The sequence below is a fragment of the Cognataquiflexum rubidum genome, from assembly GCF_022538115.1.
In the GTDB taxonomy this organism is placed as follows: Bacteria; Bacteroidota; Bacteroidia; order Cytophagales; family Cyclobacteriaceae; genus Cognataquiflexum; species Cognataquiflexum rubidum.
Genome location: NZ_JAKZAL010000016.1, coordinates 57,672 through 115,342 on the forward strand (window position 1 = coordinate 57,672; position 57,671 = coordinate 115,342).

At 41.4% G+C, this 57,671-nt stretch carries 42 protein-coding genes (1 of these 42 only partly in view); 12 read left to right on the top strand and 30 right to left on the bottom strand.

The window, feature by feature from the left end; genetic code table 11:
- The 5 genes from MMU05_RS16500 to MMU05_RS16520 all read left to right on the top strand — a co-directional run.
- Positions 1-227, top strand: partial view of a gliding motility-associated C-terminal domain-containing protein gene (locus MMU05_RS16500; protein ID WP_241142780.1) — the end only. 5,269 nt of this gene lie to the left of the window's left edge; 227 of the gene's 5,496 nt are visible here — the last part of the coding sequence; the start codon falls outside the window, past its left edge; the stop codon is at positions 225-227.
- 15 nt (positions 228-242) lie between these two features.
- Positions 243-992 carry a peroxide stress protein YaaA gene (gene yaaA / locus MMU05_RS16505; protein WP_241142781.1) on the top strand — a complete coding sequence of 250 codons (750 nt, stop codon included), beginning with the start codon at positions 243-245 and terminating at the stop codon, positions 990-992.
- Between the two features lie 191 nt (positions 993-1,183).
- Positions 1,184-4,666: a gliding motility-associated C-terminal domain-containing protein gene (locus tag MMU05_RS16510; RefSeq protein WP_241142782.1), complete on the top strand. Its 3,483-nt coding sequence runs from the start codon at positions 1,184-1,186 to the stop codon at positions 4,664-4,666.
- Between the two features lie 243 nt (positions 4,667-4,909).
- Positions 4,910-6,139 carry an MFS transporter gene (locus MMU05_RS16515; RefSeq protein ID WP_241142783.1) on the top strand — a complete coding sequence of 410 codons (1,230 nt, stop codon included), beginning with the start codon at positions 4,910-4,912 and terminating at the stop codon, positions 6,137-6,139.
- 61 nt (positions 6,140-6,200) lie between these two features.
- The gene (locus MMU05_RS16520; RefSeq protein WP_241142784.1) at positions 6,201-7,559 is read left to right on the top strand and encodes a glycoside hydrolase family 140 protein; all 1,359 of its coding nucleotides are present in this window, start codon (positions 6,201-6,203) and stop codon (positions 7,557-7,559) included.
- Positions 7,560-7,593: 34 nt separating this feature from the next.
- Here MMU05_RS16520 and MMU05_RS23170 read toward each other — a convergent pair whose 3' ends face one another.
- The 15 genes from MMU05_RS23170 to MMU05_RS16590 all read right to left on the bottom strand — a co-directional run bounded on the left by MMU05_RS23170 (position 7,594) and on the right by MMU05_RS16590 (position 33,299).
- Positions 7,594-7,908 carry a type II toxin-antitoxin system RelE/ParE family toxin gene (locus tag MMU05_RS23170; protein ID WP_418884479.1) on the bottom strand — a complete coding sequence of 105 codons (315 nt, stop codon included), beginning with the start codon at positions 7,906-7,908 and terminating at the stop codon, positions 7,594-7,596.
- Positions 7,887-8,078 (bottom strand): hypothetical protein, encoded by a 192-nt coding sequence (locus MMU05_RS16525; RefSeq protein ID WP_241142785.1) that lies wholly within the window; start codon positions 8,076-8,078, stop codon positions 7,887-7,889. The genes MMU05_RS23170 and MMU05_RS16525 overlap by 22 nt, the downstream gene beginning before the upstream one ends.
- Before the next feature lie 59 nt (positions 8,079-8,137).
- On the bottom strand, positions 8,138-9,283 hold the full coding sequence (gene galK, locus MMU05_RS16530) for a galactokinase (RefSeq protein WP_241142786.1): 1,146 nt from the start codon (positions 9,281-9,283) through the stop codon (positions 8,138-8,140).
- A 62-nt stretch (positions 9,284-9,345) separates the two neighbouring features.
- Positions 9,346-11,673, bottom strand: coding sequence for a discoidin domain-containing protein (locus tag MMU05_RS16535; RefSeq protein ID WP_241142787.1), 2,328 nt, complete (start codon positions 11,671-11,673; stop codon positions 9,346-9,348).
- A gap of 53 nt (positions 11,674-11,726) precedes the next feature.
- Positions 11,727-14,324, bottom strand: a complete 2,598-nt coding sequence (locus tag MMU05_RS16540) for a glycerophosphoryl diester phosphodiesterase (protein WP_241142788.1) — start codon at positions 14,322-14,324, stop codon at positions 11,727-11,729.
- Positions 14,325-14,367: 43 nt separating this feature from the next.
- A complete protein-coding gene (locus tag MMU05_RS16545) occupies positions 14,368-17,193 on the bottom strand; it encodes a glycoside hydrolase family 88 protein (RefSeq protein ID WP_241142789.1) in 2,826 nt (941 codons plus the stop codon).
- Between the two features lie 135 nt (positions 17,194-17,328).
- Positions 17,329-18,447 carry a family 43 glycosylhydrolase gene (locus MMU05_RS16550; protein ID WP_241142790.1) on the bottom strand — a complete coding sequence of 373 codons (1,119 nt, stop codon included), beginning with the start codon at positions 18,445-18,447 and terminating at the stop codon, positions 17,329-17,331.
- A gap of 28 nt (positions 18,448-18,475) precedes the next feature.
- Positions 18,476-18,727: a glycoside hydrolase family protein gene (locus MMU05_RS16555; protein ID WP_241142791.1), complete on the bottom strand. Its 252-nt coding sequence runs from the start codon at positions 18,725-18,727 to the stop codon at positions 18,476-18,478.
- Between the two features lie 57 nt (positions 18,728-18,784).
- Positions 18,785-21,082 carry an FAD-dependent oxidoreductase gene (locus tag MMU05_RS16560; RefSeq protein ID WP_241142792.1) on the bottom strand — a complete coding sequence of 766 codons (2,298 nt, stop codon included), beginning with the start codon at positions 21,080-21,082 and terminating at the stop codon, positions 18,785-18,787.
- 3 nt (positions 21,083-21,085) lie between these two features.
- Complete coding sequence (locus MMU05_RS16565) at positions 21,086-22,765, bottom strand: sodium:solute symporter family protein (RefSeq protein ID WP_241142793.1); 1,680 nt, start codon at positions 22,763-22,765, stop codon at positions 21,086-21,088.
- Between the two features lie 51 nt (positions 22,766-22,816).
- Positions 22,817-24,637 (bottom strand): FAD-dependent oxidoreductase, encoded by a 1,821-nt coding sequence (locus MMU05_RS16570; RefSeq protein WP_241142794.1) that lies wholly within the window; start codon positions 24,635-24,637, stop codon positions 22,817-22,819.
- Positions 24,638-24,663: 26 nt separating this feature from the next.
- The gene (locus tag MMU05_RS16575) at positions 24,664-25,806 is read right to left on the bottom strand and encodes a hypothetical protein (RefSeq protein WP_241142795.1); all 1,143 of its coding nucleotides are present in this window, start codon (positions 25,804-25,806) and stop codon (positions 24,664-24,666) included.
- 22 nt (positions 25,807-25,828) lie between these two features.
- The gene (locus tag MMU05_RS16580) at positions 25,829-28,672 is read right to left on the bottom strand and encodes a sugar-binding domain-containing protein (protein ID WP_241142796.1); all 2,844 of its coding nucleotides are present in this window, start codon (positions 28,670-28,672) and stop codon (positions 25,829-25,831) included.
- Positions 28,673-28,785: 113 nt separating this feature from the next.
- Positions 28,786-30,273: a RagB/SusD family nutrient uptake outer membrane protein gene (locus MMU05_RS16585; protein WP_241142797.1), complete on the bottom strand. Its 1,488-nt coding sequence runs from the start codon at positions 30,271-30,273 to the stop codon at positions 28,786-28,788.
- An 11-nt stretch (positions 30,274-30,284) separates the two neighbouring features.
- Positions 30,285-33,299: a SusC/RagA family TonB-linked outer membrane protein gene (locus MMU05_RS16590; protein WP_241142798.1), complete on the bottom strand. Its 3,015-nt coding sequence runs from the start codon at positions 33,297-33,299 to the stop codon at positions 30,285-30,287.
- Between the two features lie 398 nt (positions 33,300-33,697).
- Between MMU05_RS16590 and MMU05_RS16595 the strand changes: the two genes are divergently transcribed.
- Complete coding sequence (locus MMU05_RS16595) at positions 33,698-34,714, top strand: LacI family DNA-binding transcriptional regulator (RefSeq protein ID WP_241142799.1); 1,017 nt, start codon at positions 33,698-33,700, stop codon at positions 34,712-34,714.
- A gap of 6 nt (positions 34,715-34,720) precedes the next feature.
- On the opposite strand, the gene MMU05_RS16600 is transcribed toward MMU05_RS16595, so the two are convergent.
- From MMU05_RS16600 to MMU05_RS16650, 11 genes are all read right to left on the bottom strand, one after another.
- A complete protein-coding gene (locus MMU05_RS16600; protein WP_241142800.1) occupies positions 34,721-35,788 on the bottom strand; it encodes an aldose epimerase family protein in 1,068 nt (355 codons plus the stop codon).
- Between the two features lie 36 nt (positions 35,789-35,824).
- Positions 35,825-36,850 carry a LacI family DNA-binding transcriptional regulator gene (locus MMU05_RS16605; RefSeq protein ID WP_241142801.1) on the bottom strand — a complete coding sequence of 342 codons (1,026 nt, stop codon included), beginning with the start codon at positions 36,848-36,850 and terminating at the stop codon, positions 35,825-35,827.
- A gap of 25 nt (positions 36,851-36,875) precedes the next feature.
- Positions 36,876-37,856 (bottom strand): M28 family peptidase, encoded by a 981-nt coding sequence (locus tag MMU05_RS16610; protein ID WP_241142802.1) that lies wholly within the window; start codon positions 37,854-37,856, stop codon positions 36,876-36,878.
- Positions 37,846-39,336, bottom strand: a complete 1,491-nt coding sequence (gene cysS, locus MMU05_RS16615; protein ID WP_262917693.1) for a cysteine--tRNA ligase — start codon at positions 39,334-39,336, stop codon at positions 37,846-37,848. The genes MMU05_RS16610 and cysS overlap by 11 nt, the downstream gene beginning before the upstream one ends.
- A 153-nt stretch (positions 39,337-39,489) precedes the next feature.
- Entirely contained in the window at positions 39,490-39,825 is a 336-nt protein-coding gene (locus MMU05_RS23175) for a type II toxin-antitoxin system RelE/ParE family toxin (protein WP_241142803.1), read from the bottom strand.
- Positions 39,815-40,033 (bottom strand): DUF2683 family protein, encoded by a 219-nt coding sequence (locus MMU05_RS16625; protein ID WP_241142804.1) that lies wholly within the window; start codon positions 40,031-40,033, stop codon positions 39,815-39,817. Before MMU05_RS16625 ends, MMU05_RS23175 begins: the two co-directional genes overlap by 11 nt.
- Positions 40,034-40,241: 208 nt before the next feature.
- On the bottom strand, positions 40,242-41,768 hold the full coding sequence (gene purH, locus MMU05_RS16630; protein ID WP_241142805.1) for a bifunctional phosphoribosylaminoimidazolecarboxamide formyltransferase/IMP cyclohydrolase: 1,527 nt from the start codon (positions 41,766-41,768) through the stop codon (positions 40,242-40,244).
- A 108-nt stretch (positions 41,769-41,876) separates the two neighbouring features.
- The gene (purN, locus tag MMU05_RS16635; RefSeq protein ID WP_241142806.1) at positions 41,877-42,434 is read right to left on the bottom strand and encodes a phosphoribosylglycinamide formyltransferase; all 558 of its coding nucleotides are present in this window, start codon (positions 42,432-42,434) and stop codon (positions 41,877-41,879) included.
- Between the two features lie 146 nt (positions 42,435-42,580).
- On the bottom strand, positions 42,581-43,777 hold the full coding sequence (locus MMU05_RS16640; RefSeq protein WP_241142807.1) for an ATP-binding protein: 1,197 nt from the start codon (positions 43,775-43,777) through the stop codon (positions 42,581-42,583).
- 164 nt (positions 43,778-43,941) lie between these two features.
- A complete protein-coding gene (locus MMU05_RS16645; RefSeq protein WP_241142808.1) occupies positions 43,942-44,814 on the bottom strand; it encodes a geranylgeranylglycerol-phosphate geranylgeranyltransferase in 873 nt (290 codons plus the stop codon).
- Positions 44,815-44,902: 88 nt separating this feature from the next.
- Complete coding sequence (locus tag MMU05_RS16650) at positions 44,903-46,327, bottom strand: aminopeptidase P N-terminal domain-containing protein (RefSeq protein WP_241142809.1); 1,425 nt, start codon at positions 46,325-46,327, stop codon at positions 44,903-44,905.
- 173 nt (positions 46,328-46,500) lie between these two features.
- Between MMU05_RS16650 and pafA the strand changes: the two genes are divergently transcribed.
- Positions 46,501-48,144 carry an alkaline phosphatase PafA gene (pafA, locus tag MMU05_RS16655; RefSeq protein ID WP_241142810.1) on the top strand — a complete coding sequence of 548 codons (1,644 nt, stop codon included), beginning with the start codon at positions 46,501-46,503 and terminating at the stop codon, positions 48,142-48,144.
- Between the two features lie 187 nt (positions 48,145-48,331).
- On the opposite strand, the gene MMU05_RS16660 is transcribed toward pafA, so the two are convergent.
- Together MMU05_RS16660 and MMU05_RS16665 are read right to left on the bottom strand one after the other, a co-directional pair.
- A complete protein-coding gene (locus MMU05_RS16660; RefSeq protein ID WP_241142811.1) occupies positions 48,332-49,495 on the bottom strand; it encodes a homogentisate 1,2-dioxygenase in 1,164 nt (387 codons plus the stop codon).
- 125 nt (positions 49,496-49,620) lie between these two features.
- Positions 49,621-49,812, bottom strand: a complete 192-nt coding sequence (locus MMU05_RS16665; RefSeq protein WP_113923063.1) for a CsbD family protein — start codon at positions 49,810-49,812, stop codon at positions 49,621-49,623.
- 83 nt (positions 49,813-49,895) lie between these two features.
- Here MMU05_RS16665 and MMU05_RS16670 point away from each other — a divergent pair, with 83 nt between their 5' ends.
- From MMU05_RS16670 to MMU05_RS16680, 3 genes are all read left to right on the top strand, one after another.
- Positions 49,896-50,696: a glycoside hydrolase family 16 protein gene (locus tag MMU05_RS16670; protein ID WP_241142812.1), complete on the top strand. Its 801-nt coding sequence runs from the start codon at positions 49,896-49,898 to the stop codon at positions 50,694-50,696.
- 340 nt (positions 50,697-51,036) lie between these two features.
- Positions 51,037-51,333, top strand: coding sequence for a helix-turn-helix domain-containing protein (locus tag MMU05_RS16675; RefSeq protein WP_241142813.1), 297 nt, complete (start codon positions 51,037-51,039; stop codon positions 51,331-51,333).
- Complete coding sequence (locus MMU05_RS16680) at positions 51,330-52,583, top strand: type II toxin-antitoxin system HipA family toxin (RefSeq protein WP_241142814.1); 1,254 nt, start codon at positions 51,330-51,332, stop codon at positions 52,581-52,583. Before MMU05_RS16675 ends, MMU05_RS16680 begins: the two co-directional genes overlap by 4 nt.
- Positions 52,584-52,618: 35 nt before the next feature.
- On the opposite strand, the gene dinB is transcribed toward MMU05_RS16680, so the two are convergent.
- The gene (gene dinB, locus MMU05_RS16685) at positions 52,619-53,809 is read right to left on the bottom strand and encodes a DNA polymerase IV (RefSeq protein ID WP_241142815.1); all 1,191 of its coding nucleotides are present in this window, start codon (positions 53,807-53,809) and stop codon (positions 52,619-52,621) included.
- 186 nt (positions 53,810-53,995) lie between these two features.
- Between dinB and MMU05_RS16690 the strand changes: the two genes are divergently transcribed.
- The gene (locus tag MMU05_RS16690) at positions 53,996-54,172 is read left to right on the top strand and encodes a hypothetical protein (protein WP_241142816.1); all 177 of its coding nucleotides are present in this window, start codon (positions 53,996-53,998) and stop codon (positions 54,170-54,172) included.
- Between the two features lie 122 nt (positions 54,173-54,294).
- Here MMU05_RS16690 and MMU05_RS16695 read toward each other — a convergent pair whose 3' ends face one another.
- Complete coding sequence (locus MMU05_RS16695) at positions 54,295-55,860, bottom strand: calcineurin-like phosphoesterase C-terminal domain-containing protein (RefSeq protein ID WP_241142817.1); 1,566 nt, start codon at positions 55,858-55,860, stop codon at positions 54,295-54,297.
- A 259-nt stretch (positions 55,861-56,119) separates the two neighbouring features.
- Between MMU05_RS16695 and MMU05_RS16700 the strand changes: the two genes are divergently transcribed.
- A complete protein-coding gene (locus tag MMU05_RS16700) occupies positions 56,120-57,316 on the top strand; it encodes an ATP-binding protein (protein WP_241142818.1) in 1,197 nt (398 codons plus the stop codon).
- Positions 57,317-57,671: the final 355 nt, after the last annotated feature.

The window sequence follows — 57,671 nt, forward strand, 5'->3', positions numbered from 1 at the left end:
ATGATTTCGTCGATGAGTTAGAGGTATTTATTTTCAACCGATGGGGAGAACTGATTTTCTATTGCGAGCAAAAAAACATTAACAGCGATACTTTTGTTTGTGGATGGGATGGAACCGTAAATGGAACTTATGTCCCAATCGGGGTGTATCCTGTGGTGGTTAACTTTAGAAGCAACAACCAAAATGTCACCAGCAAAATCACAAAATCCATTTTAGTAATTGAATAAATAATATTTTAGAGAATGATTACCCTTATTTCCCCTGCAAAAACACTTGATTTAAGTTCATCCGAATTCCCCGTTTATTCACAGCCTGATTTTCAAAAGGAAACATTTGAATTGGTAAGGATAATGAAGAAAAAATCTATCGGAGATATCCAAGATCTCATGGGAATCAGCGAAAACCTAGCCGTCTTGAATAAGCATAGATATATGGATTTTCAAGAAAGTTTTGAAATCCAAAATTCAAAACAGGCGCTGTTGGCATTCAAAGGCGACGTGTACATGCAGCTGGATGTTGAAAATTATTCGCAGGAAGATTTTGATTTTGCCCAGGAGAAACTGAGAATATTGTCAGGATTATATGGGTTGCTCAAACCCTTGGACCTCATTCAGCCATACCGTCTCGAGATGGGAATCAGGCTGGAAAATAAAAAGGGAAAAAACCTTTATGAATTTTGGGGAACAAGAATCGCAAAAGCCATTAATGAGGCTGCAAAAGGTGAACCTATAATCAACCTTGCTTCTCAAGAATATTTCAAAGCTGTGGATATTCAATCTTTGAAAACGAAAGTAATTACCCCTATTTTCCAAGAATACAGGAACGGAAAGTATGAAGTAATTGGATTGTTTGCCAAGAAAGCCAGGGGAATGATGACAAATCATATTATCAAAAACAAAATCAACGATCCCGAAATGTTGAAGACTTTCAATGAAGGGAAATACGAATGGATAGGGGAAGAGGAGGATGGAATCTGGAGATTTGTCAGGTAATATTTTGATTTTTTATCTCCGTTAAAAAAAGTCAGCAATCATGCAAAAAAGAGCATAATTACGCATAAAATACTTTTTAATGTTTTTTAAATAAAAAAAAATGTATTTTATATACATAAATACTTTTTTTTAATTGTAGAAATGCATAGATTTGGTTCAAAGTCTCTCACGATTCTTTACCTATCTCGCAAATGAAAAGTTTTCTTAATTATCTGATCCCATTCATGGTGCTCATTGCTATTGGCCAAAGGTCGTTGGCAATGGGTTTGGAAAAAGAACTTTTCCTAAAACCTGAATTTGATGCTGAACTTTTTGTCAACCAAACAAATGAGTTTGGAATTGTTGGGCCGGAAGAGCTTTGTCTTTATTATGGAAGTAACATAGGAGAATTTTTTGGAGGAGGTTTAGTTACTGATGTTTTCAAATGGAAAATAATCAAAGCTGATGGGAGTGTGCTGGTAGATCGTGAAGGTGGATTTCAGACCTTCAGTCATACTTTTTCTGAAGTAGGGGTTTATGAAATACAACTTAATATTAGAAGGGGTTTGAATGAGGTTTTTTCCGGAACTAGGCAAATTGTAATCAATAAAGGTGCTGATCCTGTAATTGAAAATACTTACCTCCTATGCAATGGCAGCAGTACTATACTTACATTACTTGATCCGAACACTCCAAATCTTGGTGCTTATCAGGTGAAATGGATGGACAGTTCGGGTCAAATCGTTGGAACTACAAACAGTATTCAGGTAGATCGGGCCGGAAAATATACTGCTGAGTTTTTTTCACTAAATGAAATCGGTTTGGAAGTTTGCCCCTTTTCTGTTTCCACATATGTGTATGAGTCTAAAAATTACAGTTTAACAATAAGTACTCCACAGGTTTGTAATGGGGGCACTGTAGTTACTGTTTCTGCTGGAAATTCAATTTTTGGCAACTGGTATTACAAAAAAAGAGATGGCAATGAAAAAGTATTTCTTGGACAAGGTTCCAAGAAGGAAATCATAAGTACCCGAGATTTACAGGGAGAAGGAGAATATGACATCATTTTTGAAGTAGATAACACTTATAACAATTTCTGTAAAGCATCCGAACAGATTGGACTTAAGGTAAACCAAACAGCAGATGTGAGCCTTAGTTTTGAAAATCAGACGACTAATTGTGGGTCAGATGATGGAGTGCTATTGGTAGTAGCTTTGACTGATTTGGACTTACTTAGGGTAAGGAGGAATGGGATTGAAATCGCAAGATTTGAAAATCTTGTAAAGGGTCAGGAAATGAGGATTCCGGGATTATCGCCCGGTTTGTATACCGCTTCAGCTGCATTTAGCGGATGTTCAAGGACCAGAGCGGCAGTAATTCCGTTGGCAAATCCTCCGGCGGATATGATATTTAATTTAGTGGAAGTTATTGGTGAAACCTGCAACGATTCAGGCAAAGTTGATGGGCAGATAAAAATAAAGATGAATGACACAAGTTTCATTGGTTCATTCAGACTATTGAGCACTTCCGGGGCTGTTATAAAATCAGGAACAGTGGATAGTCAAAATATTTTTTCCATTTATGCTCCCGCAGGAAATTATTTTCTTGAAATAAGTAATGATGAAGGGTGCGTATTTCCCCGACCTCAGAGAATCACAATAGGTAGCAAAGGTCAAGTGGTATTTGCCGCCCCCGAAAGGTTGACAGTGTGTGAATATTTTGATTTTACTCCTACAACCAATCAAAATCTGGAGTTTACTCTTACTTATCCTGATAACTCCCAAGCGACCAAATCTAGCGGTGAGTCTTTTAGATTGGATCAATCTGGAGAATATATCCTTTTGGGATTGGAGAAAGATTCCCAAGGTGGGTTTTGCCCAAGAGAGACATCTATTTTTGTTACCGTCACCAATCAAGTCCAATTTGAACCTGAATTGATCTCAAGAGATTGTTTTGGCAATAGACAATATAAAGCCAATTTATTCGGGGCAGATCCCAGTAAATTTTATATCAAATGGATCAATGAAATTGGCCAGGTTGTAGGAACTGAGGAATTTTTATTTCCGGTTTCATCAGGAGAATTCAAACTCGAGGTACGGCCGGTAAATTCAGAGGCTTGTCCAATCCCAACAAAATCTTTTATTATCGAGGCGCCTGTCTTAGCTGTGGATGTGACTTTGCAGGCTACAGTTCTTTGTAACGGGGGCAATGCTGAAATATCTTTGGACACCGACTTTCAAGAGGTAAAAACAATCTATTGGATATACATAGGCCCAACGGGTGAAAGTATGGTTTTGGATCAATCCGAAAATAAAACCAGCATTTCTGTCACCAATCCGGGAACATATGAAGCAGTGGTCTATAATGACTTAGCTTGTGAAATCGGGAGAAACCTGATTACTATTACGGAAAATAATGCCAAGGCTGATTTTGAGGTTCCTGAGCGATTGGTGATTTGTGATTATTTTGAATTGATTCCGGACAGTGCATTGGAATTGATGTTTACAATCATCAGTCCAGATGGAGAAGTTGGGATTTTCCAACCCGGCGAAAAAATCCTTTTTTCCCAAAACGGAGAATATACCATTACATCCCAAAGCGTAAACCCTAATTCCTATTTGTGCCCAGTATCGAAAAAAATTGAAGTTGTAGGGAACAGTCCTATAAGTTTTGAGCCAAAATTATCTGAACAAACCTGTGGTGGAAAACTTATTTTTGAAGCCTACCTGTTTGGTAAGTCGGCCGCGGAAGTTGATGTTTTTTGGTACAATGAGTTGGGTGCTCTTGTTGGAAATGAGCAATTCCTGACGCCGGAGACATACGGAATATTCACACTTGAAGTAAGGCCAAAGGGCAGCTATCCTTGTCCTGCACCAAATTCCAAAGAGTTTGAAGTGATCAAGCCAATAATTGCAGTAGAAGGAAGTTTATCTGCCACGCCGTTTTGTTCAGAAGGGGAAAATGTCACAGTTTCTCTTGAAGCAAATTTTGGATTGGTTTCCAAAATCCAATGGTATTACAGGGATTTCAACGGAAATTTGGTTTTGCTTAAGAATTTTAACGGCCAAAGAGAAATCGTTGTCTCAAAAGAAGGCACGTATGAAGTTGAAATTTTCAATAAACTGGGTTGTACTGTTGGAAAAGATGTCCTCATGGTGATGAGAAGTATGGATGAAAGCAGGCCTCAGGTGGAGGAAACGTACCTGATTTGCCCTTCTTTGGGTTCCGATCAAGGTATCAACCCAGGTAATTTCCAAAAATATGAGTGGGTTTTAAATGGAAGATTGTTGAGTGAAGAGGCTGTTTTTTCACCTACCGTAGGTGGGAAGTATATACTTACAGTCACTAATTCTGATGGTTGCACATTCAGTACAGCATTTGAGGTTTTGGTGGAATGTAAGGTCCAAGTTATCCATACGACGGGAATGAGCACGAAGGATTCCCAACGGCCATTTAGGGTCTATTCCAATCCATTGGTGAATGAAGTGGGGGTGTGGATTTATAATAATTGGGGGCAATTGGTCTACCAATGCAGCAAACAAAATCTAACCGCGGGCAATGAACTCTGCGAATGGTATGGGGATTTTAACGGGCAGACTATAGAAACCGGCACTTACGCCGTGAAGATAATTTACAAAAACAATGTTGAAAATATTACCAAATCCATTTGGAGTTCGGTGACGGTCGTAGATTAAGCAAAACACAAACCAGAGATTTTTAAGGTTGGATAAGGTTCCTCAAAAAGGTATTTCTATAAATTACCAACCGGTGTTAATGTTGTATTTTTTTTGATAGAGATAGAATTATTGGGTAAAAATTCCTATTCCTATATTTTTTTATAAAAGGGCATCGCTATACCTGAAATTTTTTATATTTTCCGTCTTTATTAAAATCAACCCAATTTAAAAGTCAATTAAAACCTTTTAAACCCAATCAATATGAACGAAAATATCAATAAGACAGCATTATTCAATGCGAGCTGCTTTGCCCTCATTACGACTGCTTTTACCTTTGCCATCCGCGCGGGGATCTTGCCTCAGTTGGGAGACCAGTTTGGCCTGACCGCCGAACAGCTCGGATTCATCAACTCCATGTGGTTTCTGGGCTTTCCGATCTCCATGATCTTGGGCGGGCTTTTCTACCACACCATCGGTCCCAAAATCATCATGCAAATCGCATTTGTTGCCCATACATTGGGTATCGTTTTGACGATCTATGCAGGCGGTTACACCGGGCTTTTGATTTCTACCTTGTTTATCGGCTTTGGTAACGGCTGTACAGAAGCTGCCTGTAATCCAATGATTGCGGATATGTATTCCGGCATTAAAATGAACAAAATGCTCAACAGGTTCCACATGTGGTTTCCCGGCGGTATAGTTTTGGGAAGTTTGATATCCAAATTCATGACAGATTTTGGAATGGGATGGCAAATGCAAATGTGGGTATTGATGATTCCTACTTTGATCTATGCATTCCTGTTTTTCGGAAAGGCATTTCCAAAGCCTACTGTGGAGGGTGTTACGTCCATTTCCAGTAATTTGAAGGCAATGTTCTCTCCGGTCTTCATTTTCTTATTTTTCTGTATGGCTCTTACTGCTATTTCCGAATTTGGACCACAGCAGTGGGTAAACGTTGTCATGAGTGCAAGTGGCGCAAGCGGAATGCTTATCCTAGCTTTGACAACCGGTATTATGGCTGTCGGCAGGTTCTTCGCAGGACCGGTAGTTAAGTCGCTCGGTCAGACAGGTGTGCTACTTGGAGGTGCTATTTTCGCAACTTTAGGTATCTACATGTTTAGCACTGTAACAGGTTCCATGTCTTATTTTGCAGCGGTAATTTTCGCCATAGGCGTTTGTTATTTCTGGCCTGTCATGGTTGGGGCTGTTGCCCAAAGAGTGCCGTTGAGCGGAGCTTTGGGAATGTCAATTATCGGTGGTGTGGGTATGTTCTCCACTGCCATCTTCCAACCTATCATCGGTAGATGGATAGATGACTCAAGGGCGGATCAAACTGCTTTGGGCTTGGCAGGTGATGCACTTGAATTGGCAGCAGGTCAGGCAACTTTGCTCAAAATGGTGATGTTCCCGGCAATATTGATCGTTTTGTTTACGATCTTCTTTATTTGGCAGAAAAACTCAAAAGCCGCCGCAGGCGCTGCGACACATTAAATACTCCAAAGCAGTCCGAAAGGGCTGCTTTTTTTTTGTCTTTTGTTTTGTAAATTCCATCATGAAAAAGTTGGTATTTATTTTCTTCTTTTTGGGTTCTCTGGTTCCCGGTTTTGCTCAGGTCAATGGCCCAATCAAATTGTCAGAAAACAAGAGGTTCTTGGGCCAATCTGACGGCTCTCCTTTTTTTTGGATGGCGGATACTGCTTGGGAATTGTTTCATAGAACTGATAGGTCAGAAGCTGAATTCTATCTTGATACAAGGGTATCTCAGGGATTCAATGTTGTTCAGGCTGTAGCCTTGGCAGAATTGGATGGGTTAAATTCACCAAATTCCTATGGGGAAATGCCCTTTAGCTCGATTACACCTTTGGTCTTCAATGAAAAATATTGGGAGCATGTGGATTATATCATTGATCTAGCTGCGAAAAAGGGAATCCATATAGCCCTTCTTCCTACTTGGGGTGACAAGCTGTATAAAGACAGTTGGGGAATGGGCCCAGAAATATTCAATGAAGAGAATGCCTACACTTATGGAAAATGGATCGGAGCAAGGTATGCAGGAAAGAAAAACCTGATTTGGGTTTTGGGAGGCGACCGCAATCCCCGAAAAGACGCTGATGATGTGTCAGTCTGGAATCAGATGGCAAAAGGAATCCAAGCTTCAGCCAAACCGGATAATCCGATTTTGATGACTTTTCATCCACAGCCAAACCGTCCTGCAGGTTCTTCGACATGGTTCCACCAAGAGGATTGGCTGGATTTCAACATGCAACAAACGGGACATTGCCCCAATCAACCTACTTACAGAATTATCAGTCATGATTACGGACTCCTTCCCACTAAACCGACTCTTGACGGTGAACCGCTCTACGAAGAACATCCCAATTGCTTCAATGCCAAGGAACTGGGCTATAGCAACCCGGATGATATCCGAAGAATCATGTATTGGAATGTTTTTGCAGGAGGGGCGGGACAGACATATGGATGCCATGCGGTCTGGCAGATGTTTACTTTGGATCGACAGCCGGTCAATGCACCATTGAGACCATGGAAAGTTTCTCTGGATCTCCCTATGGCCAATCAGGTCAAGCACCTCAAAAATCTTATGCTTTCAAAACCGTATTTCACCAGAATTCCTGATGATGTCATGGTGATTAGCAAGCAAGAAGATGATGAGCATTTTGTCATAGCCACAAGGGATCCAGAAGGATCTTATTCGATGGTTTATTTTCCTACCGGAAAAAGCGTGGAAGTAGATTTTTCTAAAATGAAAAATAGAACTCTGAAAGCCAATTGGTACGACCCGAGGACAGGTGTTAGTTTTCCTTATTCAGGAACTGAATTGGTCAAAGGAAAAAACACTATCAAAGCCCCTTCGAATGGAAAGGGTCAGGATTGGGTATTGGTGGTGGAGTGAGTAACACCTAAATAAAAAATAAAACTATATATTGTCAAATTCCTTTCAATTTACTAGGATTCCTCGAGGTATGGAAAATTCTGGATATAGTTATTTGGTCTTTTGAAAATCTATAAATGACCTTAAAGCTCCAGACAATTAAAAATCTATATTCAGTTTTTTTATGGGATAACAATGGCTCTAATGTCCCCATTTCAGGAGAAGATTCAAGGAGCGTTATTTTCTCTAATATTTTATTTAAGACTATTTCAGCATATGAAAGGCCTTGTTCTTTGCGGATATAATTAATGGCTCTTTCTAATTGACCAAATGCTTTATTTGTCCAGATTATTTTAGCAATTCCCGTGATTTATTGGTTACTTCTTCATGACTTAATACTTCACCCTTTTCTTCCTCCAATTCGGATTCATCGATGTCCGCAAGTAAAGAAAGTTGCTCGTAAACGTCTTCCAGTGTTGATTCAGGTGTCAATCGCTCGGCAATTTGAATCAGATATTTTTTTAAAACAGGATCTTTCATACCTAAATTTATCACAAATAGATGAAATTAACATTAACAATAAATGATAATAAGAAAGATTATAACAAACCTGTCCCCTCCTCCAAACTCACGTCATAAAACTTAGGAGAAACTCCAAATCTGGATTCAAAAGCAGGTTGGATGCTTTCTTTGAGGGATTTGAGTTTTGCTTTTTCGACAATATTGATGGTGCAACCACCGAATCCACCTCCCATCATTCTGCTGCCCAAGACGTAATCCTGTTCCTTGGTGAAATCAACCAAAAAATCAAGTTCAGGACAGGATACTTCGTACAGTTTGGAAAGCCCTTCGTGGGAAGCATACATTTTTTCTCCAAAACCCTTTAAGTTATTCTGGTCTAATAATGCTGATGCTGCCACTACCCTGTTGTTTTCTTCAATGATGTATTTACACCTGTCGTAAACTGTTGGGCTGATGTCAGCTTGGACAGTATCCAAGAGTGCCAAATCCATGTCTCGGAGGGATTTTATGTTTGGATTATTTTTTTTGGCCGCTAGGACACCTTCCTGACATTCCTGTCTTCTTTTGTTATAGGCAGAATCTGCCAAGGAATGCTTCACACGTGTATCAATCAGCAAAATGCTGTGATCAGGCAAGTTCAGAGGAAAATATTGGGAATCCATTGACCTGCAATCCAAGCGGATGACATGGCCTTTTTTGCCCATCACTGAGGCAAACTGGTCCATAATTCCACACTGAACACCTGCAAAAACATGTTCTGCCTTTTGAGCATAATGGATCAATGAGCGGTTTGGAATATGAAAGCCAAACAAAGTATTCAAAGCAAATCCGACAGCGGCTTCCAATGCCGCAGAAGAAGAAAGTCCTGCACCCACTGGAATATCCCCGCCAAAAACCATATCAAATCCCTGAACAGCATATCCGGCTTGTTGCAATTGGGCAGTGACTCCCATGATGTAAGTCGCCCAATGGCCTTTTTTTGGACCAAAAGAATCAAGATTGAAAGCAAATTCCTCCTCGAAATCGATTGAATAAACCTTCGCTTGTCGGGTACGGTTGGCAGCGATGGCGACAATCATCTTTTTATCTATGGCTGCCGGCATCACAAAACCCTCATTGTAATCTGTGTGCTCGCCGATCAGGTTGATCCTTCCCGGAGAATAAACGGTCAAAGGTTCTTTTTGAAACAATTCCTTGAAGGTGGATTCTATTAGTTTTTTCATATTTCATGCAATAAAACTAATACATTTATCGAATAAAAATATCTTTTTACCAATATCAACTGCTAATCCATTCTTATGGAAGTTGCTTCTTTTTGAAAATATCCCAGACCATAAGATACTTTAATTGCTTCACCTTTTTTCCAATTGATCTTCTCCTTACCTGATGTCAATCCGGATTTTGTATAGCTTAAATTTCCGACGAAAGTATCAGAGTAAGGAAACTCTTCTTTGAGTGTAACTGAGATGCTTTCTCCTTGCTCATTTTTAACCCAAACAGAAACGCTTTCTGTTGTATTTGGGTCAAAATTTAGTGGTGCAACCAATCGAATTTCAAGTTTATTTTTAGAATCTGTCGACAGTTCCAAATGAGTATAATGATTTGCCGAGTAGGCCATACTTACATTGAAAGCAGTATTGAATTGAACCCAACCTTCTGTCCAACCCAAATTCCCTACTTCGGGATTATTGGGATAGTGGAAGGATTTTGGGGAACCATCGAATACAAATTTTACATCCTCAAGCAAGCCATAGCCACCTAGGTGGGCATTGTACCAGCCTAAATCCACCCCTTCGATCTCTTCCGGTCCTCGATGTGAAAAATGTCTTCCCACAGGATTTCTTCCAAAAGCATTGTCAAAATGAGCCCATGCCAAAACTTCCAACCTTTCCAACAAGGTTTTATCCTCAATCATAGACATGGCAGAAAATAACGCGGCAGGAAACCCAAGGATATTTCCTGTTTCATTCCAGCTCGGTGGCACCCAATCTTCATCATCAGAATATTTTCTAAAATCCCAATAATTGTCTGATCTCGAAACAACTACTTTGGCCCATTCTGTCACTTTTTCTTTCAAACCTTGAGGAACTCTGTCGGGAAAGTTATTCTGAAAATAAGCAAATGCCCTCATGGTCATATGTTCTGACATTCTTTGGCCCTTGGTCACCAGCGGATCCTTCCAATCGAGATTTTGGATCATCCAATCCATTTGGTTGTAAGCTGCTTCGAAGTATTTCTCAGCATCTTTACCTCCAGTTTTCTTTGTGACATCGTACATCATCAAATTCGGAATCACCGAATAGCCGGGAGGCATTTCTCCTTTGGTAGTTCCCAATTGGGTTTTTAGCGCCAACAAATTATGCTCAGGACTGAGATCATATTGTGAAGTTGAACTTGGTTTGACAGTGGATTTCTCCCATTTTTCAGTCAGGTAATTATGAACGATATCGAAATTTTGTTGTGGGAGCCATTTTTTCAAATATGGCCAGGCATACAGAAAGTGAGCGAGTTCAGCCTTTTGCATTTCATGTTCCAATCCTTGGGATATTTTTACATCTACATCCCAATGAATAAGTTTGATGATGTCAGGAGCATCGTTACTGTAAGGATCTAATGCGCCCCAAAGTCCTTTGTATTCCGGAGAAAAACTTGAATTTGGCACATAAGAGATAGTTCGGTCTATCCTTTCATAAGCTTCAGGATTGGACAAATACATGGCAACCATCCCTTGCAAAGCCCAATTGAAAAAATCCCCATCCCGCCATTCAAAAGACAGCGGTCTGATCAAATCGGTGGTGCCAACATAATGTCTTGCCCCAATCATAAAATCGATCATGTTGCGGTAAGTCACCCGCTCCAGCCAATTTGGTCCTATCCGAAAGGGGAATGATTCTTCTTGACCGGACCCTATGATAAATTCCTCAGAAGAAGTGGGATTGAACTCAGAGAAATCCCCTTTTCCTTTTTCAATAATTCCTGAGTACAGCACTTTTCTATCCTTAGCTTGCATGATTTCAAAAGGAGTTTTATCTGCAAGGTTTGGAGCAGAAAAGCGCTTGGGACGTCCCAGGTTATAGCCACTTTGGTTGACTAGGATTTTTTTGACCTCGGTTGCGGTAGAGTCTACATATTGCTGACCATAGGCGGCGATTTCGGAAATGGTCACCGGGGAATCTCCTTGAATCCACAACCGAATCCTATCGGTAAGGATAGGTTTATCAAAGATGATTGATACCTCAAGGGAGGCGTTGGAAGAGATTTCTCTGACGTTTCTCCATGAACCGTTGAGAATTGTCTGAACTTTGAAATCTGAAATCACTGAAGCCCCTTCCGGCATTAGGATACTCAGTTCGGTTATCTCAGTGGCTCCGGGCAGCTTGAGCATCAGCCAAGTTTCACCTATTCCTGCAGCATTTTTCCAAGAGTTTTCCACTCCAGGCTTCCCATCGATTGCCTTTGATGGTTCAAATCCTGGCTGTGAAGAACTGGCTGTGGCCGTGCCCGTCAGCGAAAGGTTGTTTTTTTGCTGGCCCATTACCCGTTGGTTAAAAGCCAATGAACTTAACAGAATGACTGAAGCAACTTTTACCCATTTGGTAGTTTGTGTTTTCATGTATTTTTAATGTGAAATGGTTCTTTGACTGGGTTGTAAATCGAATAAGTTTTTTAAGGCTTTGTTTCTAAAGTAAATTCAAAGATCACTAAACCAAAAGCCGGAACAGATGCAGTCCATTCTTCAATTGTTTTTTGCTGCACTATCGTATTTCCACTGTGATCAAGAACTTTCACTCCAGAGACCCTCGCTCCTTCCAAAGCAAAAAAGTCTATTTCCAAATCCGCATTTACGATTTCATTTTCCTGGTTGAGCAGCGTTATCCATAACTTATCCCCTTTTTCGCTGGAAGCAACCACATATTCGATGGATGGGTTGGAAACAGACACGGCATCAGGTACCATTTTCAGGACTGCCTTTTCGCCAAAAATTTTTCCTGCTTCAAAACCATAGCTTTGGTGTGGACCTACTTTTGGCGTAATAAATCCTCTCGGGAAGATTATCTTTCCATTTGATCTCATTTCAATTTCTGCCAAAAGATAATCTGTAATCCAACCTATTTGCCACCAAGCATGGTGGGGGAAGGGTCCTGGTCCATTGTCCATTGCTTTCCAGTAATAAGATGCTACACCGGTTTTTTCATCTACAAAAGCATGTCTTCCAATCGCCGCCGAACGGGCCATATCTGCAAATATACGTTCACCGGTAAGTTGATGCATCCGGATAAACATGCCTGCATGACTTGCCAAAAGAATCGGTCCATGGAAATTTGCTGAACCTAGGGTTCCCCCATGCTCAAAACTCAATCCTGCTTGGGCTATCTCCCAATCTTGAACTTGCTTTCCATTAACTGTTTTGGTTTCTTGGCTTGGAATGGGATGGGTGTAAATGTAGGTGGTGTAAATCTTTGCAGCCTGAATAGCAGCATCCTGATACTTTTCCTCTCCCGTCAAGTCAAAAAGATCCAAAAAAGCCTGTGCTGTCTGACCTGTAGCAAAATCCGGGGCATACCTCATATCCCCACAAACCCCCAAAAAACTTCCGTTTTTGACTCCGTTTTCAAGATACCAATCCGCACCTCGGATGGCTGCATCCAGATATTTTTGATCCTTCAAAATCCGGTATGCCACCAATAATCCATAGAAAGTCGGCCTAAAATCCTTCAATTCTAGGAATATTTCTTCTTCCTCTCTGCTGTAAGCTACTGCCCAGCTCCCGTCTTCTTTTTGCCAATCCAAAAGCAAATCAGCTCCAAGATTGAGTCTGTTTTTCAGTTCCTCATTTTCCGGTTCGAATAGAAGGATATTACCAATATCCAGCATGATGTAATAAGTCAAGGCAATTGGTTCTACCATTTTACCCCATTCTTCCACAAAAATTTTGGGCTTCGAAAGAAAATACTGCCCAATTGCAGCACCCTGAAAAAATCCCTCGGAAGTTTGTTGTTGGGCCAATTTGAAATTAAGAGCAAAGGGTAACACTTTTTCCTTTAAATAAGAACTGCCTGTGGCATTTGCCAGCATCCACATAGCTCCATAATCGGCGTTTTTCATAGCATCTTTGTCAGAACCGACTACGCCGCCGAGATAGGCTTGGGCACCGATTTTAACCCCCTCGAAATTTTCAATTCTCCAAAGGGAAGTGACCGGATCCGTAAGGTAACCATACATATCATTCAATCTGCTGCTTAAAGACTGACTGTTTTTTCTCAGTCGTAATCCTTTTTCAAATTCGAAAACATTATATACTGCATGATTTAAGGTCTCAAACCAATCGCGATCGGATAAGCTAAACCTAAAGCCAAATTCTACGGATTCCCCTTTTTTCCGCTCAGACTCATATTGCCCCAATACGGGGTAATAGAGTGAGGGTGTAAGCTCTGAATTCCGGTTCATATGGGATAATCCCACATTCCAGTCATAGTGCGTCAGCTGATCTTTTTTCCATGGATCTCTTCCCAATTCGGGGTTGGAGATAAGAGCCAAGGTAAATCCAAGCTTTGAACTGATGATTGGACTTAAGGTAGTGGTCGTCTTTTCGCTGAAAATAATGGGGGAGGAGGGAACTCCATTTCCATATCCGTATCCCAAAACCAGATTACTTTCTAATTTATTTCCGTGAAAGTATCCGGGAACTGTTGCCCACTCTAAATCGGCCTCTGGAATGGTAAGGAGAGTCGGGCTACTTAAGGAATAGTAACCGTCTCGTGAAACTTCAAGGTTTTCCTCAATGAGTATGTCTTGAGGATACTTCGGGTCAAGGCTCCAAGTAATCATTACCGTACCCCAATCTGTTTTTTCCTTGAATTGGACCTTGTTCTCTCCAATTTGTTGGGCTTCGTCGGGAAAGAACTCAATAGTTTCTCCCGCAGTATTGAGGGCTACTGGATTGACTTGTTCCTTCCAATGTTCAGTTTGGTACTTATAAATTTCTTCGGGGAATTTCTGTCCTGTGGTGGTCTGGTAAGGCTGCTCGGATCTTTCTTCAGGCCTGGTTTCAGCCCTGATCAAGGTGTATTTCCCCGAAGTATTGGGTAGGGTTTGCCATTTTCCTTCCACCTTGATGGCAACCTCACTGATTTTATAACCTTCTTCTCTAAGTTCCCAGCCGATTTTCAAATGGTCATTTTCCAAAATAAAATCTGGTTCCTTTTGTAAAAGGGAACAAGAAAAAAGAAGGCTAAGCAACAGGCAATTAATTAATTGTTTCATAGTTTTTGGGTTGAAAAGGCGCATGATTTAAGTGATGGCTTTCTTAAAACTTATATTTTTCACTAATCTCCTCCTTACCTTGAAGGTTTGAAGCGGAAAACCAAAAGGAACTTCCTTCTTTCATTTCCTTGATGGGAATGGTAAATTCAAAAGGATAATTTTCATCTATTTGGTTTTTGACACTGCCATTCTTATCCTCGTAAAACAGGGTAACGCTAGAAAAACGGGAGTCATCCTCCTGTAGATAAAAATAAGCCCTTCGGTCGTATTCACCCAGGTTGATAACCATGACACGGGCCCTTCCAAAATCAAATTCATGAAGGCTATTATTGGATGGTATTCCTTTGGCCAAGATTTTTTGTTGAAAACCTACCTTTGGCGAAAGCCCCTCCACTTTAACTGCTGTAATTCCATTGCCAGGCACCTCTACCTCAAAGGTAGAAGCACCTTTTGGTGAGGCTTTTCCGTCCTCCCAATTTTCTATATTTCCAATAGAACCCGTTGTCCAATCAGGATTGATCATTACAGTGGCTTTCACAACATCCTTTGACTGATTGGTAAATGCCAAATAAAGTCCGGACTCATTGTACCCGGCGATGTAGTTTAATTGAGGGTGTGAAACTGTCAATAAATTTTTGGGCATCCACAGTTGGACACCTTCCTCATCATAAAACTTTCCGGGTTGACTGCCATACAATTTATTTTGTAAATAAGCATATCCCTCCATGTATTCGGAAGGAAAATCAATTTTCCCCTTAGACCTGACAAATGCATCAGTGACCAAATAATCGAGTAACATACTGGCCATGGGAAGGATATGGTTATAATGAAAGGAATTTACGCTCAAAGCTTTATGCTCGCGTAGGGGGTAATCGGCTTTTTCATAGGCTGTAGTCCTTGCTGTATTGATATGGTAACCGGGGAAGTTTTGATAGCGTCCTATAATGGCTGACTTTGCTACTTCCTTTAAAAATATATCATCAGCGTAATACCCCAAACGCAACATCCATGGGGCATAATTGGCCATAAATATGGCACGGTGACCTTGACTGGTTCCTGAAGATTCAGCGGTCAGTCCGATTTCGGAAAGCCGCCATGCTTCGACTTTTTCTTCCGGAAAATACATCTGCTCATGCCCTTTTGATTTTAGATACCAATAAAGAGGTGCTTTTCCATCCTTATTGACCAAAATACTGGTATCCGGAATTGAGGGAGACATCCAAGTAAACATGGTATATCTACGAGCTCCATCTTGCGCTGCCTTAAGGTATTTTTTGTCTTGAGTGATCTCATATAATTCTGTTAATTCTACCCATTTAGGGGTGAAAGCATTCCAAAAAAATAATCCAGGGGCATCAGAATCTTGAAAATCAGTTTGCTTGATTTCAATCCTTTTTTGGATGTATTCATCCGCTCCGGTTATTGCCAATTTGAGAAACTTCTCCTCCTGGGTGGCCTTATAAATTTGCAGGGCATTGACCCAAGAATCTCCCTTTTCTGCTACATCCAAGTTACGGATACGACTCCTTGCAAACTCCTTTTTTGCCAATTCCAGAAAAAAAACATTGGATTGGCCTAGAATATTATACAGAGAAGTGAGTTCGGAAACCGGCGCTATTGGACCAGTCATACTCCTGGAAGGATGCTGGATTTTTTGTTTGGCGTCAAGCGAAAAAAGAAATTTCTCTCTGGACAACATGTACTCCAAGGTAGGATAAGCTCTTTGTTCAAACATCACCGAATCATCCATCACAATGACCAATTCCAAAGGATTCAAACTCGAGACATTTTTTACCGCACCCGGAACATCCGTGGAATAAGCAAAACCCTTTAATGAATCTACAAACCAAGCATAATCGGACATGGAATAGTCCACCATATTTTCAAATGTCTGGTTCAATGAAACCGTTTCATTTTTTCTGTAATCTTTAAACCCAAAGTCACTTCTTGCAATATTTTCAAAAGCTTCGTGGATTTCTCCGGGTTCAATTACCATGAAAGATTTAAATTGAAAAGTATCTCCAACCTTCATCTGGGATCCCTCTCCTCCTGGCACCGGGGCAAATAATTGGGGCTGGGCTTTTCCCTCCTCATTTCTAACCATAACCCCAAACCGACTATTTGTTGGTAACGGTAGAGGATCAAAAGGGAATTCTTCAGATGCAGCCATTACCCCAATGGAATGGGTTCCATCATGGACCAAAGCGGTAGGAATCGGACAGCGAAAAGCCAACGTCATTACTGGGCTTTCCGGAAATCTTTTTTCCTGCCAGATCAGCGGCTGCCATATTTCCTTCACCTGGGAAAGCATAAATTCGGGAGCACCGGTATAACCCACCGAAAAGAAACCGTCTTTTTTCGGTGTGATCCGAAACGTGATAGATGGATGTCTGCCTTCCAAATCAGAGACTTCGGCTGAAAAATTAAAAAATTCATGATCGTCAAAAATCATCTGAACCGTGCCTTCCTTCATTTCCAAAGATGCCGCATTGATAGGAAACACCTTACCTGCATTAAATGGATTGGAGCTTCTTTTGGCTGCCTCTCCTTCCAAGATAGTATCATCAAAACCATCTCCTACTGAGCTTTCACTTCTTTTTACCTTTCCAAGATCTGCACTTTTTCCCTTATAAGCCGTCCAGGTTATGATGTTATAAGGAACCCCCGCTATTCCGGCTGGCCTCATGGCCATATCCGGATTCTCTTCACTGTAAATGATTGAAAAAGAAGGCTGAAACTGGTAGGTGATTCCGTTCCTGAGGATGATTATCTGGTTATTTTCTACATGAACTTTGTCATCTTTCCCGGAAGTACAGCTTAAAATTGATAATACAATAAAGGCAATCGAGACTTTTGAAATACTATTCATTGTTGAAAGGATCGTTTTAGCGTTTATTGAATTTTTACCAAGCAACCTGACATTGAAGCTTTGCCTGCAGACTTTTTGTTTTCATTGTTGATTTTCATAATCAAACCTTACTTTGAATATCTCATTTATAGTATGTCAATATCTAACATAGGCCGGATCAAAAAACAAGGGAATGTCTCCTGCCTGACTGGCTTCGATAAGATCTTCTGTATTATTTTCAAAAACACCCAACTCCCAGCTATCCCGCCAGGTAATTAAAAATTTATCATCTTCAATAGTTACCGGGAGCCATACATGCCTGCTATCAATTGGATTTTCAGGTTTATTGATGTCAAAAATTGCGATGTAGGCATCTTTCCGTCCCATAACAGGAAGTATAAATGTAGATTGACCACCATACGTTTTTTCTTTCCCAAGACCATTTTCAGGATTCACTCCCCGGCATGGATTGCCTTGCGATATCCAGGGTCCTGTCAGTGATTTACTTGTAAAGTATCTCGCAGGATTAGGATCCCAACCTGTTGATCCTGATCCTAATAAATGATAGATTCCATTTCGTTTAACAATTGCAGGTGCCTCTGTCTTTTCTGTGATACCTTCGCAAATTTCATATTCTCCTTCGGGCAAAAAGTAATCATCACTCATTTTGCCCACCACAAAAGCTTTATCCGGCTTTCTTACAGTAAGATGATAAAGGTCTCCGTTCTCCTCCTGAAACATAGCGAAATCCCCGGAGCCACTCAAAGAGCCGGCACCCAGAAATTTGTGACTGTAAACGAAGGGTCCCGAAGGGCTATCGGATGAGGCAACGCCCACATAGCCTGTAGTAACCCCTTCTCCCTTCAAATAAAGTTTAAAAAAGGCTACAAACTTTTTTGTTTTGGTATTGTAAACCACTTTGGGACGGTCAAAATTGCACTCGTATGCCAAGTCGTGACTATCATCATCGTAAACAAGAGATAGAACCAATCCCTTATCAGCCCAGTTGATCAAGTCATTTGAAGCATAACAATGAATGCCGCCATCTGCAAATGTTTTCTCAGAAAGTCCTTCGATTTTATGTGTTCCATACCAATAATAAACGCCTTTGTAGTGGAGAAGTCCACCTCCATGAGCATTGATCGGAACACCGTTGGTGTCTGACCAGATTTGAGCAGGTCGAAAATCGGTCTGTTTTAAATATTGTATCTGTGCCTGATTTAAACCGGGATAACTTATAAGAACGGCAAAAATTAAAATAGAGAGTAGTTTCATAGGTTTAAAACATTATTGTTTTTTGAATCTATTTCAGCGGTATCTGCACGTTGTGTGAATGCCCCAGTGTTTCGTTGACGGTACAAAGTAAGGCGACCAGTTTGCCATTTTCGAAGAAGGTTTGCGACCTTTCCAATGCTTCCAGCTTTTTGATTGATCCATCAGCCATTTTTACATTCAAATTGGAAACCAATGGGTTTTTGGCCAGTTTCCAATTTAGGCCATCGAGCGAATAGAAAAGAACAAGGCTTCGACCTGCATCTGTAAAATCGCCATTCATATTTTTGACAATAGCGTAAGTCTGTCCATATTTTTCTCCTAACTATCCTTGAGAATTTTAGTCATTAGACAAACTGTAACAGCTAATCCCAAAAACACTCAGGGGAACAGATTCCGCTCTTTTTTCAAATTCGAAAGTCAATTTCTGTGTCCTGATTGGAGATGGGAACTGGACTTTTTGGATGGTCTGGTGATTTTCTTTTTTATGATAAATCACCGCCCCTGAATCATCTTTTATCATAAATGACTTGGTACAAAACGGGATTTCACTTTCGGGATGTCCCATCAGTGTGGATTCCATTGGATGGTCAAAATCTGTATCAAAATGGAGTTGAACTGTCGAAATTTTCTGCTCTTTAGTCCATTCCAAAGTCAAGGAAGGATTGCTATCTTCCAAAGAAGCAACCCAGGCATTGGGTTGCGTCGTAGGTCTGAAAATCCCGCTCCTTATATTTTCTTTTGAAAAAAGACGGAGACTTCGGGCCAACTCAAAGGCCAGGTTATGTCCTTGTAGTCTTCGCTCCGGCACCCAAAATTCAAACGAATCGATCCCGATTCCGGGAGGCGGTTCCTGCCTACTGCTTGTCGCCACTGACTTATTAAACTTATTGAAAACAGAAAGCAAGCCCGTCACCCTGGCATTGGAGCACTTCAGCATCAAAGCAGAGTTGGCCACAAACGTGACAAAAACATACTGAGGAACTGAAATTGAATGCTGCTGGAAAGAAAACGAATAGAAATTCTCTCCGGGCTCAATATCTATTTCCAAATGTTCCAGAATGACTTCCGGAGTGTAATTTTCTGTTTTCTCGCTAACTCTAAGCTCAACTGCCAGCTTAGAGTTCACAGCAGATTTTACCTGAATTTTCATTTCCGGAACCACTCCAGACTGGATAGGTATCATCTGGGCCATAGAAAAATCCAAAGGATACCATGGTCCATCGAAAGGAAGTCCACTGAATTCCAACTCGGAGGAGCTCGTTATTTTTGCCTCTTTTATCAAGTCTAACTTATCTTCCAACCGGAAATGGGGGATATATTGGCCTGATTCAATGAGGCTTTGTTGCAACATTTCTATCCACTTTCCTTCTCTCAAATCGGCAGGAAGAAGTTTGTTCTGAATACAGATGGAAGCTGCAAGTCCCACCGCTTGGGTATTGTGGGCACAAGTGGCCATCACCCTTGATGATCCAAAAGCTACATGAGTCGCACTGATTAACCTTCCCCCCAAAAACAAATTTTTGATGTTCTTGCTGTACATTGTTCTGTAAGGGATTTGATAAACTCCCTTGCTGTGCCATTGCGTGCAGCCTGGTTTATCGCCAAAAACTCCCTCAGCTGGATGAAGATCCAAGGCCCAACCCCCAAATGAAACAGCATCAAAATGAGGTCTTTGCTCCACTACATCCTTTTGGGTAAGCATGTAATCCCCTTCAAATCGTCGGCTTTCCCGTTTGCCGGGAATCGTCCCTACCCATTCTAAGGTAAGGTTTTCCGAATCAGGATATTCTCCGGAATTTTTGATATGGTTCCAAATGCCATAGATGACCCGCCACAATTCCCATTTGATTTCTTCACTGTCGTGGATGGTATCTTTCCGCCCGCCATATTCCACCCACCAAAGGCGACATCCATGTTCTTTCAGATTGAAGCTTCTAAATCTTGGTAATTTGGCAATTTCTGTATTGGCATAGGAGGGGGGGATAAACCGCACCGGTTTTCCTGTATCCTTACTGTAGAAATACAAAGAATGGCCTAACAACTCGCCATAAGTCTGATCAGGGGCAAACCCTTCATCAAATTCCTCTTTGGACTCAGCACCAATTCTATAAGCAGCTCCGACGAGAAATCCTAAAATACCATCTCCTGAAGCATCAACGAATAGAGGTGCTTTGAGTAAATATTCAGTTGAATTTTGACTACAAAAGGCTAGGACAGATTCAATCTGATCATCTCCTTTTTTGTTCAGATCGTAAGCGGCTGTATTGAGCAATAAGCGGATATTGGGTTCTAAGCTTACTTTTTCGATCAATATTGTATCCAAAATCAAAGGATTTCCCTCCGGATTTCGGTATAGGTTTTCTACTAGAATCTCATCCACAACACCGCCTTCTCTCGCCCACCTGTTGTTGTTTCCCATATGGGAAGTAGCCCCCAAAATCCAAAGTCTGACTTCGGAAGATCCATTTCCTCCAAGCACAGGTCGGTCTTGGACCAAAGTCACTTTAACCCCATGTCTTGCAGCAGTGATAGCGCAGCATGTTCCGGCCAATCCACCTCCTACAATTACCAAATCAGAAGATATATTCTCTGTTTTTAGTTTTCTTTTCCCGACTACAAAGTCCTCCTTTTTCATATATTAATTCTGATCTGTCGTTACTGAATAGGGTAAATTATTTTTTTTTAATTGGGCGATTGCATATCTGGCGAGAAAAACGCCTAGTCCAATAATGAGCGCCCCGATAATGATGAGATAAATGGATGAACTGCCTCCCCAAATTGAAAGAACACAAAACATGAGGCCTATAGCAATGAAAGAATATCCCAAAACTTTGATTCCAAATTCGTTTTGGCCACTTTCGTCTATTGTTTCCGGGGTTTTACCGGTTTGGGGTTCAGCCTCGGCAGGGTGCTTGATTGCCCTAGCGCCAAAGATTTCATAAAGCAACAGGAGGGTAAATGGTATGCCAACTCCCAGAATGAGTTCTTCTGTCCTGTTCAGAGCAAAATTAAAGGCTTTAGGACTGATGAATTTGAAGAAAATATTGATGACCAAGCTGATAGCGGTAACACCCAGGATTGATTTTCCTGTTTGTTTTTTGGAAAATAGGGCCCAAATCGCAGGTCCATATAATGCACCGCCGGTGATGGCGGCTATGCTCAATACTACCTCTACTATTCCGCCGGCCATTGGCACCATAAATGCAACTAGAATGGTCCCGATTCCAAATAGAATTGTCGCCCACCTTGCTACCTTCATCAGGGTTTTATCTGATGAATTTGGCCTAAGTGGTTTGAAAACATCATTGGTCAAAACTGCTGCGGCCAAATTGAGTGAGGTATTTACAGAACTCGCCGTAGCAAATATCATCCCACCGAGCATCAGTCCCAAAATCCCCACAGGAAGAACCTGCTTGCAGATCATGAGGTAGGCACCTTCGGCTTCCAAGCCCTGCAAATCAGGATTTAGTACCCTGTAAATCATAGGGGGGAGCATCCAAATTAAGGGGCTTATCAGGTACAAAGCCCCAAATAAATAACCAACTTTGCTGGAGGATTTGCTATCCTTGACAGAAGTGTACCGCTGTACATAAGCCCAGTTTCCCCCGATAAAGACAATGTTGTAAAACATAAATGCGATGATAAATGCATAGGTGTATTCTCCACTAAAAATATCAAAAAACTGATCCGGTGCTTGATTGATGAAATTATTCAATCCGTCCACTTCTTTGATAGACAGCGGGATCACCAACAATACCGCAGCTGTCAATATCACAAACTGCAACACGTCTGTCACTACTACTGCCCATAATCCTCCAACGGCTGTATACACCATGATCATTCCTCCAAGCAAAAGAATGGCATAATTGATATCAAAACCCGTCGTCACGTTCAGGATCTTGGCAACAGGATAGAGAAACGCACCAGTGTATCCAAGGGAGAGGAAAAGGAATATATACGTGTAGTATTGCTGGATTCTCTTCCCAAACCTGTTGGTCAAAAACTCAGCAACAGTCAGTGCTTTGGAATTCCACCACCTTGGGGCAATGAAATACCCGATTACAAATCCCGCAATGCACATGGCCATCTGAATGGTAATTGCAACAAGACCATGCTTGTAGGCAATGGAACCCCAAACCACAAAAGTACCCGCTGAAAAAAAACTCATAAAGAGAGAAAGTCCATTCATGGACCATGGGACAGATCCTCCTGCAGCAAAGAAGGACTTCATGTTGGTTCCTTTTTTGCCAAAGGAAAGTCCTGCTACCAAGATAATCAGTGAAAAGGTAATTATAGTAATGTAATCGAGATATTGCATAGAGGTTTACTGAAATTTTAAAATAGGATTAAGGTCTGCTATGATGTGGTTTTAATTTTTGGATGGTATGGTAAGCAAATCATTGCTGAGAGGAGATTGGATCAAAGTCATGTATTCCTTTAAGTGATTTTTATAAACATCTCTTGGGGTACAAGAATTTTTCTTACTGACATAGGCAGCATAACCCACGGCTTCACCCATCATGCCGCATGTCCTCATTACCCTTGTACTTCCAAAAGCAACATGTGTCGTGCTGATGTTTCTTCCTGCCATAAATAGGTTGTCGATGTTTCTGGAATAAAGGCATCGGTAAGGGATGGTATATGGCTGTACCCTTATATGTTCTGTTCCTGCAAAAAACTCTTCTCCCGGAAAGTATAGGGAGTTCTTTGCGTCTGGAAAATGCAGGTCAATGGTCCAGGTAGCAGTCACACTTCCATCAGGATACATGATGCCTTCTTGAATATCCATTTGGGTGAGTATATGATCACCCATTAATCTTCTTGATTCTCTTTTTCCACCTATATAGGCCACCCAAGCCAATTCATGATTCCCATATTTGTCTTTTCTCTGATTTTTAAGATAGGACCAGTTTCCAAAAATCGCCCTCAGATTATGGTCTCTGATTTTTTCTGCTTCTGTAATTGTATTGAAATTCCCGAAACCTGTTTCCCATTGCCAATCGGCCTTTTCATCATCGATATGGTATTCATCTGAGAACTGAATAGCCCATGGAGTTGGAGGGAAATCAGAAGGTTTTTCTTTTTCCAATGATGCCCATAGATTGGATGTGCCTAAGGTAAAATCATCTGATGTTTCTGAAGCCAATGATTCACCTGTTTCAGCTTGGCTTTCCCTGCCCATTCTGAAATCGGCACCTGCCAAAAAGCCCAATGTTCCATCGCCTGTACAGTCTGAAAAATAGGTTCCGGTAAACCTAATTTCCTCATTGGTCCGAATATTTCTACCCAAAACAGCGACGATTTTATTCTTTTCCATTTCTACTTGGTAGACATGCGTATTCATAAACAGCTTGATATTCGGTTCGGCCTGTACTACTGCCAACTTGCGTGCATCACCATACCTGTCGCCATCCCAATTTCCGTTTCCCGGGTCTCCATTGTCCAATTCACGTACTATTCTTCCTAATTTTGGGTAATGATTTTGATCCACCCGCCCCATTAAATGAACCCGGATCTCAGAACTGTTATTCCCTCCCAAAACGGGTCTATTTTGGATCAGTGCGACTTTCAATCCCATCCTTGAAGCAGAAATGGCAGCGGCTGTACCTGCGATGCCTCCACCAACGACTACCAAATCGAATTGACCTTCATTTATGGTATTTCTCTCCAATCCCAAGAGTTCTTTTCTAAAGTCCAATAACTTATCATGCTGATTGGGAGGAGTGTCTTCTTTTGAAGTTGAAAAGTAGATGGCATCAAACCTGCCATTAAAACCTGTTAAATCTTGTACTTTCAAATTGACGGATTGGTTTTTAACCTCCACCTGTCCCCCATAGTACCAAGCCCATTCATCAGATCCGCTGCTGCCAAATTCATTTGCCAAAGGCACGTCATCTACAAGTACGTTGAATCTTCCTGGGCCTTTGGGAAATGGAGCCCAATCTTTGGTCCTGACCCAAATGTGATACTTCCCCGGTTTCTCAAAAGCTACTTTTGTTGAAGCATCCGCAACCTGTTTGCCCATCCCGTGAGCCATTAGATAGGAGGAGTAAATCACATCAAAAGATTGTTGATCGACAACCCATCCACCTGTGTTGTCAAAAGACTCAGCTTCTACCAGCACTCTATCTTGGGCATGGCTCAATATTGCCGGAAGCAAAAGGATTATCAGGAATATGAATTTTTTCATAACAATGGTTTTTGGGTTAATGGACTTTATTTTAATGTTTTATCTTTTTCAGAAAAAGCAACCAATTCTCCTTTTATCTCAGGCGAAAGGTTTTTTTGATTTTTGAGAATCCCGAGGACTTCCATTTCCCATTTCGGTTGAAGGAGAAATTCGATTAAGATTTTTTGGCTGTTTGGATCCAGGTTTTTTTCTTCGGCCAATAAGCCAAAAATCAATTTCTTTTGTTCATCTCCTGTTTCAGGCAGGTGCTTAACAAGTACAGATGAGGTTCCCGGATTTACTTCTATCTGACTGAGTTTTTTCAAAATGGATACTTGCAAAGGATAGGATCCATTCAAAAAACTTTCCATTAGCCTTTGTTGCTCATCCTTCTCATTGAAGACCTCAGGGGAAAGTACTTTCAGCAAATAATTGGCAGCAAAAACATTTTCCCCATCGAGGATGTCCAGCATTGGTTCTTTAAATTTCCCCTCCTTAATCTGACCACCGATCAAAGTATTATCAATGGCCCAATACTGATAATGGTGATTTGAGCTTTGCAAAAATTGAATCAAAAGACTATCGCTTATCAGGAGATTTTCAGTATGCTGTTTCAATTTTTCGCTGATATCACCATGTGCTATGTGCCAAAGCGTATAGCAGGAATACACTGCACCGGAAATGACTTCTCTCTGGATCGATTTGATGGTCGCACCGGTAACGGCATCTACGCCGGTAGGATTTATGGTTTCAGTACTTGTGACGAGTTGATCTGCTCTGTAATTTTTTAAGATGGAATTCTCATTTGATAAAATTTCCTCAAGCTTTTCGTACTCTTTCTTGTCAAATTCAGCGTGGTCTGATTTAGTTAAAACCCTTCCTTCAGAAAGTTCATATTTCTCATAATTCCCTAAAAGATCCCATCTGTAATTTATAAAAACAGGATAACATGTTCGGCTGTAACAAACAGGCGTGAAAATCTCGCCATAGTAATGATCGGGCTGATTACCTGGATCAGACACAAGCCATATTTCGTATCGGATCGAATCTGTCTCTACTTTAAAGATTGATTCCTTTTGAAAATTTGATTCATCTCTTTTCTGTTTTGGTACCAAACCTAAAACTGCATCCATCCCAATCGAAAGAATGATAAGATGAATAAGGGAGATATGGGATTGGTTCAAAGCCATTTTATATGCTAGACAGGTATTTTTATTTTTGAATTGCTGCTGAATAATCTGATTTTCCTCCAAGGGTAATGGTAGAAATCCTGAACTCGTAATCTGATTTAGGATTTAACCCTTCTATCAAAACATATTCTGCGAGGGATTTGGATATACTTACCCTTGACCACACAGCATCCTTTTTACTGACATCTCTGTACTCCAAGTCATAGCCAATTGCTTTGGCAACTGGGTCGAAATGAACCAAAGCTTCCCCTTTTTGTCGGGTAACTCCGTTGATTTTTGGAGCTTTGGGTTTTGGGATTTGATCAAAAGGGACATCATAAATAGTGGACCAATCACTGTAAAAATTATTATCCTTTACCCTTTGAATCTGGAAATGGTAAGGTAGTTCGGCATTGTCAATTGGAATGAAAATCAAGCCGGGATTGGTAGTGGTGATGGTTTTGCTGTTTTTCTCCAGGTACTTTTCTTTGGCATATCTCACCCGGAATTGGAAATCATCTGCTTCGGTGGCATATCCGACAAAGAATCCATTCTTGGTAGCTTCGATATGCCGGATGGCCGGCGGGATGATTTTTTTAGGGTCGATTTCAATGGTGTGTTTTAAAATGAGGGTTTTTCCTGCCGAGTTGACTGCAAAAACTTCCAATTCATAAGGTGTGGAGAATTCCAAGTCTGCTATATCAAGAAAATTTTCAAAGGTCGGACCGATCTCTATTTCCCCATTGCCAATTTTTACTTTGGCAGCATGAAAGTCAGCTGTGGGATTTTCATCAAGGAAAACCCTTATGGTGGCAGACTTTGGCCGGATGTCATTTTGAAGTTTTCTTCCTCCAAATATTCCGATAGGAGGAATTATTTTTGGAGTTTTAAAATAAACCGAAGCATCTACCACATTATCATTCTGAGGAGTCAAAAGAACAACTTCCAGTTTATGTCCCTCACCTGATTTCCAATCGATTCTTCTTTTAAGTGTCGGTGATCCGGGGATAATTTCGGGCAGATTTTCCCATCCTGACTCCTGAATTTCCCCTTCAATATCCATGATGCGCCATAAAAGGCGGTAATTTCTCAGCGCAAAGGAGGGAAGGTCTAGGAAATCTCTAGGGATGATTGAAATTTCTGCACCTCTATCGGAGATACTTGACACGGTGAGGTTTTTTACAGGAGCATGCTCCTTTCTGATGCTGTAATATGCCCTTTTCTTTCGTCGATATACATCTACGACACCCCAGGATCTGTTTTCGGAAAATTCTTTTGTGCCATTATAGTTACTCCTGTAATCGTTGAAAGTCCAAAGGGAGGCGCCAATCAAATAGTCTAAATTCCTCAGTGGATCAATCAATGATTTGGCATCAAAATCTGAATTTAGGTCTTCCCCAAATTGTGCGATCCCATATTCTGAATAGAAGAGGATTTTATTAGGGAAATTATTGTGTTGGGTTTCCGTTACCGGAAGGAGATTTGATCCATATTTATTGATCAGACCTAGATCTGAATGTACCAAAAAATCATTTGGCCTCTGTGCAGTGTGTGAAACCGCAGTCGCCAGCCTTGTTGAATCCAAAGATTTGGCAAGGTCAATTGCCTGCTGCACATATTTGTATGTTTCAGGGTAATCACCGATTTCATTTCCCACATTCCAACCGATGATGCAGGGGTGGTTATATTGTGAATCAATTAACCTGATAAGCCATTCTCTTGAGACTTTGCTGTTCGGATCAGCCAAGGGATCGAAACCCCAAAGAGGGATTTCCGAAAAAGTCATAATTCCTCTTTCATCCATGTAGTCCAATGCTTCCTTTGGCAAAGGAAGATGGGAAAGTCTAGCCAAGTTTCCTCCGGCTTCTTTCATGAGATCGATATCTTCCTTGATTCTCCAAAGAGGCAGGGTATTGCCCGTAGTCCTGTCATCAGGTACCAGATTGAATCCCATCGCCCTTATGGATTCTCCATTGAGCAAAAGTTGTTTTTTGGATTCATCCAATTCTACTGTCCTCAAACCAAATCTTTGAACCCCAGCCGGAATATCAGAATCATTGAAAATGACTTCAGAATGGTATAGATGCGGTGAATCAAAGTGCCAAGCTTTCACTTGTTTGCCGTCTAATTTTGTGGACAGTAGGATTTCATTTTCACTGTTAGCCTGTGTTTGGTGGACAAATGGAATCTTCTTGATGAGAACACCTTCTTTTTTGATCTGGATTTCTCCCTTGACATCACTGTTTTTGGCCGTATGATTTTTAAATTTCAGTCTGTAATGAACAGTGGCTGAATTTTTTCTGTAATCATAAATCGGGGTGACATAATATCCTGTCAACCTGATTCCATCAGACCCTGACAAGTGAACAGGTCTCCGTATTCCACCCCAATTCCAAATGGCTCCGGTTTTTTTGGTATTATCTACTAACAAAGTGACATTATTGACTTGACCAGGTTGGAGAAAAGGAGTAAGATCAAATTCAAACGGCAAAAAACCACTGTCATTTATTCCAATCATTTTTCCGTTGACCCATACTGTAGCATCGTGGGAAACAGCTTCAAAATGGATTTTGATGTTTTTGTTTTTCCAGTCAGAGGGTAATTCAAAAGTTTTTTGATACCAAGCTTTTCCGGTATAATGGGCATATTCATTTCTTAAGTCCCAATTGCCGGGAACTTCCATTTTATCCCAAGCCCCATTATTTGAATCTTGGAGTTGATACCATTGATTTTCAAGCCCTGAATTGTGAGGATCAATCTTGAATGACCAAGTGCCATTCAAATCCAAAAATGAATCAATCTTCTTAATTTGGCTAAAAGCAAAATTGGAAGAACAGTAGAGAGATATAAGAACAAGAAGAAATAAATTGAAAAGGTTGGCTTTCATTTTTGGGCTTTTAGCTTTTTTAGGTCTAAGTTATAAAACCGAACTTAGGTAAATCCCCAATAGGGGTTAAATCGGAGATGGGAAACCCATCTCCGATTTAATATAATGAATAATTAATTCCAATCAGGGTTTTGTTCCAAGTTTGGATTGGCCATAACCTCATCCAATGGAATTGGGAAAAATCGGTGCTTTGGTTGGGGTGTTCTAGTTGGAAACACATTATTTGTTGCCAATGGAACCAAAGTCAAAAATTTTCCGGTCCTGGTAAGGTCATACCATCTGTCAGCCTCAGCAAACAATTCCCAGGATCTTTCCTGAATGACAGCATCTACAAATTGGGTGACAGACAAGCCGGGAGTTAAATCTCCGAGCTTTGCCCTTCTTCTCACTGTGTTGATGTAATTGTAAGCTTTTGTAGTAGCTCCGTTAGCAGCCAAAGCTTCAGCTTCAGCCGCGATAAGATATACATCGGCCATCCTTATTATAGTCAAATTGGTTTCATAGGCTCCTCCGATAGAATTTGGATCCCGGAATTTTCTGACCAGTACGCCTTCAGTCGTAATAGGAGTGATGCTTGCCTGAGGCACTACCACGCCACTTCTATTGATGTAAGAGGTTGCTAGAAGTTTTCTCCTGTCATCTGCCGGATCGAAAGAATTATAAAATTTTTGGTAGGCAAATGCAGATCCGAATGAAGCGTTTCCGTATTCTACCCCAGCACTATTTGGGGGTCCAAAAAGAGAATGAACCTGGCTTGTTCTACCCGGAACAGCCCTTATGCTCTCAAATGACCATATGTTTTCAGCTCTTGCCAAAGTCTCTTTAGTCGCATCAAATACATCTTCAATGTTGTCCAATAGCCTGTAAGTTCCTGCATTAATTACTGACTCAGCCATCTGTAAGGACTTGGGGTAATCCTTATTATACAAAGCTGCTTTGGCATAAAGTGCCATGACAGCTTCTTTGGAAGGTCTCCCAAATTGAGGGACTTGTTGACTGAATGAGGGCAAAGCCAACATAGCAGCATCTAGGTCAGAATATATTTGAGCATAGACTTCAGGTATTGTGCTTTTTCCATTATAAACTTCGGCTTCACTTGTACTTGGTTTTGTTTTAATTATAACCTCACCAAAATTTTTGGTCAACATCCAATGATAAAAAGCACGGAGAAAATATGCCTCACCCAAAATGGCTGTTTTTCTTGCTTCATTCATGGTGATATCAGGAACTTTGAGAAGTACCCAATTCGCCCTTTCAATCCCTGTGTAGCATGATCTCCACACTTGAACAGGAGATTCGAATTCTCTGGAGAAGCTTTTCTGGGAAGAGAAATTTGGATCATAGGTAAACAAGGTGTAGGTATCTCTGGCAACGACCGGTCTTGGATAAATCTGGTCAGTGCTGAAATCTACTGCATGGGCTGCCGCGCTGTACATGGTGGCAATGGGATCATAGGCAGAAATAAGAGCCGTCTCTGCATCGCCGGGAGTTTTAAAGAAGTTTTCGGTGGTGATATTGGAAAAAACTTCCTCTTCAAGCTCACAAGAAATCAAACCGATTCCAATGAGTGAAATAAAGATATGGATTATGAATTTTTTCATTGTCGTGTGATTTAGAATGTGATTTGGATTCCCCCGATAAAGGATTTGGCTGTTGGATAAACGAGGTTATCTACACCTATTGCGACATTGGAACCACCGAAGGTATTGACCTCAGGATCAAATCCGGAATAATCAGTAATTGTCAACAGGTTGTTGGCACTTACATAGAATCTCAGTTTGGAAATTCCTTTGAGATCAAGAAGGGAATATCCCAAAGTGATATTTTTCAACCTGACAAAGGAACCATCTTCCAGAAAACGATCAGATATCGGCAGCCTTCCTCCTTGGAAGCCACTTACAAATTCCTGGGAAGGATTGGTAGGCGACCATCTGTCCTCCAAGCCTCTTAGAACATTTCGCTGCCCAAGCGGGTTTTCAAAGGTATACCTACTGATATTATACAAGTCATTTCCTACTGAGCCAGAGACAAAGAAGTTGAGGTCAAATGCTTTGTAAGCGAAATTGCTCGTAAATCCAAAGATAAAATCCGGATTTGGATCACCTGTGATGACCTGGTCAAGATTGGAAATCACACCGTCATTATTGACATCTTTTACTTTATGTCCTCCAATTCTCCCACCTGAACCTGGCAAAATCTGATCCCCTGTTTGGTGAATACCGTCAAAGACAAAAGTTTTGAATACACCGAGAGGCAACCCGACTGAGACTACACTGTAGGGAGTGACAAACTGCTCGTCCACATCGCCATCAAGGCCGACGACCCTGTTTCTGTTGAAAGACATGTTACCGGAAACATCCCATCTCAAGGCTTTATTGACGAGATTGGCATTGATGGCTATTTCAAACCCTTCGTTTTCCAATTCGGCAAAGTTGCCGATTATAGAACTGTAGCCTGAACTGATCGGTAGATTTTTCAGGTATAACAAATCCCTTGTAGTCCTATTATAGTAATCTGCGACCAAACTGAATCTGTCATTCAAAAAGCTTACATCAATACCAATGTTTGATTGGTAGGATTTTTCCCATCTAAGATCAGGATTGGCAATGCCTGTGGGCGCAAGACCCGTCACAAATGCATTTCCGATATTGTATGAGGAACCCGGTCCGACAGTCGCCAAAGATTGATAGGGAGAAATGGCTCCTGAATTACCGGTAATTCCATAGGAAGCTCTCAATTTAAAATCAGATATGACGGAGCTTGATTTCATAAATGACTCCTCACTGATTCTCCATGCTCCCGATGCAGCAGGGAAAAATCCGTATTTGTTGTTTTTACCAAATTTGCTTGATCCATCTGCCCTTGCTGTCAGGTCAAAAAACAATTTGTCTTTGTAGCCATAATTGATCCTTGCCATGTAACTGTCCAACCTTTCAGTAGCCCGAAAACTGCTCGAAGAAAAAATGGTGGCAACCTGAAGTGCTTCATTGGTCGTCGCATCATTGGGAAATCCTGCCCCTGTCGCTTGGTTGGTTCTTACTTCGTCTGATTGGGTAGAAAACAAACCTGTAAACCTGAGGCTATGGTCGGTACCAAACTTTTTGCTATAAGTAAATATACTTTCATGCAGCAAAGTGCTTTGATCCCGGTTGAACTTCCTTCCGTTTCCTGAAGTAGCATTTCTGTCTCCAAGGGCAATAATTGAGATCGGGGAATAGAAATCGTTCAGGTCATTTCTCAAAACAGCATTGAACGATGCTGTGTAGGTAAAGCCTTCAGCAAGCTTGGCTTCAATATAAAGGTTGGTCAAAACCTGCTGGATATTGGTCTTGTTCAGGATTTCTGCCAGTCCCAATGGGTTGGTCACTTCACGGTAGCCACCTGCGACCTGATCTCCGAAAGGCCATAATTTACCATTGGCATCGTAAGGTTTCAATGTTGGAGGTGCACCTAATGCAGCGCCTACGATACTTGTAGTGATTGCAGCACCGTCTAAGCTAGTGGATCCCGTAGGTATGGTGTTGTTTATGTTTTGACTTCCCAATAAACTTGTACCGATTTTGAACCTGTCATTAATCCTATGGTCCAGATTTATCCTGAGGGAATACCTTCTGAAATCAGAATTGATAACGATTCCTTGTTGGTCAAAAAAGTTACCTGAAATAGCGAATTGGGTTTTTTCATTTCCTCCCAATAGGGAAAGTTGATGGCTTTGGATAGGGGCATTTCTAAAAATTATATCCTGCCAGTTTGTTCCTTCTCCCTCGGCGTCGGGATTAGGGAACACATCTCTTTTGTAAACTTCATTTTCCAAACTTGCAAATTGGGATGCGTTAAGCATTTCAATTTGTTTGATGGGTTGTTGCATACCGTAGTAACTGTCCAAGGAAAATACCGTTCTTCCGGCGCTTCCTCTTTTGGTAGTGATAATTACCACGCCGTTTGCTCCCCTTGCACCATATATTGCTGTGGAGGACGCATCTTTAAGCACCTCTACTGACGCAATGTCATTTGGGTTGATGGTTGATAGTGGACTTAGGTCATTTACTCCGCCGCCGTTGTTGAATTGGACCCCGTCCACAATAAATAGCGGCTCCGAGCTGCCTCTAATCGAGTTGGTTCCCCGTACCCTTACACTCACATTTCCTCCCGGAGCTGCGGAGTTTTGTACTACTTGAAGTCCGGCTACCCTTCCTTGGAGTCCTTGGGCGACATTGGCAACAGGGGTTTGCATGATTTCCGCAGATTTTACTGAAGAAATTGACCCTGTAGTTTCAATTTTTCTTTGTGTGCCATATCCCGTCACTACAAATTCACCCAATTCATCCATATTGGGTACCATGGAGACAGAGATGGTATTGTTGTTATTTATGGTGATTTCTTGGGTAAAATACCCCAAAAAAGAAATCACTAGAACCGATGAAGAATTGGGCGCACTGATAGAAAAATTGCCATCAATATCAGTGACCGTTCCTACTGTGGTTCCTTTAACCAGGATGTTGGCACCCGGCAATGGCAATTGTTTTTCATCTAACACCTTACCTCGCACCAATACCTCTTGGGCTGAGGCTGAATGGATACCAATACTTATAAACACAAGTATCAGCATTAGTAATTTTTGTTTCATAATTTGGTCATTTAGGTTAATTGTTAAGGTTCTGGGAAAATGTACTTAATGACAAGTCAGAATAATATTTCAATGTATGAACAATTGGTAAAATATAAATATGAAAAAATTAAAAAAAATAAATTATTATATCGTAAACGTTATCGATAACGTTTACATTTGAAAATTTGGCAATTACTTAACTGAATTGTTAACGATTTGATAATTGGGATTTTGTCGTTTTTTTCTTTTTCAAGTCTTTTCTTGGTCATTGACTTGATTTCTGAGTAGAATAACCTTTCAAATCCATTTGATCGGGTGATTGAAATGCAAAAAATGGATAGTATTTTTTTGAAATTGTTACTCCGGATTTTTTATTTCCGTATAATTTCTAAATTAATCATCAAATTGCTTGAACCATGAAAAAAAGCATCACCATCAAGGACATTGCCAAGGAACTCAATATTTCTACTGCAACCGTATCGCGTGCTTTGAGAGGGTCAAGCGAAATAAGTAAAGAAACAAAGTTGGCAGTAATGAGGATCGCCAAGGAGATGGATTATCATCCCAATCTTTTGGCGAGGAGCCTGATCAATAAATCATCTAAAGTCCTTGGTGTAGTGGTACCGACAATTAACCGACAATTTTGGTCCAACTCGATTTCCGGGATTGAAAGTGTTGCTTACAAGAAAGGGTATAAAGTGATGATTTTTCAATCGGCAGAATCTTACCAAAAGGAAGTTGAAATAGTGGAAATCCTTGCCAACAGTATGGTAGATGGGATTTTGATCGCTTTTTCAAAAGAAACCCAGGATTTTGCCCACATTGAGCATATTGTGGATAGGGGAATTCCTGTTTTACTTTTCGAACGGGTATGCGAAACGCTCCCACTTTCAAAAGTAAAAACAGATGATTTTTTTGGGGCAAAAAGTATTGTAAATCATTTGATAGAAAAAGGTAAAAAAAGAATTGCTTATATCGGTGGACCGTTGTCATTGACGGTTTGCATGGATAGGTTTTTAGGCTACCAGAGTGCATTGGAAGAAAACGGAATTCCTTTTGACCAAGATTTGGTTGTTGAGATTTCTGATTTTAATGCTGATTATTCAAGCGATGCTTTTAAGGAACTTTGGAAATTGGATATAAGGCCTGACGCTGTCTTTTGCTTTGCGGATATTCTGGCTATAGGAGTTTTAGCAGTTTCAAAAGAATTGGGTATCAAAATACCCACAGAATTGGCCATCGCCGGATTTGGTAACGATGACATTACCAAATATGTCAGTCCTTCGATAACCACGATGGCGCAACCTTCTTTTGAAATAGGTCAGTTGGCGGCGAGATTGATTTTAAAAGAAATCAATTGTGAAGACGAAAATGAATTCATTTTTAAAACTGAAATAATCAAACCAAACCTTATTGTAAGGGAAAGCAGTTAATCTCCATCACTCTGCCGTAAATACAAACTGTGTCCTCGATTGAAAGATTTCTTCGGGCATCAGGAGTATGGATGGAAACTCGGGATGGTTGCAGGAATCCGGGAAATGTTGGGTCTCCAGGCAGATAGCAGTTCTCTTGCCATAAGTAAGACCATTTTTTCCTTTGAAATTATTTCCAAGATAATTACCGGTATATACTTGAAGTCCGGGTTCGGTGGTGGAAAGGGTCAATTTTCTCCCTGATTCTGGGTCATAAAGTACAACACAATCCTCAGGTTGATTGAGGACAAAGCAATGGTCGATTCCCCCCGCAAGGTCTAACTGTGGATGATTCCGGTGAATAGGTTCATTGATTGTTTTGAGGTTTCTAAAGTCAAATGGAGTTCCGCCGACGTTTGCGATTTCCCCTGTCGGTAAGCTGTTTTGGTTCATTGGAAGGTATTTCTCTGCGTCTATAAAGAATCCGTGCCCCTCGATTGTTTTGGAGAAATCACCCGTCAGGTTAAAATAGGCGTGGTTGGTGGGATTGATGATTGTTTTCTCATCGGAGCTCGCTTTATAACTGATCTCAAGCCTGCCTGTTTCATCCAATGTATAAGTCACCCAAATGTCAATGGTGCCTGGATAATTTTCCTCACCATCTTGGCTTTGGTAATAAAAAGTGACTCCCACCGAATTATGGGTTTCAAATGGTTCTGATTTCCAGACTTTCTTATCCCATCCTTCCATTCCGCCATGTAGGTGAATGCCGTTTAAGTTGGCCGGAAGTTCATATGTTTTTCCTTCCAGATGGAACCGATTGTCAGTAATCCTTCCGGCAATCCTTCCAATCGTCGATCCGATATAGCAATAATGATCTTGATAATCTTTTTGAAGGTAGCCTTCCAAGGTATCAAACCCCAACACTACATCCTCCATTTTTCCATTTCTATCTGGAACCAAAAGATGTGTCCAAGTCGCACCATAGTTCATTACAGAAATCTCAATTTGATCGGGAATGCTGAATGTAAAAAGATGGATTTCATCTCCTTTGGGAGAAAATCCAAATGTTTTGGAAGTCAGGACAGGTTGCATAGGCTGGTTTGGTTATAAAAAAAGCCATTTAAGGCTTTATGATTTTTTCTGAGAGGAATTACGTGGAACTAAGGTGGTCAATAACACAAATGACTGCGGATCGTCAGAGACAATTTCTTCTAACTGATCAAGCAAATGATTGGCAGCAAGTTGGCCCATTTCATATCCAGGCTGTGAAACCGTCGTGAGGGAAGGTTCCACCACTGCTGAGGTAGGGTTGTTTGTAAACCCGGCAAGGGCAATTTGATCGGGAATTTTGATGCCCTTTTCTTTTAGCACTATCATGACGTCGACTGCCACAGGATCAATCATTGCAAATATAGCATCCGGCAGATCGCCGCTTTCCAGCATTTCCAAAGTTACTTTGCGGTTCATCTCAGGGGTCAGGTCTGTAAAATAAACCATGCTGTCTTTTTCACTAATCCCATATTCCGCCAAAGCTTCCAGGTATCCCTCTTTTCTCTTCTTGCTGATATATAAGTCCTCAGGTCCTGAAAAATAGGCGATCTTTTTACATCCCTGATCCAAAAGATGCTTGACCACCAAATAGGCTCCATGTGCATCGTCCACCGTGATTTTGGATACAGGGATTTCTTCAGTCACCCTGTCAAACATGATGAAAGGAATTCCTCGGTCATAGATGTCCTGTAGGTGTTCGTAAGTTTTGGTCTCCCTGCTAAGGGAAATCAATAGACCGTCAACCTGCGAAGACACCAAAGTCCGGATGTTGGCTTTTTCCTGTTCGAAGGATTCGTTGGACTGGCATATCATGATATTATAGCCACGCTTATATGCAGTATCCTGGATTCCGCTGATATTGCTCGAGAAAAAATGGGAAGTCAATTCAGGTACTATCACTCCCAAAACCTTACTTCGGCTGATCCTTAGACTTTGTGCCAAAAGGTTATACTGGTAATTCATGCTTTTGGCCATATCCACGATACGCTTTTTGGTATCGGGATGGAGTTCGGGCGAGTCTTTCATCGCCCTGGAAACAGTAGAGACCGACACGCCAAGTTTTTTGGCGATCTCTTTCATTGTAACCTGATGGCCTTTTTTCATGATTTGGTGGTGGTTTTTAGGATTTTTATTCTTGGTATACAGTGAATAAAACTGTCTGGCCTACTGCCTTAAGCGTTCTTTTATCAATTATCTCCATATTGTCCATATGGGTATGGTGGTAATGACCAAATCCTGCCCTTGGAGAAAATTCAATGATATCTATCATCGGAATCCCTGCATCTCTATTGACAAAAACATGGTCATCGATGATTTCAGGAGCATTTTCCATGATAAAGAAGTCTGAATATCCCAATTCTGAGGCAAAATTCCACACTTTATTGACAATGTTTTTGGCATAGCGCATGGAATTTCCCTCTTTGTAGAACCTTGCACCTTTTGCCCCGACAAGATCTACTAATATGCCGTAGTAGGCTGAATAGCCTGCTTGGTGAGGATTTTTGGACCAATGTTGAGAACCGAGACACCACCAAACCTGTGCATTATTGGAGAAGGAGGTATGTTCAGGTTCTCCATCATCTTCACCGTCAAAAAGGATAAAATCAATCCCTATTTCAGGTTTTTGCTCAGAAATGCTGATAATCCTGGCAATCTCCAATAGCACACCAACACCCGAACCGCCGTCATTGGCACCATCTATTGGTTCGTCAATTCTTTCTGTGTCCTTGTCAGCGATTCTTCTTGTATCCCAATGGGCTGCCAATAAAACCCTTTTCTTTGCCGAAGGATTATAAGAAGCAATGACATTGGTCAGATTCCAAAGTTGGTTGTCATAGGTTTTGGCCTGAAAATCCTGTGTCTGAACGTCCAATCCAAAGCTTTCAAATTTTTGGACAAACCACTCTTTTGTTTTTTTATGCGGTTCTGTATTTGGAACTCTTGGACCGAAATCCACCTGTTTTTGAATGTAGGCATAAGCAGAGTCGGCCACAAAATCAGGAACAGGTTTGTAAACAATAGGCACTTGAACAGTGTCTGTTGTTTTGTCTCCATTACAAGACCAAAGGAAGATGAATGCAAGAATGTATATTCCCCAATTACTCCTCATATGCCCAATCGATTTTGTCTTTCATGTCCTTAACCACGATGCCCAATTCTTTCAAACCCAACCTGATTTCATCCACTTTGGCATAGTTGCGGGCAGTTTTTGATTCGGTATAAAGTTTCAGCAGAACCTCCAAAAGCCCCTGTTGGTTATTGGCAACTTCTTCTTTTAGACCCAATATTTTTTCTACAAAAATCACATAGGTCTGGATCATTTGGTCAAAAATATCCTGGCCAAACACCCCTACATTCAACTGACCTGTATAGACAGAATTGATTTTTTTCAACAAATTGAAAATATGACCAATGGCCTGCGCAGTATTGAAGTCATCATCCATCGCACGGTAAGCATTGCTGATGCTGCTTTGGACCTGCTTGATCTGTTCTGTATCTAATGCTATGGCATCGTCGGCTACAAATTCAAGTTTCTTCGCAATTCTTAAACCATTGATGATTTTCTTATATCCTTTTTGGGCGGCTTTCAGGGCATCATTGGAGAAATCCAAAGTGGACCGATAATGGGCCGTCAATATGAAATAACGGATCGTCATCGGGCTATAGGCTTGCTCCAGGAGTTTGTGGTCTCCGGTGAAAAGCTCCTGAAGGGTAATGAAATTACCCAATGATTTGCCCATCTTCTGTCCGTTGATTGTGATCATATTGTTATGCATCCAATACTTGGCAGGGTCCTGATGGTTGCAGGCATTGCCCTGTGCTATTTCACATTCATGGTGCGGAAACATCAAATCCATCCCGCCTCCGTGGATATCAAACTGCTTTCCAAGGTACTTGGAACTCATGGCAGTACACTCGAGGTGCCAACCCGGGAAGCCCGTGCCCCAAGGTGATTCCCATTTCATCAGGTGCTCGGGAGAAGCATTTTTCCACAAAGCAAAATCAACAGAATTTCTTTTCTCACCCTGTCCGTCAAGGTCACGGCTTCCGCTGATCAGCTCATCCAAAACCCGGCCTGAAAGCTTTCCATATTCGTATGTTTCATTGTATTTCAATACATCAAAATACACCGAACCATTGACCACATACGCCAAACCTTCTTTCAAAATGTTCTCAACCAAAGTGATCTGCTCAGGAATATGCCCTGTTGCCCTTGGTTCGATATTTGGCTTCCATGTATTGAGCGCCTCCATGTCACGGTGGTAAGTGTCAGTATATTGCTGCGCCACTTCCATCGGTTCCAATTGCTCCAATTTTGCTTTTTTGGCAATCTTGTCCTCACCCTCATCCGCATCACCCTGCAAATGTCCTACATCAGTAATGTTGCGGACATAGCGTACACGATAGCCAAGATGCGTAAGGTATCTATTGACAGTATCAAAAGTGATTGCCGGTCTCGCATGGCCAAGGTGCGCATCGCCATAGACGGTAGGACCGCAGACATACATGCCAACAAAAGGCGGGTTGATCGGTTCAAAATCTTCTTTCTTGCGGGAAAGAGTGTTGTAGATTTTTAGATTATGAGTCATAATATAAGGGTACGGAATACCAAAGAATAAAGGTATTTAAAATGAGGACGCAAAATAGAAAATAGAAATCGGGAATGAAAAGAAATGGGTTGGGTTGAGAATTTAAATAGGTGATTGTTGTTTCAAAGGCAAATGAATTCGATTTTACAATCCTTACTTAATCAAACCTGCAGATTTCACCATTTCATTGAGAATTGATAGCGGTATATTTTCAAATTCACTTTTTTCAAAAATGTGGATAAGGTAGATTTCGAAGTTATTTGCAATCAAGAAATAAATCACACGGGCGCCTCCGGATTTACCTTTGTTCTTAGATTTGATTGATAGACGGATTTTAAAAAGGCCGTTTCCTAAAGGAATTCCGTTTTTTGGATTGATTTCAAGTAATTCAATAAGTTGAGACAAATCATTTTTAAGAGATGGATACTTTTTTAAAAGTCTGTTGAAGTATCTCTTAAAATCATCAGTGAGTAAAACCTCATATTTCATTTAAAAAATCTCTTGCTGACTGTTTAGGCAATTCACCCATTTGGATTTTATTGACTTGATTTAAACTGCTTTGGACTTCTGATAAGAATTCTTGATATTCTTTCTGATCGATTACCTCAAAATCAATTTTTAGGGATTTTAGAAATTCTTTGATAGCTTTTACCTGAGCATCATCTTTAGTAAAGGCTTTAATATTTAAAGTTTGCATACCCACTCATTTTTTGAAATTCATTTGAATATACGAAAAAAATAAATTTTGGTGGTTCATGGATTAGGTAGTAAAGCATTTTAAAAGAAAAGGATCACATTTTCTGTAGATCTAAAAAAGGAAAACCCTTCAAACTAATTAAAGTTTGAAGGGTTTAATCTAGTTCTGACTCTCGTCTCTCACTTCATAATCTCTCGCTTCTCACTTCTTAATGCTTGAAATGTCTCACACCTGTCATCACCATGCTCATGCCATGTGCATCGCAGAAGTCGACGCTGTCTTGGTCCTTGATGGATCCGCCAGGTTGGACGACAGCGGAGATGCCTGCTTCATGGGCGATTTCTACGCAATCAGGAAAAGGGAAAAATGCGTCTGAAGCCATCACGGCACCTTTCAGCTCAAAGCCAAAAGATTTCGCCTTTTCGATTGCTTGCCTCAGTGCATCTACCCTTGAGGTTTGTCCCACTCCCGAAGCAAACAATTGGTTGCTGTTGCTCAGGATGATGGTGTTGGATTTGGTATGCTTGCAGACTTTGGCAGCAAATACCAAAGCGTCTTGTTCTTCGTCAGTTGGCGTGATTTTGGTCACTACTTTGAAGTCGGCTTTAGTTTCGGTCTTCAGATCTTTGTCCTGTTCGATGATGCCATTGAGCAAAGTTTTGATCTGCTTGGTACCTTCGATCTGGATTTTCTGCCTGAGAAGGATTCTGTTTTTTTTCCCTTTGAGCAATGCTAGGGCATCTTCGTCAAAAGAAGGAGCAATCAGCACTTCAAAGAAAAGGCTGTGCATTTCTTCTGCTGCCGCAAGGTCTACATTTTGGTTGGTGATCAAAACTCCCCCAAATGCGGAGGTGGTATCTGCATCAAAAGCTTTTTTGTAAGCTTCCTGAACGGTTTTGGCTGTTGCGACACCGCAGGCATTGGTATGTTTTAGGATGGCAAAAGCCGTTTCTCCTTCAAATTCAGCAATCAAAGCCACAGCTGCATCTACGTCCACCAAGTTGTTGTAGGAAAGTTCTTTTCCGTTCAATTGGTCAAACAAAGCCTCCATGTCACCATAGAAATGGGCAGCCTGATGCGGATTTTCTCCATAGCGCAGTGCCTTAGCTTTTATTTCTGAGATTTTGAGTGCAGGGATATTTTCAGTTTGGTTGAAAAAGTTGAAAATATGAGTGTCATAATTCGAAGAAACCTGAAATGCTTGCGCCGCAAAATAACGTCTGTCTTCCAAAGTCGTTGCGCCGTCCTGTAGGCTTAGTCTTCCTTCAAGTTCAGCATATTGTCCTTTGGAGGCGATGATGACGACATCCTTGAAGTTTTTGGCTGCCGCACGGATGAGGGAAATGCCTCCGATGTCTATTTTTTCGATGATATCTGCTTCGGAAGCACCTGAGGCGACAGTTTCTTCAAATGGATACAAGTCCACGATCACCAAGTCAATGGCAGGAATATCAAACTCAGTGGCTTGGGAAATATCTCCGGAATGGTCTCTTCGGTGTAGAATTCCTCCGAAAATTTTTGGATGAAGTGTTTTGACCCGTCCGCCAAAGATGGAGGGATAGCCTGTCAGTTCCTCCACAGGGATGACTTCAGCACCTTGTTGTTCGATAAAAGCTTGGGTGCCACCTGTAGAGTAAATTGTCACTCCTTGTGCTTTCAGTTGGGCAATGATTGGTTCAAGATTGTCTTTGTAATAGACCGAAATGAGGGCGGATTGTATTTTTTTGGTAGCCATGTTTAATTAAATCCCACAGAGGCACTAAGTCACAAAGAAAATAGTGTGCAGAGAGGATGAGTTATATGGAGAATTTTTTGAAGTCGCAAAGGTAGGAAAACCAAGGGATTATAGCAGGCTTTCAATCACATTTGGGAAGTATTTGTGCTCGAGTTGGTGGACTTTGTGGGCAATATCATCGGGGCTGTCGGTAGGACTCACCGGAACAGCGGCCTGAAAGATTATTTTTCCTTCGTCATAATGTTCATTGACCAAGTGTATGGTAATTCCTGTTTCAGCATCCCCTGCATCTTTCACAGCTTGGTGGACATGTGCTCCGTACATTCCTTTTCCTCCGTAGTTTGGTAATAGAGCAGGGTGGATGTTGACAATTTGATTTGGATAAGCTTGGATGAGGTTGTCGGGAATTTTGAGTAGGAAGCCCGCCAATACTACCAAATCGACTCTTAAGGTCTGGAGTTGATCAGTTAGGATTCCGGACTCGAGTTCTGATTTTGAAAAAATGAAGGTTGGTACCTGAAATTTCTTAGCCCTTTCTAGAACGAAAGCGTCTTTTTTGTTAGAGGCTACTAAGACAACTTCACCTTTTTGGGAATTTTGGAAATACTCCATGATTTTCTCCGCATTGGTACCGCTACCAGAAGCTAGGATGGCTATTTTTTTCAAGGTTTCTTGGCTTTTTTTGAAGCCGTAAAAATAGAGGATTGAAATAGAAAACTTGACCTTATCTTTTGAATTTTTAAGTATTGGAGTGATTTAGCAATGAGAAGTATTTGGGATGGAGTCAACCATCCCAAATCTCTAAATGGAAATCAATACAAAAACCCAAATAGCCACAATGGGATTTTTTTACCAAAGCCGATTTCCATTTCGTCTAAAGCAAGATGGCTGTTTTCCATATCTTTAATTTGGTCGAAACCTTTATTTTTTCCTCCTACTTCAAATATGTATTTTCCTTCAACCAAGAAATCTCCATCCTTACTCAAGCTAATATCATTGCCTGAATTTGAGAGTTGGTTGATAAAAAACGTTTCCCTGACTGCCCCGATATTGGCTTCTGCCTGTAAAGCATAAGTGAAATTGGGATTTTCAAAATAGATTTTATCAGGTTTTTGCAGACTCCCCATACTTTTGCCTGTCATATTGATCATCCTGATGATTTTGGCATCTTGAAGATGGTGCAGAAAAAGATAAACCGTATTTCTGCCCAAGCCCAATTTCTCGGCAATTTTAGAAATATTGGGTTCGAAAGGTGCAGATGCTGCAATTACCCCCAATAGCCTTTTAATCTTAGCGACATTGCCGGCACTGTAATCCTGTGCAAAAGAAAGATCTGTCTCCAACACCGTATTGAGAATCTGGATAATCCTTGAAGGGATACTCTCCTGCGGTAAATTAGCTGCAAAAGGGAAATAGCCACTTTTTAGATAAGTTCTAAAGTAAGGTAATGGATGGATTTTTTTTGTAATCTCAGTCGCAATCTCTTGGTGATTAATCAAAACATCTTCCAGACTGAGCTTCTCAAATCCAAATTTTTGGGTAAAATTCAGGTATTCCCTAAATGACATCCCTTCAAGATCTTGAACTGCCAATCTCCTGCTTAGGTCCGATTCCCCACGATACAGATCTAATGCTGACGAACTTGTGAAAAACACCTGAAGACTCGGAAATCCATCGTAAATCAACTTCAATTCCCTAGACCAATTTGGGTATTTGTGTACCTCATCTATCAGCAATAGCTTTCCTTCATTGGCATACCAAATTCCAGCTAGGTTAAATAGACTGTTGGTATAGAAATAAGGATGATCAGAGGTAACATACAATGCCTTAGATTTTTCTGGGTACTGGTAGGTCATGTATTGGAGGAGGATTGTTGTTTTTCCAACCCCTCTCAATCCCTTCAGACCTAACAGTCTTTCATTGACCATAAGATCCTTCAATAGATACCTAGACCAATTATCAGACATTTGGTTAAGGATGTTTGCTTGAAAATTGAGTAACTCCTCCATTATTGTTTTATATTCAAAACAAAATTAATGAAAAAATGTATTGAATTTAAAGCAAACGAATAAAATTAATGTTTTGAAACGAATACAATTTTAATACAAAATTGTCTTGAACTCAAAACAATTTCTAATATCTTGCTTCTCACGTCTCACTTCTCACATCTCTTTCACAAAAAAGCCATGCTCAAAATCCCTGTGAACATAAGCATTTTGGAAAGAATGCTCAGTTGGGTGAAATGGGCTTTGCGGTCGGCCATGTAGATTTTGTACATAAAAATAAAAAAGAGGATACTCAGACCTCCAAAGTAAAAGTAAAGCTGGGTATTATTGATCTTAAAAGTCACCACTAAAATCGCGCTGATAAAGCAAAAGGCGATCATGAAAATGATCCTTTTGGTATTGCGGAAGCCAAAAACGATCGGAAGTGTACGGCAACCGTGTTTTCTGTCACCCTGCCGGTCTTCGATGTCTTTGATGATTTCTCTGATGAGGTTAATGAAAAAGGCGAAGATGGCGTATGTCAGCACCAATAGTTCGGACTTTTGATAATAATACCCGATCATCCAAATGGCTGTTCCTGTCAGTAAGGCCACGGTGAAATTTCCTATAAAAGGCAGCCGTTTCAGGGAATTGCTGTAAAGCCAAAGCAAAAAAGAGGCGATGAAGTTGATCACTGCAATCCTTGGACTGACAATCAACCCAATCCCGACCCCGCTGATGTTAAGGATGGTATGGAGAAAAATTGCCACCCGTCTTTTCATCCCTTTGCCGATAATGACTTCATCAGGTTTGTTGACATAGTCTATTTTGACATCATAATAGTCATTGATCATATAGCCGGCAGCCGTCAGGATGACTGTAGAAATAATGATCAGATAAAGGTTGATGTCTTGCAGCACCGGTAGTCCCTTTCGGGTGGTCTCTACCAAAAAATACGCAGTCATCAGCTGTGCAAATGCCACTATGAGCAGATTAATTGGTCTGCTGATTTTGAAAAGGCTCCAAAAAGAAAATCTTTTGGCTTTGGTTGTGGCGCTCATGGTTCAAAATTAAAACAAAAAGGTCAGGAACTTGGATAAATTCCCAACCTCAATTAACTTTATTTTAAGCCGTTAGGTTTTAACCATTTTACTTGGTGCCACTCAAAATGGGAAGTCCTGTTTTTTGGAGGAGGCCATCTTCTTTCATCAATTTTTCGATGTCAGCTATTTTTCTAGGTACAAATTCACTTAGGTTTTCATTTCCATCCTTGGTAATCAGGATATTATCTTCAATCCTAATGCCGATTTTCCACCATTTGGGATCCACCGGACTGCCTTCAGGAATGTAAATACCAGGTTCCACAGTCAAGACCATTCCAGGTTCCAAAATACCATAAGCACCCCTGTCATGTACATCTAAACCAAGATGATGCCCGATTCCATGCGGAAAATAAGGATGGCGTTCACCGGCTTTGACCAAGCCCAACTTCACAAGTCCTTCGTCGATCACCTTGCGGGCAGCGACATTCACATCTCTGAAATCAGCGCCTACCGTACAAGCCTTGGTGCCGGCTTCCAAGGCTTTCAGGACAATTTCATAGATGGCTTTTTCTTCAGGAGAAAAAAAACCTTTGACCGGTGCTGTTCTTGTGATGTCACCGGAATATCCTCTGTATTCTGCACCAACGTCCATCAGGACAACGCCCTCTTGCAGATTCACCACACCATTATCCACATAATGAAGGATAGTGGAGTTATTGCCCGAACCGACAATCGAACCATATCCGACATATTCTGCTCCCATGGCCTTATGGACAAATTCATGCGCGCCTTGGATTCCTCTTTCAGTAGTGCCGGGTTGGATGGATCGGAAAGCTTCCATATGTCCGTAACCTGAGATCGCTACTGCTTTCTTGATAATTTCAATCTCTACTTCAGTTTTAATCACTCTCATTTTTTCCATGATATTATTCAGCGCCATATCCGCAGGCTTCACCGGAGTAGAATGGGCAGATTTCAGAGCTGTGACCATGGCCTTGAGTGGGGTGTTGTATCCGTTTCTTTCAATTTCCCCCAAATCAAAGGAAAGCACGCTTTTCAAAAGCTTAAGGTCTATTGCCGGAGTTTTGAGAAAATCGGAATAAAGATATACATGCTCAAACCCTAGCTTTTCCCTGACACCTTCCACACCGAGTCTTTCTCCATCCCATTGTTCTTTGGCAGGGTCTTTGGGTTGGACATAGATGATTTCACTGACTGATTTGCCATCTATAGTCATTGGTGTTTTGAAGACGATCAAGGCAGAATTTGGCTCCCTAAAACCAGTGAAATAATAAAAATCTGAATTTGGTCTGTAGGTGTAATCAGTGTCGTTGGACCTGTTTTTGACCGGATTGTTGAAAAAAACAGCAGCTGAGTTTTCCGGCAACAATGCCCTCAGTGCTTCCCTGCGGCCTTTATGAAATTCAGGACTCAAACCGTCATCGAAAAAGGATTGGGCAAGAAGGTTGTTTTCAGATAAAATGAAACTAATAAAGGCAAAAAGGAAAATGCCGGTGAATTTGAATTTCATTTGGAATTATTGTTTGATTAAGTGGGAAATATAGCGCCCCTTTTAGGAAAAAAGTAAACCTCTCATGAAAAATCGAATCCCATTTTTGACAATTGCCCAACGATTAACAAATTGGTAAAATGCTGCCAAAATTGAAATCCCTATATTTGCCGAAATTTAAACACCTATTAAGAATGAAAAAATTGATGACCGTTTTCATGTTTGTATTTTTTAACTTCATCGCTTTTGCCCAAAACCAAAAAAACGAACCTGCTTCAAAACCCAAGATTGTGGTAGGAATTGTGGTTGATCAGATGCGGCAGGAATATTTTTATAAATTCCAGGACAGGTATACCGAAGGAGGATTCAAGAGATTGATGAAAGACGGCTTCATGATGAAGAATGCCCATTACAACTATATTCCAACCTATACCGGTCCTGGTCATGCTTCTGTCTACACCGGAACGACACCGGCTACCCATGGCATTATCGCCAATGATTGGTATGTGCGAAGCCTTGGCAGGACGATGTATTGTGCGGAAGACAGCACGGTCACTGCGGTAGGAGGGGATGCTGAAAACGGGAAAATCTCTCCGCGGAATATGTATTCGACCACTATCTCTGATGAATTGAGATTTGCATCAAACAAAAGGTCCAAAGTTGTAGGTATTGCCATCAAGGACAGGGGGGCTTCATTGCCTGCCGGCCATTTGGGTGATGCTTATTGGTTTGATAGCAATACCGGTAATTTTATGACCTCAACCTATTATTATGACTCTTTGCCGGAGTGGGTGCAAAAATTCAATGAAAGAAAATTAGCGGACAAGTACCTATCCCAAAAATGGGAAACGCTATTCCCAATAGATACTTATAAGCAGAGCATAGCGGATGACAATGATTTTGAGGGTCCGTTTATAGGACAAGAGAAAACAGTTTTTCCATATGACTTGCCAAGTCTGAGGGAAAACAATGGTGGATATGGATTGATTTCGGTTACGCCTTTTGGCAATACTCTTACATTGGAAATGGCATATGCTGCCATCGAAGGGGAGAAGTTGGGAAAAAGTGGAGAGACCGATCTGCTCGCAATCAGCTTTTCTTCACCCGATTATATCGGACACCGGTTTGGGCCGACGGCTGTAGAATTGGAAGACAACTACTTAAGGCTGGACAGGGAGTTGGAGCAATTTTTCAATTTCCTCGACAAGGAATATGGGAAAGATGAGTATTTGGTTTTCCTTACTGCCGACCATGCAGTGGCTGACATTGTGGATTATATGTTGAGCGAAAATGTACCTGCCGGAAACTTCAATACCCGCTATATTCTGACTCAAATGCGGGGGTTTTCAATTTTGAAATATGGTGAAGGGAACTGGATTTCAAGTTTTACCAACGAGCAGGTTTTTCTGAACTATGATCTTGCAAAAGAAAAAGGGGTCAATATAGAACAGATGCAAAGGGAACTAGCGGAATTTCTGTTAAAATTTCCTGGGATTAAAGAAGTATATACCGGAACAGATATGAGAAGAATGGATTATCTGACAGGGAAAAAATCACTTCTCCAAATGGGTTATAACCACAAAGCCTCAGGAGACTTATTGTTGATATTAGAACCGGCTTGGCTAAGCAGCTCTTTCAAAGGAACAACCCACGGGACAGGCTATACCTACGACACCCATGTGCCTATTGTATTTATGGGATGGAATGTTCCACAAGGTGAAAGTTCAAGATATGCGACCGTGACAGACATTGCGCCGACACTCTCCATGATGCTGAATATCCGCCTTCCAAACGGGGCTACGGGACAGCCGATATTGGAAATTGTGGATAAGAAATGATCTAAAAAGATAGATATTGGGATATTTGGATATTAAGATATTGTCTTAATTTCAGCCATTAGATCATAAAAATCAAAACAGCTTCCCCTCCAAAAACGGGAAGCTGTTTTAATTTCAAAACCTGCTCAAATAACCAAATAACCAAATAACCAAATAACCAATAACCAAATAACCAATAACCAATCACCTACTCCTTCCAGGACATCGGATAATTGGGATCGACAAATTCAAGACCTTGGGTCGTCACTTGCAAAGGTTTGAAGGTGTCAAGCATCACGGCGATCTCTTCCGTGGATTTTGCTCCGATGGATTTTTCGACAGTTCCCGGATGCGGGCCATGCGGAAGTCCGCCCATATGGATGGTGAAAGATCCCCGGTCAATTCCTTTTCTGCTCATAAATTCTCCCTCAGCATAATAGAGTACTTCATCAGAATCGATATTGCTGTGGTTGTATGGGGCAGGAATTGCCAATGGATGGTAATCAAACAGCCTTGGCACAAAAGAACAAATCACAAATCCCCAAGCCTGAAAAGTCTGATGCACAGGAGGCGGCTGATGAATTCTACCCGTGATCGGCTCAAAATCATGGATCGAAAGGGCGTAAGGATACAGGTAACCATCCCATCCGACGATGTCTAAGGGGCTGTGTCCGTAAGTATAGGGATGGAGCATTCCTCCTTTTTTGATCTGGACAAGGTAATCGCCCTTTTCTGATTCGATGACCAATTCACTTGGCGTGCGGATGTCTCTTTCGCAGTAGGGAGAATGTTCCAACAATTGCCCGACCTCATTTCGATATCTTTTGACAGTTTCGATCGGGCCATGAGATTCTATCACCAATAGTCGCAGTGGACCTTCTTCTTTCCATTCAAACCTGTAAATCGTCGTCCTCGGAATGACGATATAATCCCCTTGCCGCACTTCCAATTTTCCAAATTGGGAATACATCACACCTTCCCCGTCATGGACATAGATCAGTTCGTCCCCATCTGCATTTTTGAAGAAAAAGTCCATTTTCCGCTCTTCAGGTGTGCATATACCCATCATGACGTCATTATTCATCATGAGCATTTTGCGTGCGGAAAGATAGTCTTTGCCGGTGATACCCACCCCGGAAGTTTTGAGATGCGTCTGTTGTAGCCCATGTGCTTTGGCAGGTTCCCAAGAAAATGGGCTTGGCTTGCCGATGGATTTGACGTCGTTGGGATTGTAAATATGGTAAAGGTTGGAATAGATGCCGGAAAATCCCTTGGAGCTGACAAGTTCTTCTTTGTAGAGGCTTCCGTCAGGCTGTCTGAATTGGGTATGTCTTTTTGGGGGAATATTCCCCAATCTGTGGTAGTAAGCCATTTGTATTTGGGTTTATGTATCCAACAAATTTATAAAAAATGAAACACCATTCTTTGGGGAATGGAATTAAAGTAAGGCAAAAAAAAGAGCGGCTTGTGCCGCTCAATAATTGTGGTTTAGTAATTTCAATCTTTTCCAAAAAGAAATTTGGTAAGTTCATCTTTTGCAGCTCCGGTTTTCTTTTGCAGCCTGCCGAGCAGCTGGTCTTCCTGACCTTCTGCATAAACAAGGTCATCATCTGTGAGTTCCCCGTATTTTTCTTTTAATTTACCTTTCAGCTCATTCCAATTTCCTTTGATCTTTAAGTCTAGTGACATGGTCGTTTTGGTTTTAGTTTAATATAAAATTCACAAGAAATAAAACAAATACTATTCCAAATATAAAATATTATATATTTATTATGAAAAATATTACAAAAACAATTCCATTGCTCCTCTTATTGGCTTGTGGAGGCAATGATCAGGGACAAAACCTCGTTTGGTCGGATGAATTTGAAACCGATGGTCTTCCCGACCCCGGTAAATGGAGCTATGATGTCGGCGACCACGGTTGGGGCAACAATGAATTGCAGTACTACACCGAAGAAACCCTTGCGAATGCAAGGGTTGAAAATGGAAACCTGATCATAGAAGCCCATCAGGACAGTACCTTTTCCAAGGGGTATACCTCGGCCAGATTGGTCACCAAAGGGAATGCAGCGTGGCAGTATGGCTACATTGAGATAAAAGCAAAGCTTCCTTCTGGCTTGGGAACCTGGCCTGCTATATGGATGCTTCCCGAAGAAAACAAATATGGAGGATGGCCCAAAAGCGGCGAAATCGACATCATGGAGCATGTAGGCTATGACCAGGGGACTGTCCACGGGACAGTGCATACCGAAGCATTCAACCATACGATCGGAACCCAAATGGGAGCGACCAAATCAGTGCCTACCTGTTCCGAGGAATTTCATACCTATGCCATCGATTGGCAGGAAAAGAAAATAGATTTCTATATCGACGGAGAGCTTTACCACACTTTTGTGAATACAGGAAAGAATACCGCCGAATGGCCCTTTGATATGCCATTTCACCTGATCATGAATATTGCTGTCGGGGGAAATTGGGGAGGCAGCAAAGGTGTTGCCGCTGATATTTGGCCCCAAAGGATGGAAGTAGATTACGTGAGGGTTTATAAAGAAAAGCCAGAGGAAGTTAAATAAGGGAAATTGAAAGCCTCGTTTTTTTAAATGGAATTGGGCAGGATCAATTCATCCAATTTGGTTCTAATCCACTTTTAAACATGTAATTTTTCGGTTACGATCGAAGAATTACATGTTTATTTTCGGTTAGGTTAAAAGCTACATAAAGAATAGAAGTCGCAAACTATTTCTAATTCACAAGCCATGTCAATCATCTTCTCTCGACTGACATGCCGATGGTTCATTAAAGTTAAAACTAGATATTTTAAGATAATTTACTGATTAATGGGTATAGTAATAAATGTAAATGTTGTTTATTATCAACATAAATATTTATTTTGTGGATATTAAACAACATACAATGAAATCTAAGAAAGCGATTCTTCTGCCAAGGTTTCAGAAAATACTGGAACAAATGGGTGAAAATATCAAACTCGCAAGAAAGAGGAGGAGGTTTAGTACCGTTCAGGTATCAGAAAGGGCAGGAATCAACAGGACTACTTTATACCAGATAGAAAAGGGAAATCCCAGTGTGGCATTGGGGTCATACTTTAATGTTCTCCGGGTTTTAAACTTGGAAGAGGATTTTTTAAAACTTGCCGCCGATGATGAATTTGGGAGAAAGCTTCAGGATTTGGAATTGATGGGTAAATCATGACTTCGCCAGCTAAAACTGATATTTGGGTCTATGCACATTGGCAGGGAATGTCCGTGCCAAAGTGCTTAGGCGTGTTGACTGCACAGCAGGCAAAAGGGAGGAAGGCATTTGGTTTTTCTTATGATCCCGCGTGGATTTCTTCCCAAGAGCAATGGTTGCTCGATCCCGATATTTCTTTGTACAGTGGGACTCAATACCCAAAGGGTAAAGAAAATTTTGGAATATTTTTGGATTCAATGCCTGACAATTGGGGAAGGACTTTAATGAAAAGAAGAGCCCTTTTACTGGCACAAAATGAAAGTACCTCGTCCAAAGTATTGTACGATATTGATTATTTATTTGGGGTCAATGACTACACAAGGATGGGGGCACTCAGGTTCAAACTCGATCCGGGAGGACCTTTTTTGGACAATGAACCTCTTTTTTCAGTACCGCCATGGACCCAAATACGGGATTTGCAATATGGGGCAAACCTGATAGAGTCAAATGTGGACACTGATGAGGTGGATAAATGGCTCAGTATGTTGATGGCCCCGGGATCTTCACTAGGAGGTGCAAGACCAAAAGCAAACATCAAGGATGAAAATGGGACACTTTGGATAGCCAAATTTCCTTCTCAAAATGATACTTTAGATAAAGCTGCTTGGGAGTATCTGACTTATCGTCTGGCTGTAGCAGCTGGAATTGAAATGTCACCATGTAAGCTAGAGCATGTATCAGGTAGATACCATACTTTTTTCACAAAACGGTTTGACAGGGCTGGAGAAGAGCGGATTCATTTTGCCTCAGCCATGACAATGACCGGAAAAAATGAAGAAGCTATCAGAGATGATATACCTTCATACTTGGATATTTTGGAATTTATCCAGTTTTCGGGAAGTGATATTGAGCGAGATTCAAAAGAGCTTTGGAGAAGAATTGTTTTTAATATCATGGTCTCCAATACAGATGACCATCTTCGTAATCATGGCTTTGTGCTTACTTCCAATGGATGGAGGTTATCTCCTGCTTTTGACCTTAATCCATCTATAGAAAAGGCCCATTTGTCCCTGAATATCGATATGGATAGTAATGCCTTGGATTTGGGATTAGCCAAAGCCGTGGGGATGTTTTTTAGGATCAGCGAAAAAGAAATGGAATTAATTGTTGAAGAAGTGAAATCAGCAGTTGCCAATTGGGGAAAAGTAGCCAATGAAATAGGTATTCCACGAAATGAGCAGCGTCTGATGAGTGCTGCATTTAGGGTATAGTTTTTTGGGTGGAAACAGTTTCTGCCTTTTATCCCTCACATCGCCACTCCATTAAATGGATTGAACCGCCTTCTGCCTACTGACATGCCGATGGCACGGCAGACGGTTTTGTCGCCATACCTGGTGTTGAGCCGGTCGAGCGCCTGGTAGAGTCGAATCTGCTCCTGGGTATCTTCGAAGAGGTTGATCTGGTAATTGCCATGGACAAGGTGGCTGAAGCGCACCCCGATCAGACGGATCAGCATACGGCGGTTGTACAGTTTTTTGAACAATTCCTTCACGATCGGGATCAGCGTATGGTCCGCAGAAGTATAAGGCACACGCTGCTGCACGGTATGTGTATCAAAGTCCGAGTACCGGATCTTCACACTCACGCAGGCGGTCAGCTGTTGTTTTTGACGCAGTTTGGTGGAGATCTGTTCCGTCATGGCGATGAGGTTGGCTTCGAGCATCTTGACATCGATGGTGTCCTGCTCGAAGGTGTTTTCGGTTGAAATGGATTTTGCTTCGGAATAGGGTGTCACAAGGGAGCGGTCTATGCCGTTTGCTTTTTCCCAGATCATGGTACCGTTTTTCCCAAAAGTGGCTTCCAGCAGTTCGGCGGGCATGACCTGCAGGGTCTGTACCTTTTTGACTCCCATATTGTATAAGGTGTGTGAAGTTTTTTCTCCGATCATGGGAATCTTGCGCACGGACAGGGGAGCGAGAAAGGGTTTTTCCATCCCATAGGGGATTTCCTTTTCATTGTTGGGTTTGGCTTCTCCGGTGGCTACTTTGGAGACAGTTTTGTTTTCCGAAAGCCCCAAAGAAATCGGTAGCCCGCTTTCCTTGATGATCCTTTGGCGTAGTTCATGCGCCATCTTGAAGCAACCAAAAAACCTGTCCATACCGGTATAATCGATATAAAATTCATCGATGGAGGACTTTTCAAACAGAGGCACATCCTCCCGGATGATCTCGGTAATCTCGTGGGATTTTTGGCTGTACTTCTCAAAATCTCCCCGGATGATCAGCGCCTCCGGGCAAAGCTGCCGCGCCGTGCGCATAGGCATGGCGGAGTGCACGCCAAACTTCCTTGCTTCATAGCTGCAGGAAGCCACGACCCCCCGGTCTCCCGAACCGCCGATGAGAATGGGTTTTCCATTCAGCCTGCTGTCATACAGCCGCTCCACCGATACAAAAAACGAATCCAGATCCATATGGACAATGCTCCTCTTCCTCTCCATAATATGTCAATTTTATAAACATTTTAATGTTTATAATTTAAACATATTTTCAATACCAAAAAGGAAGAAAAATGAAGGTTTACCGGAAATCCAAAATACTGTGACAATTGCCTGTAGCTTTCTTATGAGTTTTAGAAAACGAATAAAGGTTGTACTCCGTCATTCTGAGTTTTTAACAATTTTGAAATGTTCAGAAAGGGTAAAGACGATCGGATTCCCGTCATCCTGAATCCGAGGTACGAGGATGAAGGATCTCAAAAAAAGAGACTCTTCGCTACTCTCAGAGTGACGGGCGAAAACACATTATTGGAAGGAAGAGATAAAAAACACCCCAAGCCTATAGTAATGGTTGGGGTGTTTTGATAAAGATGTTTTATCAGCAATATGTTCCAAACAAGCCTTAAAAATCACCTCATAATATCTATTAATATCTAATATCCATCAATATCTATTAATATCGAATTGATCTATGGATTCAGGAAACCTTATTGTGCAATCCTAAACGTTTTGGTTCCGGTATGTTTTTGTCCAAACATGTCCGTGGCCTCGACCTCGATGGTATGCACGCCGACTTCAAGATTGACAGGGATGCCGGCTCTCCACAGGTGGTCCGTGCGCGCGGCATTGGAAGGTCTTCTTCCGTCAAGGAGTGTTTCGGTGGTGTCCCATTCGAAGATTTTGAGCAGGTAGGAAGGATCGTAATCTGTGAGGTTGGTCATTTTTCTCCATTCGCCATTGTCGATCCTGTAACGTACCTCATCATTGGCTGTGCCCATAAAGAAGTTGACAATAATTCCCGTGGAGGTTCTTTTTCCTTTCTCCAATACTTTTGGAGCAAAGATTTCCATCTGATAGGTGTCGGGTTTCCCGGCTGCTTTGTACCTCGCTTTGTATTGGTTGCCTTCAAAATCCATGAATACATAACCGTTTGGCGAACCGTCACGCATGGTGGATTCGGGCACACCGCTTTCTCTCATCCTTCCGCTGTACCAATCTCCCGAAGGGGTACCGATGTTATAATGATGATGGGCTTTGCTTTGGTTATACCCTTCCGCTTTTCCGAAAAAAGTCTGCTTCTGATAGTGCGTATGTGCGGAGAGCGACACGGTATTGGGGAAATCGGATAGCAGTTCCAATAGTTTTTCTCTGTCTTCGTCTCGGTAGCTTTCTCCCTCTTCAAACAACGGGATGTGCATGAATACGACGACCAATTTGTCTTTTGGGACTAATTTAAGGTTGTTCTCGACAAACTTTAACTGATCGGCCCTCAATCCTCCCCAATATCCCTGTCCGTCTCTTGGATCGGGATAGAGGATGTTTTCCAATACCACAAAGTGGACATCGCCTTCATTGAAAGCATAGGTAGCGGGGCCAAAAAAAGATTCAAATGTCTCGTCTGTCAGTTCGTCTGTCGGCGCGTCAAGGTTCATGTCGTGATTTCCCATAACCGAAAACCAAGGCACGCCGACTTTTCCGATAGTCTTTGCGTAAGCCGGGTACAAGGACAGGTCATCTCCGGCGATGTCGCCCACCGATATCCCAAAGCGGATTCCCTGAATGCCCGCGACTTCATCGACCACCCCTTTTTCAAAATACCCCATCTCAGTCATGTTGTAAGGCTGCGGGTCACCGAATACCAAAGCGGTAAAGTTGCTTTCGGACGTGGATGGCAAAAGTCCAAAATCCACTGATTTGGGCAATGCTCCTGTCGGACTGAGACCTGCATATTTCAGGTTGGTGGGAGAACCTTTTGGCTTATGGCTGTAAAAGAACTTGGGAAGGTTGTTTTCGTTTTTTGGCAGGGCGTAATCCGATGGCTTGATCACAAAAATAGTCTGATCTTCCTTTATTGGAAGGGCATATTGGCCCTTGTCATCTGTTTTCACTACTTCTATCCCATTGGATACGGATACATTTGGAAGCCCTTTTTCACGTCTATCTTTCTTTCCGTTTGCATTGAGATCCTCATACACATAGCCGGTGACTGTATTTTGGCCATATCCAGACAAACTCAACAAAGAGAGTCCGATGAGTAGTATGTATTTTTTCATGGGTGGATTGGATGTTTATTTTTCAAGTTATGAAATTAAGCCAATCATGCGAGGAGTATATTATTTGGAAGTTATGGTTTTATTATGAATGGTAAGGGTAGCATTTTTTTATCCTTTTAGTCTTACTTTCTTTCATTAATAAGCTGGATTTTTTCTTATTATATTTTTGTAATGTGTTGATAATAAATAAAATGTGGAGAAAATTTGAAATTACTCAATGTAATGAGTAAATTTACTCAGTATATTGAGTAAAATAATTATGGCGTACCAAAGAATTGAAAAATCAGGTTTACTGAAGCGGCTAAAAGATGAACCAAGGAGGTTTATCCAGGTCATATATGGCCCCCGGCAAATAGGAAAAACCACCTTGGTAAGACAGATTATGGCGGAGTTGGATTATCCAAGTGTCATGATAGCCGCGGATGCAGTGCCGGCCGGAGATGGTGTGTGGATTTCCCAACAGTGGGAAAATGCCCGGATCCGTCAACAGCAGCAGACTGACAAGCCTTTTCTCCTGGTGATCGATGAGGTGCAGAAGATTGACAACTGGTCGGAGCAGATCAAGGCCGAGTGGGACAGGGATACTGCCGAAGAAAAAGATATCCGGGTAGTTTTGTTGGGTTCATCGAGGCTGATGCTCCAGCAGGGGTTGACAGAATCTCTGGCGGGAAGGTTTGAAGCGACTTACCTGGGACATTGGTCCTATAAAGAAATGAAGGATGCTTTCGGCCTGACAGCAGAAGAGTTTATTTGGTTTGGAGGCTACCCCGGTGCTATTGCCCTGAAGGATGATGAGGACCGATGGAAGAACTATATCCGGGATTCTCTCTTAGAAACAAGTATTTCAAAGGACATCCTTATGCTGACCCGTGTAGATAAGCCGGCGCTGATGAAGCGCTTGTTTGAGTTGGGTTCGGTGTATTCCGGTCAGGTGCTGAGCTTCACCAAGATCATGGGGCAGCTTGCCGATGCCGGCAATACCACCACTTTGGCCAATTACCTGAATCTGCTAAACGATGCCGGGCTTTTGGGTGGATTGGAGAAATACAGCCCAAATATGGTCAGAAAGCGGTCTTCCAGTCCCAAGTTTATGGTCCATAATACGGCCATCATGTCCGGAATTTCCAATGAAAGTAAGGATACCTTGTTGGCAGATCCTAAAGCTTGGGGTCGTTGGGTGGAATCCGCAGTAGGTGCGCATCTCATCAATCAATCCTTCAAGGACAAGAAATTAAATGTCTACTATTGGCGAGAAGGAAATGAAGAGGTGGATTTTGTGCTGGAATATAAAAAGCGGGTGATTGCGCTGGAAGTAAAGTCCTCCAAAACCGGTACACTTTCGGGAATGAATGCCTTCGCCAAACAATTCAAACCGGAAAAAACCCTGCTCATTGGTGCGGGTGGCATTCCTTGGCAAGAATTCCTTCAGATGGATGTTTTGGATTTATATGCATAATAAAGGCAACTCTCAAGGGTTGCCTTTTTTGTTTTTTATTATAAAATTCTGGAAGATGGATGTTTCAACCCTTTCAGGGTTGGCCGGGTTTTGTTGTGTATTTACCCCCGGGTTCTACCCGGGGCTATTCAAGGTTCGACCCCTTTGGGGTATTTTCTCCATAATCATTTCTTCAGTGACCTCAGTGGTAAAATATCATTAATCCGCTTTTGCGACCCTTGCGAAACCTTTGAGTCCTTTGCAGTTAAAATATATTCACCCTAGAGAGCACAAGAGGAATAGGAGAAAAATAAGAGAATGAATTATTCGGAATGAGAATGTTTGTGGAGACGGAGAGGAAAGGGAGGAAAAATTG

Bases quoted from the DNA above. Each gene is read 5' to 3' on its own strand.
- yaaA (WP_241142781.1), top strand. From the start codon at position 243: ATGATTACCCTTATTTCCCCTGCAAAAACACTTGATTTAAGTTCATCC.
- MMU05_RS16510 (WP_241142782.1), top strand. From the start codon at position 1,184: ATGAAAAGTTTTCTTAATTATCTGATCCCATTCATGGTGCTCATTGCT.
- MMU05_RS16515 (WP_241142783.1), top strand. From the start codon at position 4,910: ATGAACGAAAATATCAATAAGACAGCATTATTCAATGCGAGCTGCTTT.
- MMU05_RS16520 (WP_241142784.1), top strand. From the start codon at position 6,201: ATGAAAAAGTTGGTATTTATTTTCTTCTTTTTGGGTTCTCTGGTTCCC.
- MMU05_RS16525 (WP_241142785.1), bottom strand. From the start codon at position 8,078: ATGAAAGATCCTGTTTTAAAAAAATATCTGATTCAAATTGCCGAGCGA.
- galK (WP_241142786.1), bottom strand. From the start codon at position 9,283: ATGAAAAAACTAATAGAATCCACCTTCAAGGAATTGTTTCAAAAAGAA.
- MMU05_RS16535 (WP_241142787.1), bottom strand. From the start codon at position 11,673: ATGAAAACACAAACTACCAAATGGGTAAAAGTTGCTTCAGTCATTCTG.
- MMU05_RS16540 (WP_241142788.1), bottom strand. From the start codon at position 14,324: ATGAAACAATTAATTAATTGCCTGTTGCTTAGCCTTCTTTTTTCTTGT.
- MMU05_RS16545 (WP_241142789.1), bottom strand. From the start codon at position 17,193: ATGAATAGTATTTCAAAAGTCTCGATTGCCTTTATTGTATTATCAATT.
- MMU05_RS16550 (WP_241142790.1), bottom strand. From the start codon at position 18,447: ATGAAACTACTCTCTATTTTAATTTTTGCCGTTCTTATAAGTTATCCC.
- MMU05_RS16555 (WP_241142791.1), bottom strand. From the start codon at position 18,727: ATGAATGGCGATTTTACAGATGCAGGTCGAAGCCTTGTTCTTTTCTAT.
- MMU05_RS16560 (WP_241142792.1), bottom strand. From the start codon at position 21,082: ATGAAAAAGGAGGACTTTGTAGTCGGGAAAAGAAAACTAAAAACAGAG.
- MMU05_RS16565 (WP_241142793.1), bottom strand. From the start codon at position 22,765: ATGCAATATCTCGATTACATTACTATAATTACCTTTTCACTGATTATC.
- MMU05_RS16570 (WP_241142794.1), bottom strand. From the start codon at position 24,637: ATGAAAAAATTCATATTCCTGATAATCCTTTTGCTTCCGGCAATATTG.
- MMU05_RS16575 (WP_241142795.1), bottom strand. From the start codon at position 25,806: ATGGCTTTGAACCAATCCCATATCTCCCTTATTCATCTTATCATTCTT.
- MMU05_RS16580 (WP_241142796.1), bottom strand. From the start codon at position 28,672: ATGAAAGCCAACCTTTTCAATTTATTTCTTCTTGTTCTTATATCTCTC.
- MMU05_RS16585 (WP_241142797.1), bottom strand. From the start codon at position 30,273: ATGAAAAAATTCATAATCCATATCTTTATTTCACTCATTGGAATCGGT.
- MMU05_RS16590 (WP_241142798.1), bottom strand. From the start codon at position 33,299: ATGAAACAAAAATTACTAATGCTGATACTTGTGTTTATAAGTATTGGT.
- MMU05_RS16595 (WP_241142799.1), top strand. From the start codon at position 33,698: ATGAAAAAAAGCATCACCATCAAGGACATTGCCAAGGAACTCAATATT.
- MMU05_RS16600 (WP_241142800.1), bottom strand. From the start codon at position 35,788: ATGCAACCTGTCCTGACTTCCAAAACATTTGGATTTTCTCCCAAAGGA.
- MMU05_RS16605 (WP_241142801.1), bottom strand. From the start codon at position 36,850: ATGAAAAAAGGCCATCAGGTTACAATGAAAGAGATCGCCAAAAAACTT.
- MMU05_RS16610 (WP_241142802.1), bottom strand. From the start codon at position 37,856: ATGAGGAGTAATTGGGGAATATACATTCTTGCATTCATCTTCCTTTGG.
- cysS (WP_262917693.1), bottom strand. From the start codon at position 39,336: ATGACTCATAATCTAAAAATCTACAACACTCTTTCCCGCAAGAAAGAA.
- MMU05_RS23175 (WP_241142803.1), bottom strand. From the start codon at position 39,825: ATGAAATATGAGGTTTTACTCACTGATGATTTTAAGAGATACTTCAAC.
- MMU05_RS16625 (WP_241142804.1), bottom strand. From the start codon at position 40,033: ATGCAAACTTTAAATATTAAAGCCTTTACTAAAGATGATGCTCAGGTA.
- purH (WP_241142805.1), bottom strand. From the start codon at position 41,768: ATGGCTACCAAAAAAATACAATCCGCCCTCATTTCGGTCTATTACAAA.
- MMU05_RS16640 (WP_241142807.1), bottom strand. From the start codon at position 43,777: ATGGAGGAGTTACTCAATTTTCAAGCAAACATCCTTAACCAAATGTCT.
- MMU05_RS16645 (WP_241142808.1), bottom strand. From the start codon at position 44,814: ATGAGCGCCACAACCAAAGCCAAAAGATTTTCTTTTTGGAGCCTTTTC.
- MMU05_RS16650 (WP_241142809.1), bottom strand. From the start codon at position 46,327: ATGAAATTCAAATTCACCGGCATTTTCCTTTTTGCCTTTATTAGTTTC.
- pafA (WP_241142810.1), top strand. From the start codon at position 46,501: ATGAAAAAATTGATGACCGTTTTCATGTTTGTATTTTTTAACTTCATC.
- MMU05_RS16660 (WP_241142811.1), bottom strand. From the start codon at position 49,495: ATGGCTTACTACCACAGATTGGGGAATATTCCCCCAAAAAGACATACC.
- MMU05_RS16665 (WP_113923063.1), bottom strand. From the start codon at position 49,812: ATGTCACTAGACTTAAAGATCAAAGGAAATTGGAATGAGCTGAAAGGT.
- MMU05_RS16670 (WP_241142812.1), top strand. From the start codon at position 49,896: ATGAAAAATATTACAAAAACAATTCCATTGCTCCTCTTATTGGCTTGT.
- MMU05_RS16675 (WP_241142813.1), top strand. From the start codon at position 51,037: ATGAAATCTAAGAAAGCGATTCTTCTGCCAAGGTTTCAGAAAATACTG.
- MMU05_RS16680 (WP_241142814.1), top strand. From the start codon at position 51,330: ATGACTTCGCCAGCTAAAACTGATATTTGGGTCTATGCACATTGGCAG.
- dinB (WP_241142815.1), bottom strand. From the start codon at position 53,809: ATGGAGAGGAAGAGGAGCATTGTCCATATGGATCTGGATTCGTTTTTT.
- MMU05_RS16690 (WP_241142816.1), top strand. From the start codon at position 53,996: ATGTTCAGAAAGGGTAAAGACGATCGGATTCCCGTCATCCTGAATCCG.
- MMU05_RS16695 (WP_241142817.1), bottom strand. From the start codon at position 55,860: ATGAAAAAATACATACTACTCATCGGACTCTCTTTGTTGAGTTTGTCT.
- MMU05_RS16700 (WP_241142818.1), top strand. From the start codon at position 56,120: ATGGCGTACCAAAGAATTGAAAAATCAGGTTTACTGAAGCGGCTAAAA.